The organism is Dyella sp. S184, from assembly GCF_009766065.1.
Classification (GTDB): Bacteria; Pseudomonadota; Gammaproteobacteria; order Xanthomonadales; family Rhodanobacteraceae; genus Rhodanobacter.
In genome coordinates this window covers 1,093,663-1,149,681 of record NZ_LMUE01000002.1, presented here as the reverse complement: position 1 = coordinate 1,149,681, position 56,019 = coordinate 1,093,663, and the positions used below count along the sequence as shown (strand labels likewise).

At 62.0% G+C, this 56,019-nt stretch carries 55 protein-coding genes and 3 tRNA genes (1 of these 58 only partly in view); 34 read left to right on the top strand and 24 right to left on the bottom strand.

The annotated features are described in order from the left end of the window. A protein-coding gene (locus GSQ75_RS05045) for a transporter (RefSeq protein ID WP_254058434.1) crosses the window boundary here: on the bottom strand, positions 1-5 show its 5' portion. The gene continues 784 nt to the left of window position 1, outside the view; only the first 5 of its 789 coding nucleotides appear in the window; it begins with the start codon at positions 3-5; its stop codon lies beyond the left edge, outside the window. Positions 6-72: 67 nt separating this feature from the next. Between GSQ75_RS05045 and gltX the strand changes: the two genes are divergently transcribed. From gltX to hisIE, 15 genes are all read left to right on the top strand, one after another. Beyond that, positions 73-1,473 carry a glutamate--tRNA ligase gene (gltX, locus tag GSQ75_RS05040; protein WP_158753391.1) on the top strand — a complete coding sequence of 467 codons (1,401 nt, stop codon included), beginning with the start codon at positions 73-75 and terminating at the stop codon, positions 1,471-1,473. Positions 1,474-1,508: 35 nt separating this feature from the next. Next, positions 1,509-1,787, top strand: a complete 279-nt coding sequence (locus GSQ75_RS05035) for a hypothetical protein (RefSeq protein ID WP_158753390.1) — start codon at positions 1,509-1,511, stop codon at positions 1,785-1,787. A 33-nt stretch (positions 1,788-1,820) separates the two neighbouring features. Then, positions 1,821-2,330, top strand: coding sequence for a transcriptional repressor (locus tag GSQ75_RS05030; protein WP_158753389.1), 510 nt, complete (start codon positions 1,821-1,823; stop codon positions 2,328-2,330). 204 nt (positions 2,331-2,534) lie between these two features. Next, entirely contained in the window at positions 2,535-2,969 is a 435-nt protein-coding gene (locus GSQ75_RS05025) for a MerC domain-containing protein (protein WP_158753388.1), read from the top strand. Between the two features lie 60 nt (positions 2,970-3,029). Next, entirely contained in the window at positions 3,030-3,974 is a 945-nt protein-coding gene (locus GSQ75_RS05020; protein ID WP_158753387.1) for a cation diffusion facilitator family transporter, read from the top strand. A 65-nt stretch (positions 3,975-4,039) separates the two neighbouring features. Beyond that, positions 4,040-4,201, top strand: coding sequence for a 30S ribosomal protein THX (locus GSQ75_RS05015; protein ID WP_158753386.1), 162 nt, complete (start codon positions 4,040-4,042; stop codon positions 4,199-4,201). Between the two features lie 292 nt (positions 4,202-4,493). Next, positions 4,494-4,832 (top strand): YerC/YecD family TrpR-related protein, encoded by a 339-nt coding sequence (locus tag GSQ75_RS05010; protein WP_158753385.1) that lies wholly within the window; start codon positions 4,494-4,496, stop codon positions 4,830-4,832. Then, complete coding sequence (gene hisG / locus GSQ75_RS05005; protein WP_158753384.1) at positions 4,829-5,722, top strand: ATP phosphoribosyltransferase; 894 nt, start codon at positions 4,829-4,831, stop codon at positions 5,720-5,722. The genes GSQ75_RS05010 and hisG overlap by 4 nt, the downstream gene beginning before the upstream one ends. Positions 5,723-5,732: 10 nt before the next feature. Then, positions 5,733-7,040 carry a histidinol dehydrogenase gene (gene hisD / locus GSQ75_RS05000; protein WP_158753383.1) on the top strand — a complete coding sequence of 436 codons (1,308 nt, stop codon included), beginning with the start codon at positions 5,733-5,735 and terminating at the stop codon, positions 7,038-7,040. Next, positions 7,037-8,149, top strand: a complete 1,113-nt coding sequence (gene hisC / locus GSQ75_RS04995; protein WP_158753382.1) for a histidinol-phosphate transaminase — start codon at positions 7,037-7,039, stop codon at positions 8,147-8,149. The genes hisD and hisC overlap by 4 nt, the downstream gene beginning before the upstream one ends. Further along, positions 8,146-9,210 (top strand): bifunctional histidinol-phosphatase/imidazoleglycerol-phosphate dehydratase HisB, encoded by a 1,065-nt coding sequence (gene hisB / locus GSQ75_RS04990; RefSeq protein WP_158753381.1) that lies wholly within the window; start codon positions 8,146-8,148, stop codon positions 9,208-9,210. The genes hisC and hisB overlap by 4 nt, the downstream gene beginning before the upstream one ends. Continuing rightward, on the top strand, positions 9,210-9,800 hold the full coding sequence (gene hisH, locus GSQ75_RS04985; protein ID WP_158753380.1) for an imidazole glycerol phosphate synthase subunit HisH: 591 nt from the start codon (positions 9,210-9,212) through the stop codon (positions 9,798-9,800). The genes hisB and hisH overlap by 1 nt, the downstream gene beginning before the upstream one ends. 10 nt (positions 9,801-9,810) lie before the next feature. After that, positions 9,811-10,542 (top strand): 1-(5-phosphoribosyl)-5-[(5-phosphoribosylamino)methylideneamino]imidazole-4-carboxamide isomerase, encoded by a 732-nt coding sequence (gene hisA / locus GSQ75_RS04980; RefSeq protein ID WP_158753379.1) that lies wholly within the window; start codon positions 9,811-9,813, stop codon positions 10,540-10,542. Further along, positions 10,536-11,333 (top strand): imidazole glycerol phosphate synthase subunit HisF, encoded by a 798-nt coding sequence (gene hisF / locus GSQ75_RS04975; protein WP_158753378.1) that lies wholly within the window; start codon positions 10,536-10,538, stop codon positions 11,331-11,333. Before hisA ends, hisF begins: the two co-directional genes overlap by 7 nt. A gap of 94 nt (positions 11,334-11,427) precedes the next feature. Next, positions 11,428-12,063, top strand: coding sequence for a bifunctional phosphoribosyl-AMP cyclohydrolase/phosphoribosyl-ATP diphosphatase HisIE (hisIE, locus tag GSQ75_RS04970; protein WP_158753377.1), 636 nt, complete (start codon positions 11,428-11,430; stop codon positions 12,061-12,063). Between the two features lie 156 nt (positions 12,064-12,219). On the opposite strand, the gene GSQ75_RS04965 is transcribed toward hisIE, so the two are convergent. The 5 genes from GSQ75_RS04965 to GSQ75_RS04945 all read right to left on the bottom strand — a co-directional run bounded on the left by GSQ75_RS04965 (position 12,220) and on the right by GSQ75_RS04945 (position 16,011). After that, entirely contained in the window at positions 12,220-12,876 is a 657-nt protein-coding gene (locus GSQ75_RS04965; protein ID WP_158753376.1) for a hypothetical protein, read from the bottom strand. Between the two features lie 87 nt (positions 12,877-12,963). Then, entirely contained in the window at positions 12,964-13,998 is a 1,035-nt protein-coding gene (locus GSQ75_RS04960) for a C13 family peptidase (RefSeq protein ID WP_158753375.1), read from the bottom strand. A gap of 20 nt (positions 13,999-14,018) precedes the next feature. Continuing rightward, the gene (gene mtnC, locus GSQ75_RS04955; RefSeq protein ID WP_158753915.1) at positions 14,019-14,705 is read right to left on the bottom strand and encodes an acireductone synthase; all 687 of its coding nucleotides are present in this window, start codon (positions 14,703-14,705) and stop codon (positions 14,019-14,021) included. Positions 14,706-14,806: 101 nt separating this feature from the next. After that, a complete protein-coding gene (locus GSQ75_RS04950; protein WP_158753374.1) occupies positions 14,807-15,364 on the bottom strand; it encodes an acireductone dioxygenase in 558 nt (185 codons plus the stop codon). Further along, complete coding sequence (locus GSQ75_RS04945) at positions 15,361-16,011, bottom strand: methylthioribulose 1-phosphate dehydratase (protein WP_158753373.1); 651 nt, start codon at positions 16,009-16,011, stop codon at positions 15,361-15,363. Before GSQ75_RS04945 ends, GSQ75_RS04950 begins: the two co-directional genes overlap by 4 nt. 165 nt (positions 16,012-16,176) lie before the next feature. Between GSQ75_RS04945 and GSQ75_RS04940 the strand changes: the two genes are divergently transcribed. After that, positions 16,177-16,509 (top strand): high-potential iron-sulfur protein, encoded by a 333-nt coding sequence (locus tag GSQ75_RS04940; protein ID WP_158753372.1) that lies wholly within the window; start codon positions 16,177-16,179, stop codon positions 16,507-16,509. A gap of 455 nt (positions 16,510-16,964) precedes the next feature. Here the strand turns inward: GSQ75_RS04940 and GSQ75_RS04935 are convergent, their stop codons facing one another. Together GSQ75_RS04935 and GSQ75_RS04930 are read right to left on the bottom strand one after the other, a co-directional pair. Continuing rightward, positions 16,965-18,443, bottom strand: coding sequence for an amino acid permease (locus GSQ75_RS04935; protein ID WP_158753371.1), 1,479 nt, complete (start codon positions 18,441-18,443; stop codon positions 16,965-16,967). A 72-nt stretch (positions 18,444-18,515) separates the two neighbouring features. Further along, complete coding sequence (locus tag GSQ75_RS04930) at positions 18,516-20,015, bottom strand: amino acid permease (protein ID WP_158753370.1); 1,500 nt, start codon at positions 20,013-20,015, stop codon at positions 18,516-18,518. Positions 20,016-20,175: 160 nt separating this feature from the next. On the opposite strand from GSQ75_RS04930, the gene GSQ75_RS04925 reads away from it, so the two are divergent. Beyond that, positions 20,176-20,736, top strand: coding sequence for an NUDIX hydrolase (locus GSQ75_RS04925; RefSeq protein WP_158753369.1), 561 nt, complete (start codon positions 20,176-20,178; stop codon positions 20,734-20,736). On the opposite strand, the gene GSQ75_RS04920 is transcribed toward GSQ75_RS04925, so the two are convergent. The 6 genes from GSQ75_RS04920 to msrA form a co-directional block, all read right to left on the bottom strand. Further along, positions 20,733-21,254 (bottom strand): 3-hydroxyanthranilate 3,4-dioxygenase, encoded by a 522-nt coding sequence (locus tag GSQ75_RS04920; protein WP_158753368.1) that lies wholly within the window; start codon positions 21,252-21,254, stop codon positions 20,733-20,735. The genes GSQ75_RS04925 and GSQ75_RS04920 overlap by 4 nt on opposite strands. 109 nt (positions 21,255-21,363) lie before the next feature. After that, positions 21,364-21,957, bottom strand: coding sequence for a fasciclin domain-containing protein (locus tag GSQ75_RS04915; RefSeq protein WP_158753367.1), 594 nt, complete (start codon positions 21,955-21,957; stop codon positions 21,364-21,366). A gap of 176 nt (positions 21,958-22,133) precedes the next feature. Then, the gene (locus GSQ75_RS04910; protein ID WP_216840604.1) at positions 22,134-22,727 is read right to left on the bottom strand and encodes a fasciclin domain-containing protein; all 594 of its coding nucleotides are present in this window, start codon (positions 22,725-22,727) and stop codon (positions 22,134-22,136) included. A 268-nt stretch (positions 22,728-22,995) separates the two neighbouring features. Beyond that, on the bottom strand, positions 22,996-24,885 hold the full coding sequence (gene parE / locus GSQ75_RS04905; protein ID WP_158753365.1) for a DNA topoisomerase IV subunit B: 1,890 nt from the start codon (positions 24,883-24,885) through the stop codon (positions 22,996-22,998). A 76-nt stretch (positions 24,886-24,961) separates the two neighbouring features. Beyond that, positions 24,962-26,788: an ABC transporter ATP-binding protein gene (locus GSQ75_RS04900; protein ID WP_254058433.1), complete on the bottom strand. Its 1,827-nt coding sequence runs from the start codon at positions 26,786-26,788 to the stop codon at positions 24,962-24,964. A 112-nt stretch (positions 26,789-26,900) separates the two neighbouring features. Beyond that, complete coding sequence (gene msrA, locus GSQ75_RS04895) at positions 26,901-27,611, bottom strand: peptide-methionine (S)-S-oxide reductase MsrA (RefSeq protein WP_158753364.1); 711 nt, start codon at positions 27,609-27,611, stop codon at positions 26,901-26,903. Between the two features lie 234 nt (positions 27,612-27,845). Here msrA and GSQ75_RS04890 point away from each other — a divergent pair, with 234 nt between their 5' ends. Continuing rightward, positions 27,846-28,661, top strand: coding sequence for an arylamine N-acetyltransferase (locus GSQ75_RS04890; RefSeq protein WP_158753363.1), 816 nt, complete (start codon positions 27,846-27,848; stop codon positions 28,659-28,661). Positions 28,662-28,679: 18 nt separating this feature from the next. Here GSQ75_RS04890 and GSQ75_RS04885 read toward each other — a convergent pair whose 3' ends face one another. From GSQ75_RS04885 to GSQ75_RS04875, 3 genes are read right to left on the bottom strand one after another with little or no spacing between them, the layout of a single operon-like run. After that, complete coding sequence (locus GSQ75_RS04885) at positions 28,680-28,910, bottom strand: RNA-binding S4 domain-containing protein (protein WP_158753362.1); 231 nt, start codon at positions 28,908-28,910, stop codon at positions 28,680-28,682. A 40-nt stretch (positions 28,911-28,950) separates the two neighbouring features. Then, a complete protein-coding gene (locus tag GSQ75_RS04880; protein ID WP_158753361.1) occupies positions 28,951-29,394 on the bottom strand; it encodes a barstar family protein in 444 nt (147 codons plus the stop codon). Then, positions 29,391-29,786, bottom strand: coding sequence for a ribonuclease (locus GSQ75_RS04875; protein ID WP_158753360.1), 396 nt, complete (start codon positions 29,784-29,786; stop codon positions 29,391-29,393). Before GSQ75_RS04875 ends, GSQ75_RS04880 begins: the two co-directional genes overlap by 4 nt. A gap of 130 nt (positions 29,787-29,916) precedes the next feature. Here GSQ75_RS04875 and GSQ75_RS04870 point away from each other — a divergent pair, with 130 nt between their 5' ends. Further along, positions 29,917-30,285, top strand: coding sequence for a VOC family protein (locus tag GSQ75_RS04870; RefSeq protein WP_158753359.1), 369 nt, complete (start codon positions 29,917-29,919; stop codon positions 30,283-30,285). Between the two features lie 24 nt (positions 30,286-30,309). Here the strand turns inward: GSQ75_RS04870 and GSQ75_RS04865 are convergent, their stop codons facing one another. Both GSQ75_RS04865 and GSQ75_RS04860 read right to left on the bottom strand, forming a co-directional pair. Continuing rightward, positions 30,310-31,155 (bottom strand): DUF72 domain-containing protein, encoded by an 846-nt coding sequence (locus GSQ75_RS04865; protein ID WP_158753358.1) that lies wholly within the window; start codon positions 31,153-31,155, stop codon positions 30,310-30,312. Further along, a complete protein-coding gene (locus GSQ75_RS04860; RefSeq protein ID WP_158753357.1) occupies positions 31,152-31,964 on the bottom strand; it encodes a phosphatase PAP2 family protein in 813 nt (270 codons plus the stop codon). The genes GSQ75_RS04865 and GSQ75_RS04860 overlap by 4 nt, the downstream gene beginning before the upstream one ends. Positions 31,965-32,133: 169 nt before the next feature. On the opposite strand from GSQ75_RS04860, the gene GSQ75_RS04855 reads away from it, so the two are divergent. The 4 genes from GSQ75_RS04855 (at position 32,134) to GSQ75_RS04840 (ending at position 37,123) form a co-directional block, all read left to right on the top strand. After that, the gene (locus tag GSQ75_RS04855; RefSeq protein WP_158753356.1) at positions 32,134-33,807 is read left to right on the top strand and encodes a serine hydrolase; all 1,674 of its coding nucleotides are present in this window, start codon (positions 32,134-32,136) and stop codon (positions 33,805-33,807) included. Between the two features lie 86 nt (positions 33,808-33,893). After that, positions 33,894-34,631, top strand: a complete 738-nt coding sequence (locus tag GSQ75_RS04850) for a nuclear transport factor 2 family protein (protein ID WP_158753355.1) — start codon at positions 33,894-33,896, stop codon at positions 34,629-34,631. Positions 34,632-34,709: 78 nt separating this feature from the next. Next, entirely contained in the window at positions 34,710-36,365 is a 1,656-nt protein-coding gene (locus GSQ75_RS04845) for an alpha/beta hydrolase-fold protein (protein ID WP_158753354.1), read from the top strand. 272 nt (positions 36,366-36,637) lie between these two features. Continuing rightward, the gene (locus GSQ75_RS04840) at positions 36,638-37,123 is read left to right on the top strand and encodes a DUF3761 domain-containing protein (protein WP_158753353.1); all 486 of its coding nucleotides are present in this window, start codon (positions 36,638-36,640) and stop codon (positions 37,121-37,123) included. A 67-nt stretch (positions 37,124-37,190) separates the two neighbouring features. On the opposite strand, the gene GSQ75_RS04835 is transcribed toward GSQ75_RS04840, so the two are convergent. From GSQ75_RS04835 to GSQ75_RS04825, 3 genes are all read right to left on the bottom strand, one after another. Next, entirely contained in the window at positions 37,191-37,619 is a 429-nt protein-coding gene (locus GSQ75_RS04835; protein ID WP_158753352.1) for a VOC family protein, read from the bottom strand. A 105-nt stretch (positions 37,620-37,724) separates the two neighbouring features. After that, complete coding sequence (locus GSQ75_RS04830) at positions 37,725-40,136, bottom strand: DUF3772 domain-containing protein (protein WP_158753351.1); 2,412 nt, start codon at positions 40,134-40,136, stop codon at positions 37,725-37,727. A 117-nt stretch (positions 40,137-40,253) separates the two neighbouring features. Next, the gene (locus GSQ75_RS04825; RefSeq protein WP_254058432.1) at positions 40,254-40,739 is read right to left on the bottom strand and encodes a GFA family protein; all 486 of its coding nucleotides are present in this window, start codon (positions 40,737-40,739) and stop codon (positions 40,254-40,256) included. A 113-nt stretch (positions 40,740-40,852) separates the two neighbouring features. Here GSQ75_RS04825 and GSQ75_RS04820 point away from each other — a divergent pair, with 113 nt between their 5' ends. The 11 genes from GSQ75_RS04820 to GSQ75_RS04770 all read left to right on the top strand — a co-directional run bounded on the left by GSQ75_RS04820 (position 40,853) and on the right by GSQ75_RS04770 (position 53,709). Next, a complete protein-coding gene (locus GSQ75_RS04820) occupies positions 40,853-42,694 on the top strand; it encodes an ABC transporter ATP-binding protein (protein WP_174236697.1) in 1,842 nt (613 codons plus the stop codon). A 90-nt stretch (positions 42,695-42,784) separates the two neighbouring features. Further along, on the top strand, positions 42,785-44,362 hold the full coding sequence (murJ, locus tag GSQ75_RS04815; RefSeq protein ID WP_174236691.1) for a murein biosynthesis integral membrane protein MurJ: 1,578 nt from the start codon (positions 42,785-42,787) through the stop codon (positions 44,360-44,362). Between the two features lie 257 nt (positions 44,363-44,619). Next, a tRNA-Leu gene (locus GSQ75_RS04810) sits at positions 44,620-44,704 on the top strand. A 91-nt stretch (positions 44,705-44,795) separates the two neighbouring features. Continuing rightward, entirely contained in the window at positions 44,796-46,088 is a 1,293-nt protein-coding gene (gene tig, locus GSQ75_RS04805) for a trigger factor (RefSeq protein WP_158753349.1), read from the top strand. 90 nt (positions 46,089-46,178) lie between these two features. Further along, positions 46,179-46,802 (top strand): ATP-dependent Clp endopeptidase proteolytic subunit ClpP, encoded by a 624-nt coding sequence (gene clpP / locus GSQ75_RS04800; protein ID WP_216840640.1) that lies wholly within the window; start codon positions 46,179-46,181, stop codon positions 46,800-46,802. Between the two features lie 109 nt (positions 46,803-46,911). Continuing rightward, on the top strand, positions 46,912-48,207 hold the full coding sequence (gene clpX, locus GSQ75_RS04795; RefSeq protein ID WP_158753348.1) for an ATP-dependent Clp protease ATP-binding subunit ClpX: 1,296 nt from the start codon (positions 46,912-46,914) through the stop codon (positions 48,205-48,207). Positions 48,208-48,380: 173 nt separating this feature from the next. After that, on the top strand, positions 48,381-50,858 hold the full coding sequence (gene lon, locus GSQ75_RS04790; RefSeq protein WP_158753347.1) for an endopeptidase La: 2,478 nt from the start codon (positions 48,381-48,383) through the stop codon (positions 50,856-50,858). A gap of 337 nt (positions 50,859-51,195) precedes the next feature. Further along, positions 51,196-51,468: an HU family DNA-binding protein gene (locus tag GSQ75_RS04785; protein WP_072756969.1), complete on the top strand. Its 273-nt coding sequence runs from the start codon at positions 51,196-51,198 to the stop codon at positions 51,466-51,468. 19 nt (positions 51,469-51,487) lie between these two features. Further along, a tRNA-Val gene (locus tag GSQ75_RS04780) sits at positions 51,488-51,562 on the top strand. 9 nt (positions 51,563-51,571) lie between these two features. Further along, positions 51,572-51,648: transfer RNA gene (locus GSQ75_RS04775), tRNA-Asp, on the top strand. Positions 51,649-51,804: 156 nt separating this feature from the next. Next, on the top strand, positions 51,805-53,709 hold the full coding sequence (locus tag GSQ75_RS04770; RefSeq protein WP_158753346.1) for a SurA N-terminal domain-containing protein: 1,905 nt from the start codon (positions 51,805-51,807) through the stop codon (positions 53,707-53,709). A gap of 105 nt (positions 53,710-53,814) precedes the next feature. On the opposite strand, the gene GSQ75_RS04765 is transcribed toward GSQ75_RS04770, so the two are convergent. Both GSQ75_RS04765 and gloB read right to left on the bottom strand, forming a co-directional pair. After that, on the bottom strand, positions 53,815-55,041 hold the full coding sequence (locus tag GSQ75_RS04765) for a transglycosylase SLT domain-containing protein (protein ID WP_343160908.1): 1,227 nt from the start codon (positions 55,039-55,041) through the stop codon (positions 53,815-53,817). Then, the gene (gene gloB, locus GSQ75_RS04760; RefSeq protein WP_158753345.1) at positions 55,041-55,802 is read right to left on the bottom strand and encodes a hydroxyacylglutathione hydrolase; all 762 of its coding nucleotides are present in this window, start codon (positions 55,800-55,802) and stop codon (positions 55,041-55,043) included. Before gloB ends, GSQ75_RS04765 begins: the two co-directional genes overlap by 1 nt. Between the last annotated feature and the right edge of the window lie 217 nt (positions 55,803-56,019).

Here is a 56,019-nt window from a genome sequence, read left to right as displayed (position 1 = left end):
GCCATGCATCGGTTGTTGCTCCTGTATCGGCTAAAATCCATCGCTTCGCTTCGCACCTTTTGAAAAGACCCCATGACTGTTCGTACCCGTTTTGCCCCCAGCCCCACCGGTTTTCTGCATATCGGCGGTGCGCGTACTGCGTTGTACTGTTGGCTGGAGTCGCGTCGACGCGGCGGCGAGTTCGTGCTGCGCATCGAGGATACAGACCGTGAGCGTTCGACGGATGCTGCCGTGCAGGCGATTCTCGATGCTATGCAGTGGTTAGGACTGAATCACGATGAAGGCCCGTTCTACCAGACCCAGCGGCTGGAGCGGTACAAGCAGGTGGCCGATGAACTGGTTGCCGCCGGCAAGGCGTACTACGCCTACGAAAGCAAGGACGAGATCGAGGCCATGCGCGAGGCGGCGATGGCGAAGGGCGAGAAACCGCGTTACAACGGCTACTACCGTGATCGCAACGAGCCTTTCCATGAAGATCCCAATCGCGTGATCCGTTTCCGCAATCCGAGCGAAGGTTCGGTGGTGTTCGATGACAAGGTGAAAGGCCGGATCGAATGGGCCAACACCGAGCTGGACGACCTGGTGATCTTCCGCTCCGACGGCTGGCCGACCTACAACTTCGCGGTGGTGGTCGACGATATCGACATGGGTATCACCGAGGTGATCCGCGGCGATGACCACGTCAACAACACGCCGCGCCAGATCAACATCTACCACGCGCTCGGTGCCAAGGTGCCGGAGTTCGCGCACCTGCCGATGATCCTCGACAAGGAAGGCAAGAAGCTGTCCAAGCGCACCAGCGCGGTCAGCGTGATGGAATACCGCGACGATGGCTTCCTGCCGCACGCACTGCTGAACTACCTGGTGCGGCTGGGTTGGTCGCATGGTGACCAAGAAATTTTCTCGCGCGACGAGATGATCGCGCTGTTCGATATTTCCGACGTCAACAAGGCCGCCTCGCGTTTCGATACCGAAAAGCTGGCATGGCTCAACCAGCATTACCTGAAGACCGACGATCCGCAGACGCTGGCACCGGAATTCGAGTGGCACCTGGCCCGCGCCGGTGTCGATACATCGCACGGCCCGGCGCCGGTCGACGTGATCGTGGCGCTGCGCGATCGCGTGCACACGTTCAAGGAAATGGTCGAGCGCGCGATGATCTGGTACGCGCCGATTGCCGAATGGGACGACAAGGCGGTCGCCAAGCATTTGAAGAACGACAGCGCGGTGGCCGTGCTCAACGCGGCGAAATCACTGCTGGTTGATTGCGAATGGAAGCCCGAGCCGATCCATCAGGTGATCGAGCAGGTCGCCGCGAAACTGGAGCTGGGCATGGGCAAGATCGCGCAGCCGCTGCGGGTGGCCATGACCGGCACGCAGGTGTCGCCGTCGATCGAGCATACGATCTACCTGACAGGTCGCAGCGGGGCGCTAAAGCGCATCGACGATGCGATCGCGCTGGCGCAGGATTGACCCCGCCGCCATGTCGATGACGCACTGAGCTCGGCATGGACGAACTACTCGCCAAGGCCAGCCAAGGCGTCGATCCCGACGCGCCGGGCGCGTTCTGGCACGTCTTCGTCAACCTGTTGAATTTGATGCCGTGGGCCGCCATGTTCTGGTGGAACGTGCTGTTTGTCGCCGTCGGTGCGCTGCTCGGCTGGTGGCGTGGCCGATTGGGAGAAGGCATCGTCTGGGCGCTTGTGCTGGGGCCAATCGGCTGGGTCGTGATACTCGTCAAGCCGCCGCCGAAGCCACCTGTCAGGCCGCCACCGCTGAGGCGGTGAGTTCCTCCAGGGTTGCGCTGCAGGCGCCAGTGTATGATCCATCCAGAGGTGAACCCCTTGAGCCACGACGCTGCCCACGACACGCGCCCACATCACCCGCATCATCATGATGCGAAGGGTTTCGTGCGTGCGGTGGAACATGCCAGCGAGGAGCGCGGCTTGCGCCTTACCCCGCTGCGCAAGGAAGTGCTGGAGCTGATTGCCGCTGCACATAAGCCGATCAAGGCGTACGACCTGCTCGACCTGTTGCGTGAGAAGCATGGCAACGCAGCGCCGCCCACGGTGTACCGGGCGCTCGATTTTCTGCTGGAAAACGGCTTCATCCACAAGCTGGAGTCGATCAATGCCTTCGTGTCCTGCCACCACCCAGCCGAAGCGCATCAGGTGCCGTTCCTGATCTGCGACACCTGCTCCAGTGCGCAGGAAGTCTGCGATGAGCGGGTCGCCGATCTGATCGAGGCACAGGCCAGGGCGCTCGGCTTCCGGCCGCAGGCGCAGACGCTGGAAGTGCACGGCACCTGCAAGAACTGCCGCAAAGCCTGAATCCGTTTGCCGGCGTCTACGGCAGCTGCTGTTTGGCGGTGTTTGAACGTTTGACAAGATCGATGCCCGGATACCGCTGTTACCCAGTAAGGATGGCTTGTACGAGTTCCGGGTGACCCGGGCTAGCATTTCAAAGTGTTATAAAATAACATTTCGGTGACTGGTGTTAACGAATTGCCACGTTTGGCGATGCAGAATAGGTCGATGGACTCCGAACAGGCGAGCAAATCCCGCTGGTGGCGTGTGGCCGATCGCGTTGGTGCGACGGCCTCGTTTCTGTGCGCGATCCACTGTGCGCTGCTGCCGTTCGTGCTGGCGTTGTTGCCCTTCGTAGGCCTGGAATTTCTGGCCGATCATCGTTTCGAGCGCGGCTTTGTAATGTTCGCCTGCACGTTGGCCCTGTTTGCCATGATCCGTGGCTACCGCCGTCATCAGGTTTCGCTGCCGCTGCTGCTGGCCGTGCCGGGGCTCGCCCTGCTGCTGCTGGGCGTTACCTATGCCGAGCACTATTCGATCATCCTGCACAGCGTGCTGGTGACGTGCGGTGGCCTGCTGGTGGCTTCGGCGCATTTCATCAATCTGCGCAACGATCGGCGCCACGGCCATGCCCATGTGCATGGCCCACAATGCGTGCACTGAGCTGCGTATGCAGGCGCATCGTGATTGTGTAACGGCTGCCGCCGTTCCTAGCATGTGTGGATGAACATGCCGCATACCCATTCCCACGATCAACCGCATGTGCATGAACATGCCGAGGCAAACGGCGGCCGCAGCCGCAAGCTGCTGTTCGCGTTTGTGCTGACCACCTTGATGATGGTGGCCGAGGTGATCGGTGGTGCATGGTCCGGCTCGCTGGCGCTGATCGCCGATGCCGGCCACATGATGGTCGATGCACTAGCGCTGCTGCTGGCGTTTGTCGGCGCATGGATGGCGACCCGGCCAGCCGATGCGCGACGCAGTTACGGCTATGGTCGGATGGAAGTGCTGATCGGTTTCGTCAATGCGCTGAGCCAGTTCGTGCTGGTCGGCTGGATCATCTACGAGGCCGTCACCCGGTTGCTGCATCCCGGGGAAATCCTGTCCGGCGTGATGTTTGTGGTGGCGATCATCGGCCTGCTGGTGAACCTGCTGGTGTTGCGCATGCTGCACGGGCATGCACATGACGACGTCAATCTGGCTGGGGCAAGCCTGCATGTACTGGGTGATCTGCTCGGCTCGGTGGCGGCAGTCCTCGCTGCGCTGGCAATCCGCTGGTTTGGCTGGCTGTGGGCCGATCCGGTGCTGTCGATGCTGGTGGGGCTTCTGATTCTCAACAGCGCGTGGCGCTTGTTGCGGATGTCTGCACACATCCTGCTGGAAGGTGTGCCTGACGGCATGGACAGTGCGGCGGTGGAAGTGTCGCTGCGTGGCGCCGACCCATCGATCCGGAACGTCCATCATCTGCACGTATGGCAGCTGGCCTCAGGCTCGCGCATGGCGACCCTGCATGCCGAGCTGCAAGAACCTGCCGACAGCGCGCAAGCCTTGCGGGCGATCAAGCGGATGCTGCTGGAGAATTTCGGTATTCAGCACGTTACCGTGCAGATCGACCCGGGCGAGTGCCTGGACCAGCCGCAGGATTGTACGGGGCATGGTCATCTCTGACTATGGTGCATCGGGCCAACCTGCTATGATGCTCGATCATTCATCTAACGAATCAAGGAGTTCCCATGGGCAAGGGCGATCGCAAGACTCGTCGCGGCAAGACCTACCGCGGCAGCTACGGCAATACCCGCGCGCACGGCACGCTGCCGGCCGTCGTTGGCGCCAAGCCGACCGTGACCAAGCCGGCCGCCGCCAAGAAGGCTGCGCCGAAAAAGAGATCCGCCTGAGCTGAGTCTCGCCAGGCAGACAAGACCCCCGCCACGGCGGGGGTTTTTGTTGGTGGGTACGGTGATCGCCCGAGTCGTTTACGACACCGTTCCGCATGATCGCTGCCAAGTCTGTACGCCCCGATCACGACCATCCGTCCGCTGAAGTCTTGATCTGCGTCGCCACGTGTTATCGGTCGCGCGCTCCGATCAGCAGAATCTGAATACAGATTGACGCGGATTACCAACAGGTTTGCCGCGCTGCCGCATGCTGTGTATGATGCGATCCATTGTGTTAATGCGTTAGTACATTATGAAGCGTCGATCGCTTGATCCTGAAACCCCTGTCGAGTCAGCCAGGCTAAGCCTTTGTGAGGCTCTGCTGTCGCTGAAGAATGCCGATGAGATGGGCGCCTTCCTGGGCGATTTGTGCACCCCTGCAGAACTCGAGGTGCTGGTAGACCGTTGGCGAGTAGTACCGTATCTGCTGGAAGGCATCGCTTACCGGGAGATCCACGAGCGCACCGCGGTCAGCATCACCACCATCGGGCGGGTGGCGCGTTATCTCAATCAGGGCAACGGCGGCTATCTGGCCGCGGCAGCACGTGCAGCGCGGCGGCAATCGCTGGCGGCGAAGAAGGCGAAGGCATGAAGACGCGTGACCGTTTGCGTATCGCGATGCAGAAATCCGGCCGGCTCACCGAGCCGGCGCTGGAACTGCTTACCCGTTGCGGGCTCACCTTCCGGCAGAGTCGCGACAAGCTGTTCTGTTTCGGTGAGGGCGAGCCAGTCGACCTGCTGCTGGTGCGCGATGACGACATTCCCGGCCTAATCGCGCAAGGTGTTTGCGACCTCGGCATCGTCGGGCGCAATGTGCTTAGCGAATTCCAGCTCACCGCTGGCCGCGAGCTGGCGCCGCTCAGCGAATTGCGTCCGCTCGGTTTCGGGCGCTGCCGCTTGTCGATCGCAGTGCCGCAGGAGCTGGATTACCACGGGCCGCAGCAGCTGGAAGGCCGGCGTATCGCCACCTCGTATCCCGGTCTGCTCGGTGAATGGCTGCGCACGCATGCCGTGAATGCCGGCGTCGTGATGCTGGCAGGCTCGGTCGAGATCGCGCCGAAGCTGGGCACTGCGGACGCGATCTGCGACCTGGTGCAGAGCGGCGGCACCCTGGTCGCGAACCAGCTGCGCGAGGCCGAGGTGCTGTTGGAAAGTGAGGCGGTGCTGGCGGGGCCGTTGACGCTGCCGGTCGATGAGCGCGGTGACATGCTGGAGCTGCTGCTGAAGCGGCTGGATGGCGTGATCCAGGTGCGCGAGTCACGCCTGCTGCTGCTGCAGACCTCACGGGCCACGCTTGAGGCGGTTACCCGGCTGCTGCCGGGCGGCCCACAGCCAACCCTGCTGTCGGTCGCCGGTCAGCCGGATCAGCTGATGCTGCAGGCGTTGTGCGCCGGCGAGGTGAGCTGGCGACAGCTGGAAGAGATCAAGAAGGCCGGTGCGCGCGAGATGTACGTGCTGCCGGTGGAGAAGATGTTGGCATGAGCAGGCTCGCATGAACCGTATCGACTGGAATGCATTGGACGAGGCCGCGCGAAGCGAGGCATTGGCGCGCCCCGCACAATCGCGCGCAGATGAGCTGCGCCGTGGCGTGGAGCAGATCATCGCCGCCGTGCGGGAAAAAGGTGATACCGCGCTGCGGGAGCTCAGTGCGAAATACGACCGTTGCACGCTGGACGCGATCGAAGTGGATGAGGTCGAATTCGCCGCCGCCGAAGCGTCGCTCGATCCGGCCCTGAAAGCCGCGATCCACGAAGCGGCCGCACGCATCGAACTGTTCCACCATGCCGCAGCGCCGCAGCCCGTGGGCGTGGATACCGCTCCTGGCGTGCGGGTGGAACGGATCCTGCGTCCGATCAGTCGGGTTGGCCTGTACGTGCCGGCGGGCACGGCGCCGTTGCCGTCGACCGCGCTGATGCTCGGCATCCCGGCACAGATCGCCGGTTGTCGCCAGGTGGTGCTGTGTTCGCCGGCGCGTGCCGACGGATCCTGCGACGAAGCGGTGCTGTATGCCGCACGCGTCACCGGTGTGCACAAGGTATTCAAGCTCGGTGGTGCGCAGGCGATCGCGGCGATGGCTTATGGCACGGCGAGCGTGCCCCGCTGCGACAAGCTGTTCGGTCCCGGCAACTCCTGGGTCACCGAGGCGAAGCTGCAGGTTTCCACCGATCCGGATGGCGCGGCAATCGACATGCCAGCCGGCCCGTCCGAGGTGCTGGTGATTGCCGATGCGGAGGCCAATCCGGTCTTCGTCGCCGCCGATCTGCTGTCACAGGCCGAACATGGGCCGGATTCGCAGGTGATCCTGCTGAGTCCTTCCACGGCGCTGTTGGACCAGGTAGCGATCGAGGTCGATCGGCAATGTGCCGAACTGCCGCGTGGGGATATCGCGGAGAAGGCGCTGGCTCAGAGCCGTTCGATCGCCGTCGATTCGCTGAGCCAGGCGGTCGCGGTGAGCAACCGCTACGCGCCCGAGCACCTGATCCTGCAGGTGGCCGAGCCCCGCGCCTTGCTGGATGGCATCGACAGTGCAGGCTCGATTTTCCTTGGTGCATGGACACCTGAATCAGTAGGCGACTACTGCAGCGGCAGCAATCACGTGTTGCCGACCTACGGTTACGCGCGTAGCTACAGTGGCGTATCGGTGGCGAGCTACCAGAAGCAGATCACAGTGCAGGAAGTGAGTGAAGAGGGCTTGCGCAATATCGGTCCGTGCACGGCGACGCTGGCAGCAGCCGAGCAACTGGAAGCACACCGCCGCGCGGTGACCCTGCGCCTGGCAGCACTGGAGGCACGGTCATGAGCGTGCTCGATCTGGCACGACCGGAAATCCGCGCCATGCAGCCGTATTCATCCGCGCGCATGGAGGCCAGTGGTGGCCAGGTGTTCCTCAACGCGAATGAATCCGCGTGGGCACCGGTGGGCGACGATGGCCTCGGCTACAACCGCTATCCCGAACCGCAGCCAGCCGCATTGATCGAAGCAATGGCCGCACTCTACGGCGTGCGCCGCGAGCAGCTGTTGGTGGGGCGTGGCAGCGACGAGGCGATCGACCTGCTGGTGCGTGCGTTCTGTCGCGCCGGCGAAGACGCGATCCTGATCCAGCCGCCGACCTTCGGCATGTACGCGGTATGCGCACGGATCCAGAATGCGGGCGTGATCGAAGTGGCATTGAAGGCCGATTTCACCCTGGATGTCGACGCGATACTCGCTGCCGTGACGCCAGCAGTAAAGCTGGTCTTCATCTGTACCCCGAATAATCCCACCGGCCAACCGGTGCCGCGGGCGAGTGTCGAGCGGCTCGCGCAGGCGCTGGCCGCGCGTGCCTTGCTGGTGGTGGACGAAGCCTATGTGGAGTTCACGGATGCTGGCGACGCCAGCGTGGCCGACCTGATCGACCGCTACGACAATCTTGCCGTACTGCGCACCTTGTCGAAGGCTTGGGCCTTGGCTGGCGCGCGCATAGGAACCTTGCTGGCGAATGCCGAGGTGATCGCGCTGCTCAAGCGGATCATGCCGCCGTATCCGTTGCCATTGCCATGCGTGGAAGCTGCGTTGATCGCGTTGTCCGGCTGGGGCCAGGTGAATGCGCGCAATCACGTCGCCATCGTGCGCAATCAACGGGCGCGGATGCAGGAAGCGTTGCGCCAACTTCCCGGTGTGCGCGAGGTGCTACCGTCGCAGGCCAATTTCCTGGCCGTGCGTTTCGTCGATGCGGCTGCGGTATATCAACAGCTGCTCGCCGCTGGCATCGTGGTGCGCGATGTACGCCGCTATCCGAATCTCGGTGACGCGCTGCGCATCACCATCGGCACACCCGATGAAAACGATCGTGTCCTGAACGAGTTGAAAAAGGCGACCATCGGTGGCCGTGGTTTTGTCGGCAAACCGGTATCGGGTGACTACGCATGAGCCGCAAGATTCTTTTCGTCGATCGCGACGGTTGCCTGATCGAGGAACCGGCCGACCAGCAGATCGACAGCTACGAAAAGCTGGCCCTGTTGCCGGGTGTGATCGCCGCGTTGCAGCGCTTCGTCGCCGCGGGCTACGAGCTGGTGATGGTGACGAATCAGGATGGCCTCGGTACCGACAGTTTCCCCGAGTCGCACTTCACCGGACCCCACGACCTGCTGATGCGCATCCTCGCCTCGCAGGGTGTGCGTTTCCGTGAAGTGCTGATCGACCGCAGTTTTCCGCATGAGGGCAAGGACACCCGCAAGCCGGGCATCGGAATGTTGCGCCATTACCTTGCCGACGACGGCTGGAGCCGTGCGGCCTCGGCGATGGTCGGTGATCGCGAGACGGATCTTCAGTTCGCCGCGAACATTGGCGTGCGTGGCCTCCGCGTTGGCCCGGTCGGCGTGAACTGGGATGAACTGGCACACCAGCTGCTGGATGCGCCGCGCACGGCAACGGTGGTGCGCAACACCAAGGAAACCCGCATCACGGTCAGCGTGGATCTGGACAAGGTGGCCGAGCCGAAGGCGCACACCGGGCTGGGTTTCTTCGACCACATGCTGGAACAGATCGGCAAGCACGGCGGTTTTGCGCTGGAGCTGAATTGCGACGGCGACACCCATATCGATGAGCACCACACCATCGAGGACTGCGCGCTGGCACTGGGTCAGGCGCTGAAGCAGGCGCTGGGCGACAAACGTGGCATCGGTCGCTACGGCTTCACCCTGCCGATGGACGAGTCGCAGGCCAGCGCGGCCCTGGACCTGTCCGGGCGCCCGTACTTCGTGTTCGAAGGCAGCTTCCCGCGCGAACGCGTAGGCGAGGTACCGACCGAACTGGTGCCGCACTTCTTCCGCTCGCTATGCGAGACGCTGGGCGCGAACCTGCATTTGGCCGTGCAGGGCGACAACGCGCATCACATGGTCGAAGCCTGCTTCAAGGTGGTCGCGCGCGCATTGCGCCAGGCGATTCGCCGCGAGGGTAGTGAGTTGCCCAGCACCAAGGGCACGCTGTAATGAGCGTGGTCCTCGTCGATGCGGGCGGCACCAATATCGGCTCGGTGCGCTATGCGCTGCAACGGCTGGGTGTGGATGCCGCACTGACCGCGGATGCCGCGACAATTCGTGCTGCCGACAAGGTGATCCTGCCCGGCGTCGGTGCAGCTGGTCCCGGCATGGCACGGCTGCGTGAGCTGGGGCTGGTCGAGCTGATGCGTACGCTGACCCAGCCGGTGCTTGGCGTATGCCTGGGCATGCAGCTGCTGTGCGCACATTCGGAGGAGGGCGATACCGCATGCCTCGGGCTGATACCAGCGCCCGTGCGTCGCTTCGTCGAAGCTCCCGGCCTGCGCGTGCCGCATATCGGCTGGAATCAACTGCGCACGAAACAAGCGCATCCGTTGCTGGCCGGGCTGGGTGATGACGATCAGGCGTATTTCGTGCACAGCTATGCGGTGCCGGTGGGTGACTGGAGTCTTGCCACCAGCGACTACGGCGAGGCGTTCTCTGCGGTCATCGCTCGCGACAATTTCCACGGCATGCAATTTCACCCCGAGCGTTCCGCCGCCGTTGGCGCGAAGCTCCTGCAGAATTTTCTCGCGCTGTGACTGCATCTCGATGACGATCTTTGAAGTGATTCCCGCGATCGATCTGCGTGGTGGCCAGGTAGTGCGCCTGAAGCAGGGCGACTACGCGCAGCAGACTACCTACGCGGCCAACCCACGCGAGCTGGCGCAGCGCTATGCCGCTGCCGGTGCGCGCTGGCTGCATCTGGTCGATCTGGACGGTGCACGTTCCGGTAGCCTCGACAATCTGGCTGTCATCCAGGCCATCGCTGCTGACGGCATGCAGATTCAGGCCGGTGGTGGCGTGCGGGAGGAGGCCGATCTCCATCGCCTGTTCGATGCCGGTGTGCGTCGTGTGGTGCTGGGCAGCGTCGCGATCCGCGATCCCGAGCTGGTCGCCGGCTGGCTGGTCAAATACGGCGCCGAGCGGCTGACCATCGCGCTCGACACGCGCCGTATCGATGGCCGCTGGGCCTTGCCCAGTGCCGGCTGGACCGAAGTCGAGGCGCGCACGCTGGACGAACTCGCACCATGGTACGCGATGCGCGGCGCGCGCCATCTGCTTTGCACCGACATCGACCGCGACGGCATGCTGGCCGGTTTCAATCTTGAGCTGTATCGCCATCTCGCCGACCATGTGCCGCAATTGGCGGTGCAGGCCTCCGGCGGCGTGCGTTCGCTGGACGATATTCGTGCTGCACGCGAGGCTGGCGCGCAGGGCGTGATACTTGGGCGTGCCTTGCTGGAAGGGCGCTTCACCGTGCAGGAGGCGCTGGCATGTTGAGTCGCCGCATCATTCCCTGCCTGGACGTGCGTGACGGCAAAGTGGTCAAGGGCGTGCGTTTCCGCGATCACGTGGTGATGGGCGAGATCGTCGACCTCGCCCTGCGCTACCGCGACGAGGGCGCCGACGAGCTGGTGTTCTACGACATCACTGCCAGCCCGGAAGGGCGCAGCGTGGATCGTGGCTGGGTCGAGCGGGTGGCACGGGTGATCGACATCCCGTTCTGCGTCGCCGGCGGCATCCGCTCGGTCGACGAGGCGCGCGCCGTACTGCATGCCGGCGCCGACAAGATCTCGGTCAACTCACCGGCCTTGGAGCGACCAGCACTGATCGACGGACTGGCCGCCGCATTCGGCGTGCAGTGCGTGGTGGTCGGCATCGACTCGCTGCGCGATGCGGATGGCGCATGGCGCGTGCGGCAGTACACCGGCGATCCCGACAAGACGCAGGCGCTGCCGCGCAAGACGCTCGACTGGATGATCGAGGCGCAGCAACGCGGCGCTGGCGAGATCGTGCTCAACTGCATGGGCAGCGACGGTGTCCGCCAAGGCTATGATCTGGAGCAATTGTCGATTGCCCGCGCGATCTGTCAGGTGCCGTTGATCGCCTCCGGTGGTGCCGGTACGCCGGAGCATTTCAGCGATGCGTTCCTTGAGGCCGATGTGGACGGTGCACTGGCTGCCAGCGTGTTCCACTCCGGCGCGATCGCGATACCCGAACTCAAGCACTATCTGCGCGGGCAGGGCGTTGCAGTGCGAGAAGTGAGTAAAGAAGCGAGGAGTGAGAAGTGAGAGAAAAGCCAACCCCACAAAAATTGATGCGACTAGCGCCGCTCTTACTCACTTCTCACTCCTCTCCACTCACTCCTTCTCTCCGGCCACGCGCATGACCAACACTTCAGCCACCAACTTGCACTCCCTGGACTGGGCCAAGGGCGACGGCCTGCTGCCGGCGATCGTGCAGCACTGGCTGAGTGGCGAGGTATTGATGCTCGGCTACATGAATGCCGAGGCGCTGGCGCAGACGCAAGCCAGCGGCAAGGTGACGTTCTACAGCCGCAGCAAGCACCGCCTGTGGACCAAGGGCGAAAGCTCCGGCCACGTCCTTGTACTGAAGGGTATCCGCATCGACTGCGACGCCGACACCTTGCTGGTGCAGGCCGAGCCGCATGGACCGACCTGCCACTTGGGTACATCCAGCTGCTTTGGCGAAGCGGTGCAGCCACCGCTCGGCTTCCTAGCCAAACTCGATGCGCTGGTCGCGCAGCGCCATGCCGAGCGCCTCGAAGGTAGTTACACCACCAGTCTGTTTGAAGGCGGCATTCGCCGGATGGCGCAGAAAGTCGGCGAAGAAGGTGTCGAGACGGCGTTGGCTGCGGTAGCTCAGGACGATGCCGAACTGTTGGGCGAGTCAGCCGATCTGATTTTCCATCTAACGGTGTTGCTGCGGGCACGTGGACTATCGTTGACCGATGTGGCGGCGTTGCTAGCGGAACGGCATAACGTGCGCGTCGGGCGTTGAGAAAAAATTCGAAACACCGGCCGAACGATTTCATCAATTTGTTGCATCGACCGGTTGAATCCGCAGCCAGAAGCGGACCTTTCCATCATGCCGACGTGCGCCATCCGCCTAACGCGGACTACTTACTCTTCAAGCGGCACGGATGCTATTCGGAAATCAAAAATAGAAATTGACTTCTGCGTGCTGGGTGCTCGGATTCACCCAAAGCTTTGAAAGAAAAGGCTCCCCTCGCGTATCAAGCTTTTCCCCGCATCTCAATGTGGATGCTCGGACTGGATCTATAGAGCCGGTCTGCGGCACACAGATCAAATTGCGAACAGCTCCCACGTCCTTCTTGGTAAGTGGCTGTCTGGTTACAGCTATCAACGAATTCTCGTCCTCAGAATTTTCCGCCAACTCCACCTTGCGTCCTTGGTTATCTACACCGGACACAATGACCGTTCCGAATGACCAGCCGCATCGCCCAGGCACCACCCCATCCAATGGCACGCGCGCCGTGTAGCGCTTTCCGGATCGAACTAGATTGATCGGCATATCGGCATAAAACGGAGCGTCAACACCCTCCACCCAATTGATATTGGCCGCGCACGCCGAAGTCTTTGCCACCCATCTAACGGACATGCTTATGTTGATCGCGGGGGCAATCATGCCGCTCAAAACAAGATAATGCGCCGCAAACGAATCGAGCACGGGATAGTCACTGTTCCCAGGCTCCCTCTTCAGGTGGGGCGAGGAACATGCTGATAGTTGGCTCAATAGAAGTGCAGTAAAGACGATCGACTTGACGGCTGGTGCATGGATAAGCTTCGTCATATCGTAATCCTTTGATTTCCCGATGACGTCCGCTTTGAGTGGAAGCCTCAACCTGTGAACGCAACACACTACAGACGTGCGGAGAGTCTACTGCGCTATTGCCGTCGTACTGGCCGGCGCCGGCACCGCCGGCTTGAACGTCACCGCAGGACCCGGCGTGAAACCCTTGCGCCACAAGGCGAGCTGATCGGTGATGCCACTGCCGATATCGATCTGCGGTTCCGAGGCAGTGAGCTTGTCCTGCTTCTCCCATTGGCTGATCTCGCCGCTGGCCTGCTTGAACGCCTCGATGAAATCCGGTGTGCGGTTCAGTGCATCGACCAGCCATGCCTTGCCGAAATAGGTGGCGTCCGAATCGCTGCCGCAGCCGAACGAGCTGCGGTCGCTGCGGGCGGCGGCGAGTACCAGGGTGCCGGGGCCGTGCAGCGGTGGCACGAAGCCGCCGGAGTAGCAGGAGTTGATCACCAGCACCTTCCACTTGAATGGGCGCTTGGCCAGGATGCCGGCCAGATCCGGTGCGCCGATCTGGTCGAGCGGCAGCGGATCCATGTCGACCAGCAGGTTGTGATCCTGGTCGCCGTGGCTGGTGACGTAGAGCAGCAGGATGTCCTGGTCCGGCTGCATCACTTTGGCCACGCCATCGAGTGCATCTTCCAGATTGCTCCAGCTGGCCAGCGGATGGGTGGCCAGCGTGTCCGGATTGTTTTCCAGCACCAGGGTATGCGCGGTGGCACCAAAGCGTCCAGCAAACAGCTGGGCGGCGTATTCGGCTTCGTTGCGGAACACGTCTTCGCCACCATCGCCGGCGAACGTCACCACGTAGAGATTCGGCTTGCCGGCCACACGTGGAGTGAGCCTGGCCAGTGCCTCGCGGACCATCCGCGGCTGCGCAGAGAACACCTGTTCCGGCGACGGACTGGAGCTGGGCCAGTCGTCCGTGTTGTTCGCGTCGGCATCCGTGGATGCCGGGGTGGCTGGCCCGTTGTCGTCGGCTGCGATCGTTTCGGTTGCGGTGGTCGCGGAATGGCCTGCGACTGCAGGCAGTGTCGTGTGGCTGGGCAGCCACAGCATCAGCAGCACACCGGCGGCGAAAGCGAGCAGAACAGTCAGGGCACTACGCATGGTCGGCTCGCGTGGCAGCTTCAGGGTTGGATCGCGTCGAAATCGCGAAACGCCGGATGGCGTGGTGTGGCAGGGAAGACCAGTGGCTCGCGTAGCAACCAGGCCGTGCGTAGTCCGGCGGCCTGTGCTGCATCGAGTTCTTCCTCGATATCGGAGAGGAACAGGATGTGTCCGGGCTGTTCGCCGATGGCCTCGGCGATACGCCGGTAAGATTCGGCCTCGCGCTTGGGGCCGGTTTCGGTGTCGAAATAGCCGGCAAACAGCGGAGTCAGGTCGCCAGCCTCGCTGTAACGAAAAAGCAGCTGCTGCGCAGGCACTGATCCGGAGGAATAGACATACAGGCGCAGTCCGTCGGCACGCCAGTCGCGAAGCCGTGCGGCGACTTCCGGGTACATGTGGGCGCGGTAGTCGCCAGCGGCGTAGCCGTCCTTCCAGATCATGCCCTGCAGCGCCTTCAGCGCGGTGGACTTGCGATCCTGATCGATCCATTGCAGCAGCAGCTCGATGATGTCCTGACGGCTGGCTTCGACCAGCCCGGCTTCACTTGCAGCCTCATGCAGCCAGTGCTGCACTTGGGGCTGGTCGCCATGGGTTTCGACGAAAGCTGGGAGCCGCTTGCGCGCATACGGGAACAGCACGTCGCGGACGAAGCTGATCGAGCTGGTGGTGCCCTCGATGTCGGTGACGATGGCGCGGGTTTCGATCATGGCGGTGCTGGTGCGGAAAGGGCTCTCAGCATAAACGAATGGCATGTGATGCTGCGTCTACAGGCCGCAACGCCAGATGCCATCCACCATTTTGCGTTGTTTTACGCAATCTGGCGCGGTTGCATCCGTGGAAAGCGCTGGGCGATGTCGTCGCCGGTGAATTGCGCCACCCAGCCTTCCTTGTTGGTGAACAGCCTGATCGCCACGAAGTAGGGTGCCTCGCTCATGTCGAACCAGTGGCGGGTACCGTCCGGCACGCCGATCAGGTCACCCTGTTCGCACAGGATGTCGTAGACCTTGCCGGCAATATGCAGGGTGAACTGGCCGGAGCCGGCGACGAAGAAGCGCACCTCGTCCTCGCTGTGCGTGTGCTCGCTGAGGAATTTCTGGCGCAGCGTGGCGCGGTCAGGGTGGTCGGGCGTGAGGCTGATCACGTCGACCGCCTGATAGCCCTTCTCTTCCTTCAATCGGTCGATGTCGCTGCGGTAGGCAGCGATCACCTCGTCCTGGCTGGCGCCGGGGGCGATCGGCTGACTGGCTTCCCATTGTTCGAAGCGGACGCCGACCTGGCCCAGTTCACGGGCGATCGATGCGTGCTCAAGGTGCTCTGCCAGTGGCGATTGCGGCTGGGATTCGTCGAAGATGCGCAGGCGGCTCATGATGCCCTCAGTTTTTTCAGGTCCAGTTCGCAGCCCAGCAGGAACTCCAGCGCTTCCAGATGGCGTTCGGCTTCAGCCATGTCGCGGCCCCAGGTATAGATGCCGTGGCCGCCGATCAGATAGGCATGCAGCGGTTTGCCCGCGTCCAGCCAAGCGTCGACCTGGGCGACCAGTTCGGGCATGTGCTGGGTGTTCGGGAACACCGGAATCTCCAGCACGCTTTCGTGTGTGCTGTAGCCGGTAATCGCCTTCTGCAGCTCCCAGCCCTGCAGACGGATCACGCCGTCGTGCGCAAACAGCCGGGAAGCGACGCTTTGCGTGCGCGAGTGGGTGTGCAGTACGGCGTGGATCTCCGGCCAACGCCGATAGATCTGCGTGTGCAGCGCCGTTTCGGCGCTGGGCCGGGCATCGGTGCCGACGGCGCTGCCATGCAGGTCGATCAGCATGATGTCGTTGCGACCAAGCCGTCCCTTGTGCCGGCCGGAGATCGTGATGGCCGCATGCTCCGCATCGACCCGCATCGAGAAATTGCTGCTGGTGGCCGGTGTCCAGCCCATCGCCGACAGCTCGCGCGCAGTGTCCGCGATGGCGTCTGCACGGGCATCGAACAAGCTGGCCGGAATCGTGGCGGGGAGGTCTTGGCTCATGTGTTTGGACGTCCAAATGAGGGTCAACTATAACATGTGCGGGTCGGGCGCCTTGCTGGAATGAGAGCCATTCTCGCAAGTCATGAAAGATTGCGACGGCGGGCGTACCATTCCCAGAGAATCCAGCGCGGGTGCGCCGGATAGATCACCGACGGAGGCTTGCCCATGTCGAACGAACAAGATATCGAATCGCGCCGCCGATTCCTCAAGGTGGCGGCCGGTACGACCGTGGCGGCCATGGTCATCGGTGGGTTGCCGCGTTTTGCGCGCGCCGCCGATCTGCCGCCGGTGACCGAAACCGACCCGACCGCCAGTGCTCTTGGCTACGTGGAAGATGCCAGCAAGAGCACCAATGCGAAGCACAAGGCGGGAGACGAGTGCTCCAATTGTCAGTTTTATTCCGGCGGCGCTACCGGCCGTGGACCGTGCCAGCTGTTTCCGGGCAAGTCGGTGAATGCGAAAGGCTGGTGCGTATCGCACACGCCGAAGAAGGCTTGATCGCACGCGGGCACGTCGCGCTGCAGGTCATCGAAAGGCCGGCACATCGCCGGCCTTTTCTTTGCGCGCGCATAACGGCTAATCGCACCTGGCGGAGCGCAGGGAAAATCGGGGGAGGGTGTTGCGGGGCGCGTGGCCCTAAGAAAGTGCTGCCCGACACGCCAGGCTGAGGAGCTGACTCACCTGACGCGCCGGGCGGCGATCCGGGGCCCACTGCCAAGTGATCAACCCGCGGACTGAGGATCATACTCCCGCCGCATGACAATGGGCGGTCGCTCGCCGAAATTCTATCGAAAAATTCTCGTTAAATTATTCAAAAACAATAAGTTAAGTGAGAATTCTTGATCATTTTCTTTAAAAAGGCGCCAGGGTGACCCTGGCGCCTTTTTAGTGAATATCGAAGACATTCAAAGCTTTTCGGCGCTATTCGAATCAATTGACCGCAATCAGTCAAGTCATGCCTGTGACTGATTCCGCAGATGACTGTGCCGGCGGCCATAGCCGAAATAGATCGCCATGCCGATTACCGTCCAGATACCGAGCATCAGCCACTGGTACCAGTTCTCCCAGTACAGCAGGCCGAGACAGCTGAGTACGCCGAGCACGCAGGTGACCGGCGCCCACGGCACGCGGAACGTGCGCGGCAGGTCGGGTTGCGTATGACGAAGAATCAGCACGCCGGCGCAGACGGCAACGAAGGCGATCAGGGTGCCCATCGAGACGAGGTCACCGAGTATGTCGAGCGGAAACACCGCGGCGAGCGCGGCAATGCCGATACCCGTGATGACGGTGTTGATGTGCGGTGTGCGGTAGCGCGGGTGGATTCGGGAGAACACCTTGGGCAGCATGCCGTCGCGACTCATGATCATGAAGATGCGCGGCTGGGCGATGATCATGACCAGGATCACCGATGACAATCCGATCAGGGCGCCGACTTCGACCACCCAGCGGAGCCAGCCGAGTTCCGGATGTGCCCTGACCGCCGTCACGACAGGTTCGGCCGTGCTGAGCTGATCGAAGGGCAGCAGGCCGGTGATCACGGCGGCGATGCCGATATACAAAACGGTACAGATGGCCAGCGAGGCCAGCGTGGCGATCGGCAGATCGCGCTGCGGATTCTTCGCTTCCTGTGCGGCGGTCGAAGTGGCCTCGAAGCCGATGTAGGCGAAGAACACCAGGGTTGCCGCCCGCATGATGCCGGACCAGCCGTACTTTTCCGGGCCCTGGTTAGCCGGTATGAAGGGATGCCAGTAACTTGTGTTCACGTAATGCCAGCCAGCGACGATCACGATCACGATCAGGCTGACCTTGAGGATCACCATCGCGAGATTCGCGCCACTGGATTCCCGGATACCGACGTAGCACAGCCAGGTCAGCGCCAGCACGATCGCGACCGCAGGCAGGTTGAATAGCGCACCGGTCGTCACGAGATGACCATTCGTGTAGGCGAGCGGGGCGTTGGTTAGTACGTCGGGCAGATGCAACTTTATCGGGATGCCCCACTTGGCAAACAAGCTGGAGATGTCATCGAGCAGGCTGACGAAATAGCCGGTCCAGCTGACCGCGACCGCCGACGCCGACACACCGTATTCCAGCACCATGTTCCAGCCGATGAACCAAGCCACCAGTTCGCCGAGTGTGGCGTACGCATAGGAATACGAACTGCCCGACATCGGGATCAGCGTCGCGAATTCGGCGTAGCACAGCGCAGTGAAGCTGCAGCAGATGGCCGCAATCACGAACGATAGGATGATCGCCGGGCCTGCGTGCTCGGCGGCAGCCTGGCCGGTGATCACGAAGATGCCGCCGCCGATCACCGCGCCGATGCCGAGCGCAGTAAGGCCCCAGGGACCCAGCGTTCGCTTCAGGGCTGGGCCGTCACTGTCTTCGGCATTCGTGAAATCGGTCTTGCGCGCGAGTAACTGCTTGAGCATGGGCATTCCGGATATGACACCGGCACGGGATCTACCGTGCCGGTTGATGGGCCAGACAATACTGCGTTTGTATCAGCTGGGCTCGGTACCGTTGGCCAGATGGCTCTTGCGGTAGCCGTAGAGGAAGTAGAAGACAAGGCCGATGGCCGCCCAGATAACAAAGACCAGCTTTGCGGTCACGCTGAGGTTCACGAACAGCAAGAGGCAGCCAAGCACCGCCAACGGGCAAACTACCCATGCCATAGGTGTTCGGAAGGGGCGCGGGCGGTTCGGCTGTTGCTTGCGCAGTATCAGCACGCCCAACGACACCATGGCAAACGCCAGCAACGTGCCCGAATTGGACGTATCAGCGAGCTTGCCGACCGGGAACAGCGCCGAACAGATTGCGACGACAAGGCCAGTGGCGATCGTAATGATGTGTGGCGTATGAAAGCGCTTGTGCACGGTCGAGAGCACCCCTGGCAGGAGGCCGTCGCGCGACATGGTGAAGAAGATACGCGTCTGTCCAAACATCATCATCAGAATGACTGACGGCAAAGCGAGGATGGCGGCGATCCCGATCCAGTCACCCATTCTCGACCAGCCTAGCACTCGCAGTACATGCGCCAGCGGCTCTTTGCTGCAGACGAGTGCTTGAGAATGTGCGCATGCTGCTGCCATTTCCGGACCACCAGGGTCGAGTGGCATGCCATTCGACCCGAGGATCGGCTGTGCGCCGACCGAGCCGGCTGCTCCGTATCCCACGAGCAGATAGAAGATCGTGCAGATCGTCAATGATCCGATCAGTGCTATCGGAATGTTGCGGTTCGGGTTCTTCGTTTCTTCAGCCGCGGTGGATACGGCGTCGAAACCGACATAAGCGAAAAAGATCGATGCCGCAGCGCCAAGCACGCCGACGCCGCCGAGTGGGCTACCCCAGCCGCCGGGCAAAAACGGGTGGAAGTTCGCGCTCTTCGCAGCTGGCACCGCAATCAGCACGAAAGCCGTCAACGCGATGATCTTGATGCTGACCAGCACCGCATTGACACGTGCGCTTTTGGAGGTGCCAATCACGAGTAATACGGTGACAAGAAGGGCGATTATGAAAGCCAGAAGATTAAACGATCCACCGGCATAGAGTCCCGTGCGCAGGTACTCCGGCAGCGCAAACGCGCCACCCAGGAAATTGCTCTGCGCCAGCAAGCCGTTCATGTAACCGGACCAGCCAACGCAGACGACCGCCGCGCCGATACCGTACTCGAGGCCGAGGGCCCAGCCGACGATCCAGGCGACGAACTCCCCGAGCACGCCGTAGGTATAGGTGTAGGCCGAGCCAGACACCGGGACCATCGCCGCCAGTTCGGCATAGGCGAGTGCGGCCAACCCACAGACTGTGGCCGCGATGACGAAGGCGATCATCATGCCTGGCCCGGCTTTCTGGCCCGCTTCAGCAGTCAGGACGAAAATGCCGGTGCCTATGACGGCCCCGATACCCAGCAGGGTCAGTTGAAAGGCACCGAGCTGGCGTTTCAGCCCTTTTTTTTCTGCTGTTGCCAGAATCTGCTCGATCGGTTTGACGCGCTTGAAAAGCATGAATGACTCCCCTTGAAAGCAAATACGGCGCCCGATCTGCGCCACGCTGAACGTGGCATGCCGAGCTGACGTGACGGGTAACCATAACGGAGCGGGACAAGGGGGACAAGCTGCGACGCAGCTATCATGATCAACCCTAGTGGTGTCGTGTCCTTCGCTCATGCCCTCAGATTTTTCGCAGCTGCTCGCCCACCTGGAGGTGTACGCGTCACGCTGGCCGGACGAAGCCGCATCTGTGCTGACTTTCAGCGAGTTTCTTCGATCCGATTCGGCGGTTTTCGAGCGTCGTTTCCTGCCGGGTCATTTCACCGGTTCGGCATGGTTGGTCAGTGCCGATGGCGCACGGGTACTGCTGATGCATCACCGCAAACTGGGGTTATGGTTGCAGCCGGGCGGACATGCTGACGGTGATGCGGACCTGGCACGGGTGGCCTTGCGTGAGGCGCAGGAGGAAACCGGTGTGGTGGGCCTGCGCGTGGAAAACGAGATTTTCGATATCGATCGGCATCGCATTCCTGCGCGTGCGAATGAGCCGGACCATTGGCACTACGACGTGCGTTACGTCGTACGTGCTGGCGAGGACGAGCGCTTCGTGGTCAACGAGGAATCGCAGGCGCTGGCGTGGCGGTTGGTGGCCGAGGTGGCTGCTGGCAGCAAGTTCGATGCGTCGTTGCGACGGATGGCACACAAGTGGGTAGCACGCAACGACGTCGGCGCTTAGTCATATTTTGCGGGCGCCGGATTCAGATGCCCGCATACGCTGCAGGTGCGCGCTTCGCGTGAACCATAGAAGCGATCGAACACTGGCGGGAAATCACGCTCGATACTGTCGAGTACGAAGTACTCCTCGAACAGCTTGTGGTTGCAGTGCTCGCAGAACCAGAGCAGACCATCCTTTTCGCCGTCGACACGGCGACGTTCGATCACCAAGCCGATGGATTCGGGCATGCGTTGTGGCGAGTGCGGTACGCGCGGTGGCAGGTAGAAAATTTCGCCGGCGCGGATCGGGATGTCGCGCGCATGGCCACCGTCCTGCACTTTCAGCACCATCTCGCCCTCAAGCTGGTAGAAGAACTCCGGGCCTTCATCGTGGTGGTAGTCGGTACGCGCGTTGGGGCCGCCGACAATCATGATGATGAAATCGCCGTCGACGATGCACTTGTTGCCCACCGGTGGTTTCAGCAGGTGGCGGTGTTCGTCGATCCAGCGATGCAGATCGAGCGGCGGCAGCAGGGGCATTGCGGCTATTCCCGGAAAGGTGGCGACACCATAGCGCCCCCGTCAGCGCAAAAAAAGCCGGTGGAGCATGGACGGTGGCGTGGCCGATGATCTCAGGCCTTGCGGCAGGTCACGGCGTCAGTACCTGATCGATCACCATGATCACGCCGTTGGACTGCTTCAGGTTGGCGACGGTGATGTGGGCGACATTGCCGTTGTCGTCGATGATCGCCCAGCGGTCGGCGTCCCTGCTGATGGTGATCGAGTCGCCTTCGATGGTCTTCAACGCAGCGCTGCCACCGCCCGCTGCGACCGCCTTGGCCAGATCCTTCGTGGTCAGACGCCCAGGCACGACGTGGTAGCCGAGATCGCGTGCCAGCGCGGCCTCGTTGCCGGGCTTGAGCAGGCGGTCGTGCGTGTCCGCGGGCAGGGCAGCAAACGCCTTGTCCCTCGGCGCGAACAGGGTATAGGGACCAACGCCCGCGAGCGTGTCAGCCAGTTTCGTGGCCTTCATCGCGGCGGCCAGGGTAGCGAGGTCCTTCGCACCGTCGACGTTCTGCACAATGTCCTTCGATGGCGACATGCTGGGTTCGCTGTCCGGCACGGCCTTAGACGCGGTGGTGGCCTTAGGCGTGCTGGTCTTGCCGGCCACCACCACCGGCGCCATGGCCAATGCCAGTAAAAGACCCACGGCGAGGGCTCGCATGCGCTGATTGATCTTCATAGGTCTCTCCAGAATATCTTCGCTTCACGGATCGTTAGCGCATGAAGATACAGCAGGTATGCGGTTGCCCATATGGGTGCATTGAGCACCATGGTGTTGTCGTTGCCGCAAAAAAAACGCCGCCCCGACGAGGGAATCGGGGCGGCGGACAGATTGAAGCGTTGCGCGGCAGCCAGTTACGGCATCAGCACCTTGTCGATGACGAAGATCACGCCATTGGACTGAATCACATCAGCAATGGTGATGTTGGCAACATTGCCCTTGTCATCGGTGACCGTCCACGCACTGCCGTCCTTGCTGATCGTGATCGAATCGCCTTCGACGGTCTTCAATACCGCCTTGCCACCACCAGCTTTAACTGCCTCGGCAAGATCATGCGAAGTCATCTTGCCGGCAACCACATGGTAGGTAAGGATCTTGGTCAGCGTGGCCTTGTTCTCCGGCTTCAGCAGGGTATCGACGGTGCCGGCGGGCAGGGCGGCAAACGCCTCGTTGGTCGGCGCGAACACAGTGAACGGTCCTGTGCCGGAAAGGGTGTCGACCAGGCCTGCAGCCTTCACCGCGGCGACCAGGGTGGTGTGATCCTTAGAGTTGACTGCGTTCTGAATGATGTTCTTGGACGGATACATCGCTGCGCCGCCGACCATCGGATCCTTGTGCATGCTCATCGAACCCATGGCATCCGACTGGGCGAAGGCCATCGGCACAACGGCAGCGGTGGACAAGGCGATGCAGAGGCCGACGGCGAGGGTTCGTATGGAATGGTTCATCTTCATTATCTATATCTCCAAGTCTTTTCCGCTTACCGGATTGGAAGCATGTGGAGATACGGCGTCCGGCTGGATTCGGATGCACGAATGGTAGCGACAGAGATCCTGCCTAAGTCGTCGTCCTTGCGAAGAGATCCTCTCCCCAAGTCGTCATCCCGGCGAAGGCCGGGATCGCTTTTCCAACACGGCTGCGTAGAAGCGATCCCGGCCTTCGCCGGGATGACGATATGAGGGGTGGGCTGTTACCGGTTGCAATTGCTGCCGCGATTCAAACCTCGAGCGTCGCCAGATCACCTTTCTCTTCCAGCCACGCCTTGCGGTCACCAGCACGCTTTTTTGCCAGCAACATATCCATCAGCTTTGACGTGCCGTCATCATCGCTGATGGTCAGCTGTACCAGTCGGCGCGTATCCGGATGGATGGTCGATTCGCGTAATTGTGGGGGGTTCATTTCGCCCAGCCCCTTGAAGCGGGTGGTGCTGACTGCGCCCTTCATCTTCTCGCGCTCGATCCGTTGCAGCATCGCTTCCTTCTCGCTTTCGTCGAGGCAGTAGAACACCTGCTTGCCGACATCGACGCGGAACAGCGGCGGCATTGCCACGAACACATGGCCTTCGCTGACCAGCGTCGGGAAATGTTTCAGGAACAGTGCCGCCAGCAGCGTGGCGATATGCAGGCCATCCGAGTCCGCATCGGCGAGGATGATCACCTTGCCGTAGCGCAGGCCGGACAGATCGTCCTTGCCAGGGTCGCAGCCGATCGCCACGGCGAGGTTGTGGACTTCTTCCGAGGCCAGCACCGAGGTCGATTCGACTTCCCAGGTGTTGAGGATCTTGCCGCGCAGCGGCAGGATCGCCTGGAACTCCTTGTCGCGCGCCTGCTTGGCGCTGCCGCCGGCGGAATCGCCCTCGACCAGGAACAGTTCGGTGCGGGTGAGGTCGGTGGCGGTGCAGTCGGCCAGCTTGCCGGGCAGTTGCGGACCTTGGGTGATCTTCTTGCGCACGATCTGCTTGGCCGCTTTCAGGCGCGCGCTGGCGCGCTCGATTGCCAGCTGGGCAATTCGCTCGCCCATCTCCACGTTCTGATTGAGCCACAGGCTGAAGGCATCGTGGATGACGTTCTCGACCATGCCGGCGGTCTGGCGAGAGGACAACCGTTCCTTGGTCTGGCCGGCGAACTGCGGGTCCTGCAGCTTGGCTGACAGCACGAAGGCGAGCCGTTCCCACACATCCTCAGGTGCCAGCTTGACGCTGCGTGGCAGCAGGTTGCGGATTTCGCAGAACTCACGGATCGCCGTAGTCAAGCCGGTGCGCAAGCCGTTGACGTGGGTGCCACCCTGCGCGGTGGGGATCAGGTTGACGTAGCTCTCCTGCACCAGCTCGCCTTCCGGCAACCAGGCCAGCGCCACTTCCAGACCTTCCACGTCGCGCGCCATGTGGTGCACGAACAGCTCGTTCGGCAATGCCTCGGCACCGTCGAGTTCGCCGCGCAGGTAATCGCGCAGGCCATCCTCGTAATGCCACTCGATCGTCTCGCCACTGGCTTCGTCGGTGAGCTTCACGTTGAGGCCAGCGCACAGCACGGCCTTGGCGCGCAGCAGGTGCTTCAGTTTCGACAGCGAGATCTTCGGCGAATCGAAATACTTAGCTTCCGGCCAGAAGCGCAAGGTGGTGCCGCTGCGCTTCTTCGGTACCGTGCCGATCACTTCCAGTGGACTGACCTTGTCGCCGTGGGCGAATACCATCCGATATTCGGAGCCGTCGCGGCGGATGTTCACCTCGACCCGGTCGGACAGCGCATTGACCACCGAGACGCCGACGCCGTGCAGACCGCCGGAGAAGTTGTAGTTCTTGCCGCTGAACTTACCGCCCGCGTGCAGCCGGGTCATGATCAGCTCGACGCCGGAGACGCCTTCTTCCGGATGGATGTCCACCGGCATGCCGCGACCGTCGTCGCTCACTTCCACCGAACCGTCGTTGTAAAGCATCACCTCGATCGAGCTGGCGTGGCCGGCCAGCGCCTCATCCACCGAGTTGTCGACCACTTCCTGCACCAGGTGATTCGGGCGCGTGGTGTCGGTATACATGCCGGGGCGGCGTTTGACCGGATCCAGGCCGGAGAGGACTTCAATATCGGCGGCGTTGTAGCGACTGCTCATGCGTGTATTTCGGGTAGGTCAAGACGGCGAAGCATGGGGCGCGCAGGGCGGCAGGGTCAAGCCGATCACGGCGAATCTAGCGGTAGCCTTGCGCCTGCAGCGAGAACAAGTGCGCATAGTGGCCGTCCTGCGCCATCAACTGTTCGTGGCTGCCGTGCTCGATGATGCGGCCGTCCTGGATCACGATGATCTGGTCGGCCATGCGCACGGTGGAGAAGCGGTGCGAGATCAGGATCGCGATGCGGTTGCCGGCCAGTTCGCGGAAATGCGCGAAGATACTCGCCTCGGCCTGGGCATCCATCGCGGCGGTGGGTTCGTCCAGCACCAGGATGTCCGCGCGCGAGCGCATGAATGCGCGGGCGAGGGCGATCTTCTGCCACTGTCCGCCGGACAGCTCGCGTCCCTCGCGAAACCACTTGCCGAGCTGGGTGTTGAAGCCGGACGGCAGACCGTCGATGAATTCGCTGGCCATGCCCTTGTCGCTGGCCTCGCGCCAGCGTGCCTCGTCCTCGAAATGGCTGACGTCGCCGGCGCCGACGTTCTCGCCCACGCGCATCTGGTAGCGCGCGAAATCCTGGAAGATCACGCCGATACGTTGCAGCAAGGTGCTCTCGTCCCAGTCTCGCAGGTCGGTGCCGTCGAGCAGGACGCTGCCGCTGTCGGGCGAGTACAGCCGCGTCAGCAACTTGATCAGGGTGGTCTTGCCGGAGCCGTTCTGGCCGACCAGTGCCAGCGATTCGCCGGGGCGGATATGCAGGTTGATCTCGTGCAGTGCCGGTTCGCTGGCGCCGGGATAGGTGAAGCTGACCTGCTCGAAGCGGATGCCATCGTCCGGTTTCGCGCCGCGCTGGGCCGAGCCCTGCGACGGCGGCACCGGCGTTTCCAGATATTCGTACAGGGTCGAAAGATACAGGTTGTCCTCGTACATGCCACCGATCGCCGACAGCATCGCCGACACCGCCGACTGGCCCTGCCGGAACAGCGACAGATACATGGTCATCTGACCGAGCGTGATGCGACCGATCACCGTGGTCATGGCGATCCACGCGTAGGCGCCGTACAGCGTGATCGTGCCGAGCAGGCCGAGTCCGAAGCCCCAGCTTTCGCGGCGGACGGTCAGGTCGCGGTCCTCGCCGTAGAGCTTGTCGAAAATGTCGCGGTAGCGATCCAGCAGCAGCGGGCCGAGCCCGTAGAGCTTGACCTCCTTGGCGTGGTCCTCGCGTGCCAGCACGGTTTCAAGATACAGCTGCATCCGGGTTTCCGGCGAACGCCAGCGGAATAGCCGGAAAGCGTCGCCGGAAAACTTGGTTTCGGACAGGAACGAGGGCAGCCCAGCCAGCAGCAAGACCGCCACCGCCCACGGTGAGAAGTGGAACAGCAAGGTGCCGTAGCTGATCAGCGAGATCGCGTTCTGGCCCAGTCCGAAAGTGCGGGTGACCAGCGATAGTGGCCGCGTGGACGCCTCGCGCCGCGCGCGGGTGAGCTTGTCGTAGAACTCGGAATCCTCGAAGTGCGCCAGCTCCAGCGTCAGCGCCTTCTCCAGGATCATCACGTTGACGCGTTGTCCGAGCTGCGCGCGCAGCAGCGACTGGCACATCGACAGGCCGCGCTGCGCACCGGCCAGAGCCGCCACCAGGAGGCCTTCCAGCGCCACCCACTGGAACACGGTTGCCAGCGGTGCATGTCCGCTGCTGGCCCACAGATGGCTTGCGGTGACCACCGCGTCGACGATATGTGCGCCGACATAGGCCACGCCGGCGGGCAGCAGACCGGCAATCAGGGTCAGCAACGCCAGCGCGATGGTCAACGGGCGGCTGGTGCTCCACACCAGTTCCAGTGCCCGCCCGCTGTAGCGGAACACGCCCAGGAAGCTGCGGGTGAGCTCGGTGGATTCAGCCGGCAATGAAGGAGCGTGAGGCGGCACGTGAGAGGAATGTCAGGGCAGGCGCGTGAGGGGCGCGGAAGTCCAGACATGGGGTTCGTGCCGCCTCATGCAAGTCAAACCTGATCCGGTATCAGTGCAGTTGCACATCCACCACTTGCTGCTCCGGCTGATACAGCGTCGGAAACAGTTTTTGAAGATTCGCAACCTTCGGTGCATCGTTGATGACGATATACGGATTGTCCGGATGCTCGCTGAAGTAATGTTGGTGGTACGCCTCGGCCGGGTAGAACGCCTTGAGCGGCACGACCTGGGTCACGATCGGTGCCGTGAAGGACTTCGCTGCCGTCAGCTGGGCGATGTAGTCGGTGGCGACCTTCTTCTGCTCGTCGTTGCCGTAGAAGATCACCGAGCGGTATTGCGTACCGCTGTCCGGACCCTGCCGGTTGAGTTCGGTGGGATCGAGCGCGACCGAGAAGAACACCTGCAGCAACTGGCCGTAGCTGACCTTGGCGGGGTCGAACTGCACCCTGACCGATTCCGCATGGCCGGTATCGCCGTCGCTGACTTCGTCGTAGTGCGCCGTGTCGGCGGCGCCACCGGAGAAACCGGCCACAACCTTGTGCACGCCCTTGACGTGCTCGAACACGGCCTCGATGCCCCAGAAACAGCCGCCGGCCAATACCGCGGTCTGCTCGCCTGCGGCGGTGGCCTTTGGCGTATCCACGGTGGGCGCGGGCAAGGCCTGAGCGTCGTTGGCCGCAGCGGGTTGGCAGGCGCTGATCCCGGCTACCATCAAGGCGGCGACTAGCGGGATAACGTGAAAGGCAGTTCGACGAATCATGGTGTGCCTCGCTGACAGTGGTTTTGTATCGAGCCGACCTTCGGTCCATGAAGTTACGTTCAAGCGCCTGCAACAGATGCAACGACCGACAGAGTGAATGCCGTTGCATGCGCGGGATACTGTCTCTTCGCTGGTCACACGGCTCCGGTTACCTGTTACCTGAATGAAGACCATCGGCGGGCGGGTACTATCGTGGTCCCGATTTCTCGAATATTGAGCCCGTGGATATTGAGCATGAGTGAATCCATCGACCTGGAGGCGTACCTCCGGCGTATTGGCCATACGGGTTCCGTCGCACCGCAGCTGTCGACCTTGCAGGCACTGGCGATCGCCCATGTGGCGACCATTCCGTTCGAGAATCTCGATCCGCTGCTGGGTCTGCCGGTCGATCTGGAGCTGGCCGCGCTGCAGCGCAAGCTGGTGCAGGACGGCCGCGGTGGTTATTGCTTCGAACAGAATCTACTGCTCGCGGCCGTGTTGCGGACGATCGGCTTCGAGGTGTCGGGGTTGATAGCGCGGGTGCTGTGGAACCAGCCGGAGGATGCAGTCACCGGCCAGACCCACATGCTGCTGCGCGTCGAGCTGGCGGGTGAGAGCTGGCTCGTCGATGTCGGTTTCGGCGGGCAGGTGCTTCCCGGAGCACTACGACTACAAACCGACATCGAGCAAGCCACTGGCCATGAGCCGTTCCGGCTGATTCTGCGAGATGGCGACTGGCGCATGCAGTCGCTGGTGCGCGGGCAGTGGTTGTCGCTGTACTGCTTCGACCTCAAGCCCAGCCAGCCGGTCGACTACGTGGTGGCCAACCACTACGTGTCCACGCATCCGGCGTCGCGATTTGTCAGCAACCTGATAGTGGCTCGCACCGCGGCCGATCGGCGCCTGAGCCTGTTCAACCGCGAGTTCACGATACGCCGCCTGGGACATGAGCCCGAGCGGCATGCGTTGCGCGATAGCGCAGAGATACGTGATGTCATGGAACGCGAGTTCCTGCTACGCGTGCCTGGCTACGCTGCCCTCGACCGGCGACTGGACGAGCTGCCGAGGTGATTCTTACTGCTGCCGGGGTTATTCAGCGCCCGAATCGGCCAGCACGTGGATCTCGATGTCGTCGATGGTGACTACCTGGCCCGCGTGGATCTTGCAGGTCTTGCGCAGCTCGATCTGCTGGTCCACCGAGACGGCGCCGGTGGCAACGATGGCTTTACCGGCGCCGCCGCTGTCGCACAGGCCGGTCAGCTTCAACAGCATGTTGAGCTCGACGTAGGTGCCTTCCAGTTCGAATTCGATGGTTTGCATGGTGTTCCGGCATTTCAGGGGTGCATAGGGTGACACAGCTTCACGCGCCAGCGTGGCTGTTGTCGAATGCGTCATCGGGCAAGGTGAGAAAGGCGAACCACGGAACCTCGTGCTCGCCGCCAAACGTCGCCGCGTCGTCGAGAATGCCAAGCAGGATGTTGTAGTCGGTCTCGGCAGCTTGGCGCAGTTCGTCGGCATGCTCGAACAGCAGCACATGCCCCCAGGCCGGTACCCAGCGCAGATCGCGCAAACAATCGGCCAGCGCATCCCAGTTGTAGCCGAACGATGCAGGCAAGGGCACCGATACGACCAGGCGTCGCAGCAACTCATCCTTGTCGTGGCAACCTGCCAGATCCGTGCGGCAGACGTGCAACTCGTGCTGCCGGGCGGTTTTGGCCAGGCGATCGAGATCGTGGGCGCCGACGAAATACACGCCGCTCTGGGTCGGCCGGGTCAGGTCCGGATCGAGGCCACGTGCGCTCATTGGCTTACCTTGAAGCTGCGGAAACTGCGGTAGTGGTCGTCGGTGTAGTAGTAAATGTCGGGTGGCGTGCCGCCGGTGATGATGCGCCTTGTGCCGCGCGTACTGGCACCGGGCGTCTCCACTGTGTATTCGTGGTAGTAGCCACGCGGCTGGGCCGGCAGCAGGTGTTCGTAGTTGCCGAACACCACCCCGTCCTGGCTGTGCGGAAACGGGCCGCCGCGGGCGATCAGGTCCAACGTGGTATGCGCTTCCGGCGGCAGGAAGGTGGGCAGCGTTGCTGTCGTGCCGCCGCTGAGAGTTGTGGTCGCGGCTTGATTGGCCGGGTGTTGCCGCCACAGCACCATGGCAACAATCAGGGCAGCGAGCAGGATCAGCGGGTTGAATCGACGCATGCGGATGAGCCGGTGTGGGGCATACGTTAAGCTTAATCCAGCCCATGCCTGCCGATATACCGGCAGATGACAGCGGGGTGTGATTGCAGGATGCTGGCGCGATGCCATCCATCCTCCACAGGAGCTCGCCATGATCGGCTACGTCACCTTGGGTACCAATGACATGTCGCGTGCAGCCACGTTTTACGACGCCTTGTTGGGGGAGGCAGGCGCGAAGCGACTGATGGAGACTGAGCGCTACATTTTCTGGGGCGTCTCGATGCAGCAACCGAGCCTCTGCGTGACCAAGCCGTTCGATGGCGAGCCGGCCACGATCGGCAATGGCGACATGGTAGCGCTGGTGATGGACAGCGCCGCCAAAGTCGACCGCCTGCATGCAAAGGCGCTGTCGCTGGGCGGTAGTGACGAAGGGGCGCCGGGCGATCGCGGCGGCGGCTTCTATGCCGGGTATTTCCGCGATCCCGAGGGCCACAAGCTCAACGTGTTCTGCACCGGCTGACTGCGGAGCTGGCAGCGCGCGGTATCAACGGCTGCCATCGACACGTGATTGCAGTGCCATCGCCGCGGCGGGGTTGCGATGCTTGGCGCTGCCGATGAAGAACACGAACACGTCGCGTGGCCGATTTGCCGCTTGCATCGCAGCCGCATGGGGCAGCTCGACAATGTCGTTGCCTGCAGCCCAGCGTTGCGCGTGTTCGGCCCAGCAATCCAGCGCCGCGGGCGTATAGCCGGTGGGAATCCCGTCGGCGCTTCGCATCAACCGTGCATAGGCGAAATCGCCGGTGAGGTCGGCCAGCGAGGGGTAATCGGGCGAATCGGTGAATACCGTCGGCACCGCATGGCTGCGTGCCAGTGCTACGTAGCACTCGCCCATGAAACTGGGATGGCGTACTTCGAGTACATGCCGCAATGGCTGGCCATTCAGCTCGCGTGGCAGCGTATCCAGAAACGTCGCCAGGTCGTCGGCATCGAACGGCCGTGATGGCGGTAGCTGCCACAGGATCGGTCCCAATCGATCGCCCATTTCAGCCAGGCCACCATGCACGAAGTTGCTGACTCCCTTGCCGACATCGGCCAGTCGCTTACCTTCGGTGATATAGCGTGGCGCCTTCAGCGAGAACACGAAGCCCGCTGGCGTTTCCGCTGCCCAGCGTGCATAGGTCACTGCTTTCTGTGCTCCGTAGTAGGTACCGTTGATCTCGATCGCGCGCAGCTGGCGGCTGGCATATTCCAGCTCGCGCTTCTGTACCAGTCCAGTTGGATAGAAGTTGTTGCGCCACGGCGTGTAGTTCCAGCCACCGATGCCGACGCGGATGTGTGGATCACTGGACGGAGAAGGGGCGAACAGGTCGCCGTTCAATTGACTCATCGGCAGGGTTTCCCAGCGAAACTTCGCATCATGTCGCATCGCCGTAGACGCTCTGCGAGCCCGATGCACAGCGTCAACCACGCCAGACCGCAAGCATAGCCGGCGACGACGTCGCTGAAATAATGCGCCTGCAGCAGGATGCGGCTGATGCCGATCAGACCGGCCAGCAACACGGCGGCGGCGATTACCACGCGATGCCAGCGAGGTGGCAGCAGGCGCAGCAGCACGTAGGCGAGCATGCCATAGAACACGGCGGAGCTGATCGCGTGACCGCTCGGAAAGCTCCAGCCGACATCGGTGACGAAGCGGGTGTCATGCGGTGGGCGCTTTCGCTGGAAGCTGTCCTTGATGCCGTAAGCAAGTGGCAGGATGCCGACCTGCACGATGGCCCAGCAAGCCGACAGGCTCCATTGCCGACGCAACAACAGGATCAGCAGCATCAGCGTGGACATCGTGACTACCCATGGCGTGTCGCCGAGCAGGCTGACGGTGGAAAGCAGGGGCATGGCTGATTGCGGCAGCTGTGTGTGCATATCAGCTGCAAGGACGGTGTCGAAGCGCACCAGTGCGCCGGGCTCGCCGGTGCCGATAGCGAAAGCGATGACGGCGAATAGCAGGGTTGCCAATGTGCCCAACATGACGATGGTGCGTGACTGCATCACATCTGGCTGGCGGCCATTGGCTACAGCGGTCAGGCGCAGTCGTTCGTTGTGCTGCCAGGCCAGGTCGCTGCCCAGCAGGGCGAGCAGTGGCAGCAGGACCCACAGCAGCAAGGCGTGGGCGGCGATCCACTCCGCCAGGGCATTCATCTCGATCTTCGATCCTCAGTCGGTACGCCGGGTGGCATCGCGAAAAGAGTCAATGATCGGTGCTGGCGCGTGATGCGTCGAGAGGCTGCGTTATGGCCGTGACTTTCAGCGCTGGCCTCGAAGGCGGTTTGCCTCGATAGTGGGCCGATTCCAACCTGTGGAGTCGCCGATGTCCCTGCGATACCTTTCCCCGCGTCTGGCGGGATGCTGCACACTGTTCGTGTTCGCCACTGCTGTGCTGGCACAGACACCTGCGGTCCCGACGACAGTGCCGGCGGCTGCCGCGTCATCCAGCGCGTCCACTCCGCCTGCGCAGCTGCAGGATTTCGGTACCTACGTCGACAGCGCACGCAAGACCTTCGATGTGCCAGGTATCGCGGTGGCGATCGTCAAGGACGGCAAGGTAGTGATGGAGCAGGGCTTTGGCTTGCGCGAGATCGGCAAGCCGGCTCCCGTCGATGCACACACGCTGTTCGCGATCGCCTCCAACACCAAGGCGTTCACCGCCGCCTCGCTGCAGCAGCTGGCCGAACAGGGCAAGCTGAAGATGGACGACCGGGTGATCGATCACCTGCCGTGGTTCCGCATGTCAGATCCGTACGTGACGCACGAGATGCGCATCCGCGACCTGTTGGCGCATCGCAGCGGCCTTTCGCTCGGTGCTGGCGATTTGCTGTACTGGCCGCCGACTTCCTATACGACGAAGGAAGTGGTCGAGCGCCTGCGCAATGTGCCGATCAAGAACAGCTTCCGCAGCAACTACGCCTACGACAATATCCTGTTCGCGGTGGCTACCCTGGTGATCGAGCAGGCCTCCGGCCAGAGCTATGCGGACTATGTGCGCGAGCACATCTTCCAGCCGGTCGGCATGGATGAATCGCTGATCGACAAGACCTATCTGAAACCCGGTATGGACGTGGCGATTGGCCACGCCAAGGCCAACTTCAAGGATCTCGAACCGGTGCCGCCGATGGCGTGGCTCAACGATCCTGGTGCTGGCGGTATCTATGCCAGCGTGCATGACCTGGCCAAGTGGATGAACGTGCAGCTGGCTGGTGGTGTGCTGCCGACCAAGGGCGCAGATGGCAAGCAGGCCCGCTTGTTTTCCGCGGACAGCCAAAAGCAGATGTGGTCGATGCTGACCCCGATCACCATCGGCACGCCACCGATCCCGGAGCTGGCGCCACTGACACCGCACTTCTACGGTTACGGCGAGAGCTGGTTCCTGTCCGACTACCGTGGCCAGCGGCTGGTCTGGCACACCGGCGGCTGGCCGGGCATGGTCTCGCGCGTGACGCTGGTACCGGAACTGCATCTGGGCGTGGTGGTGCTGACCAACCAGGAGTCCGGTGCCGCGTTCAATGCAGTAACGTATCGCGTGCTTGATGCCTATCTGAATCCAGACAAGAAGACGGATTGGGTGGCGGTGTACGACAAGGCGGTGAAGCTCGGCGAAGCCAAGGCTGACGACAGCCTGGCCAGGCATGAAGCCGCTCGCGACAAGAACAGCAAGCCCTCGCTGCCGCTGGCGCAATACGCCGGTACTTATCGCGATCCGTGGTACGGCGACGTCATCATCAGCAACGAGAATGGCAAGCTGCGCCTGCGCTTTTCGAAAACGGCGCAATTGATCGGCACGATGACGCCATGGCAGCACGACACTTTCACCGTGCGCTGGGACGATCGCGCGCTCAACGCCGATGCATTCGTCAACTTCAGCATGGATGTGGACGGCCATGTCCGGGAGGTGCGCATGCAGCCTATGTCGCCATTGACCGATTTCAGCTTCGATTTCCAGGATTTGCGGCTGGCTCCGCTCAAGCCGGCTGCTGAAGAAGAGTGATGATGAAGGGATCGCCCAGCGCACAGGTGCGCGGGCATTCCCTCTGTTCGATGCCGTGATTTCATAACCAGTGTCAGGGGGTGTGCATGTCGTGCCGTCGTCGTGTCCTGTCCAGAGTCACCCTTGTCGTACTGCTGACGGGGTGTTTTCCCGCATTTGCCGCGGAAGATGTCGCTGCGCTGATCAAGCGTCAATCGCAGGAGTTCTCCGATGCCTCGGCCAGCGGCGACGCTGCGGTACTTAGTCGCTATCTCGATGATCGGGTGACCTTCATGATCGAAGATGGCAGCGTGGTGTCGAAACACGACATCGTTGCCAGCGCTGGCCCGGCTCCGAGCGGTATGTCCAACCATCTCGTGCAGACCGATTTCAACGTCGAGGTCTATGGCACGGTGGCGGTGACCCGATTCACCGACCAGTCCACGGTGACCGTGGCCGGGCAGGTGTCGCATACGAACTATCGTTCGACCGAGGTATGGCAGAAAGAGGCTGCCGGCTGGCGCATGATTTCCAGCCAGACCATCGCGGTGCCACAGGATCCGCCGGCTATCACGTTGCCGACAACGGTGCTGGATGAATACGCGGGCACGTACAAGGCTGGCGCCGATTTCACTTTCGTGATTACCCGTCATGGCGACGAGCTCACCGGCGCCGTGAATGGCGGCAAGCCCTATGCGCTGAAGGCGGAACTGAAGGATGTGTTGTTCACGCCTGGCCAGCCGCGGCTACGCCGGATCGTCCAGCGCGATGCCGGCGGCAAGGTCATCGGGGTGATCAGCCGGCGTGATGGCCATGATGCATTGATATTGAAACGGACAAGTTGAGCTGTACTGAAGTGGCGCGTGGCCCTGCTTCGGGCAAGACCGCGCGCTTTTGAACATTCGATCACCAGGGGATTCGTGATGCACTATCGCCGTCATGCTGTCGTTGCATTGTTGTGTCTGGGGTTGCTGTCCGGCACGGCCATCGCACGGCAGGACACGTCTGCCGTTCCCGCTCATCGTTTCTTCCATGTGCAACTTGGTGCCGCTTCGGCGCAGCCAACTTCCGGTCGGCTGCTGCTATTCGCAATCGAGGCTAAGACCGCCGAAGTCGAAGCAAAGGCAGACTCCGACGGCAAGAGCAACGTGGTCGATGAAGTGGATGCCAATCCGTTCCGTGCCACCGAAACCAGCGTGGCTGCGCGCGAGGTAAGTCGCTGGATGCCGGGGCAGAGCATCGATGTCGACGCCGATCGGCTGGCCTTCCCAGCCGGCTGGTCACAGCTGCCGCCGGGCGATTACTACATGCAGGCCGTGCTCGACGTCGATCACAGCTACAACTACACCGGGCGTGGCGCCGGCGATCTGGTCAGCGATGTGGTGAAGGTCCATCTGCCAACGGCCAGCATTCCGACGCTGACCCTGGTCAAGGCGTTGCCGGCACGCGATCCGTGGGTGGTACCCGCATCGGCGCCAGCACCCATGCGCGAGGCGGTTGCAGCGGCGCGCCAGCATGCGACGCTGGTGGATTTCACCAGTCCTGCGCTGAGTGCATTCTGGGGACGTCCGATTCACATGCGCGGCTGGGTATTGACGCCGCCGGGCTATGACGCCAAGTCCAGCAAACGCTATCCCGTGGTTTATTACACACAGGGATTCGGCGGCAACAACGATCGCGTGATGGGGCCGCTGTCCAACGTCAATGCAGCGATGGCGAAGGGCGAGATGCCGCCGATGATCTGGGTATTTCTCGACGAATCGAGCCCGACCGGCACGCATGAGTTCGCCGATTCGGTGAACAACGGCCCGTGGGGTCGCGCGCTCACCGAGGAGCTGATCCCGCGGCTGGAATCGCAATACCGGATGGATGGTCGTCCGAACGGCCGTTTCCTCAACGGTCATTCCTCCGGCGGGTGGGCCACGCTGTGGCTGCAGACGCGTTATCCGAAGATCTTCGGTGGCACCTGGTCGACCTCGCCCGATCCCAGCGACTTCCATGATTTCACCGGCATCGACCTGTATGCGCCAAACGCCAATGCCTACCACCGGCCCGATGGATCGGCGTATCCACTGGTGCGCGATCACGCCAAGGTACTCGGCACGTTCGAGCAGTTCGCGAAGCTCGAGCGCGTGCTCGGCTCCTATGGCGGCCAGTTGGCCTCGTTCGATTGGGTGTTCTCGCCACGCGGCAAGGACGGTCAGCCCGAGCCGATGTTCGACCGCGACACCGGTGCCGTCGATCCTGTGGTGGTTGCCTACTGGCGCGATCACTACGACATCGCCTGGCGACTGCAGCGGGAGTGGCCACAGCTGAAGGCCGATTTGGATGGCAAGATCCACCTGTATGTCGGCACGGCCGATACGTTTTATCTGGATGGTGCCGCGCACAAGCTGCAGGCGGTGCTGGATGGCCTGCATGCGAAGTCCGAGTTCCATTTCCTGTCGGATCGCACGCACTTCGACCTGTACAAGCAAGGCGGGGATCGCCAGGGCCTGCTCAAGCAGATCAGCTGGGAGATGTATGCGGCGGCACGACCGGATTCGAAGCTGAAACCGCTGGCGGCAGCGACTCCGTGAGTACTGGCGGACGGTTGTTTCGCAAGTTCATGCGATATCGCCGTCTGTCAAATGAACGCCGGATGCCGGCTCTATCTTGTCGTCACAATTTTGCGGCATAGTCATGCGGCAGGCATTGCCGTTGCGGGTGCCTGGGTGTCGTCACAGGCAGTCGCATACCGCTTGATGCGGAAGGCAACGGGCATGGGATCGACAAAGCGGGATGGGTGATTCCTTACAAGCGGATCGTTACCTGTACCGCTGAGCGAATTCACGTTGGAGGGAGTCCGAAGATGAAATCGTCAGCTTTGTTTGCCGTGGCACTGGCCTGTCTGTTTGCCGGTTCCGCTGTTTATGCCCAGCAGGCCTCCGCGCCGGCTGGTTCCACCGGCCAGTGCAAGGACGGCAGCTATTCCAGTCAGGCCAGCAAGAAGGGTGCGTGCAAGGGGCACAAGGGTGTGAAGGAGTGGTACGCCGCAGCCGGCACATCAGCTGCGCCTGCCGCCGCCGCCGCCCCCGCCGCCGCAGCTGCACCAGCCGCGGCGGCCGCCCCAGCTGCTGCGGCAGCGACCTCGAAGAAGGGCGCGTCAGCACCTGCCGCCACCGCAGCAGCGGGCGGTGGTCCGGGCCAGGTGTGGGTCAATACCGGTAGCAAGAGCAAGGCGTATCACTGCCAGGGCAGCAAGTGGTACGGCACCACCAAGGAGGGCAAGTACATGAGCGCCTCGGACGCGACGGCAGCGGGTTATCACGCAGCCAAAGGCGAGAAATGCTCGTAATCCGCGGTTTCGACCGCTATTAGCGGTACCCACAACGGGCCGGTTCATGCCGGCCCGTTGTCTTGGCTCACGACCCATGCCACGGATCGTAGCTGCCAAAAGACCATAGATGGCCTTCCAGGTCACGACAACTGTAGCCGGCACCGCCGTAGTCCTTCTCGGCGTAGTCGTTGACGATCACTGCACCCATGTCCTTGGCCTGTTGATAGTGCGACTTGCAGTTGGCGACGACGACATAAGGGCATTGCGTCTCGCGACCACCGACCTCTTCGGGCTGAACCATGTGCCGACCAAATTCATTGTCGCGCACATCACCAAGCATGATCATGCCGTTGCCATAAGAGAGTTGGGCGTGTTCGACGCCACCTTGCTCGTTCTCGTAGACGGCATGCTTTTCGAAACCGAAGGCCTTGCACAGCCAGTCGATCGCGGCATGGGCGTCGCGGTAGCGCAGGCCGGGGATGATCGTGCTGCCAGTTGTTGCGGATGTGGCCATGACGGTGACTCCGGTGGCGGGAACCGGACATCAGGCTAGCGCCGTGGCAGGTTGCCGGCATGTGAAACTGTTCTGGGAGTTACCAGATCATCATGCAGGTCGCACTCAATCCTTGTCGTCATTGCTTTCGGCAATCGGCGGCAGGTTGCGCACCACCATGCTCTGCGGGCTCGTCATGGGCAGTTTTGCATCGCGCAGGCGTTCAAGTGTCTCGAACAGCAGATCACTCTTCACGCTGCTGACATCGCGCGGACTGTTGACGTATGCCGTGCAGCTGAACAGCATCGAGCCGCCATCGAGGTTATCCAGCTGCACGCTCGGCGCCGGCATGCTGAGCGTGCCAGGGTGCATGCGCAGCACGTCCAGGATCAGCTCGCGCGCCTTGCTGGCATCGGTATCCAGCGGCATCGGCAGCTTGATCTGCACGCGGCCCTGCGCGTTGGCCAGGGTCACATTGCGCACATTCTGCGTGATGAACTGCGAGTTCGGCACGATCATGGTGGAGCGATCACTCATCTGAATCTCGGTGGCGCGCACGTTGATCCGGCGGATGTCGCCCTCGACGCCGCCGATGCTGACCCAGTCGCCCACCTTCACCGGGCGCTCGGCGAGCAGGATCAGACCGGAGATGAAGTTCTGCACGATCGCCTGCAGGCCGAAGCCGATGCCGACCGAGAGTGCGCTGGCCATCCAGGCAATGCTCTGCAAATCCACGTTCAGGCTGGCCAGTGCCAGCACGAATACCAGCACACCGCCGACATAGCCCAGCAGGGTGATCATCGAGTTCTGCATGCCTAGATCGAGCGAGGTCTTCGGCAGCAGCTGATCGCTCAACCAGCGCTTGAGGACGCGCAACACAATCAAGCCGAGCGCGAACACCAGCGCCGCATCGAAGATGTTGCCAGGCACGATCTTGAGCGAGCCCAGCGAGCCACCCGACAGCAGGGTGCCAACACGTCCCACCAGCTCCTGTGGCCCGGCACCAAACGGTGCCAGCACGATCGCCACGGCGAGGATCAGCAAGACGGCGCGGGTAATGCCGGAGAGCAGGGTGCCGGTCTGTTCCAGTGCACTGGTGGGCAATCCGAAGCTGCTCTGCATGCGCTTGCCGGTGCGTCCCTTGGGCGCGAACACCGTGTCGAAGATGTCATCGACCAGATGCATCAGCAGGTATAGCGCCGTCAGGATCACGCCGACCCACAGCATCTGCCGCGCGATGAAGAACGCGAAGGCGATGTAGCCCGTTGCCACGCCGAGCAGGGTGATGCCGACGCAGACGTAGGCCGCTGCCACCACGAGGCCAACCCATAAAGGGCGTTGCCCAGGCAACTCGCCAGCAGCAAGCACGGCGCGCCGCGACTGGCCCAGGCGCATTAGCGCGCTGCCGACCAGGAGCCCGGTCATCACAGCGAGCAGCCCGCGCGTGGTCACCGTGGTCGCGAGGCTGGCCCCGATCGCGCTGTTGATATGTTCGATGACCCCGAGCAAGAGGGCCCCGCCACCCAACAGCCACGGAAATGCGCGCAGCCGGTGCGCGGCATCATCGGACAGGGCCGACAGTCGCCATGACGGGCGATTGTTCGACAGCATGGCGCGGCCAAGGCCGGTCATGAAGGCGGCAAAAGTCACCAGTTGCACCAGCTTCCGCGCCAGCTCATCCAGATCGTCGCTGAGCAGATCGTTCCAGTTCAGCGCGAGGTAGGCGAAATGGGCGGTCAGCCCGATCGCCAGCGTATTGGCCAGCGTCACCGCGACGGCCAGCGCACTGCGTCGCAGCCGGCCAGCGGGCATGCGGTTGGTGGTCACGTTTACCAGTACACGCTCGATCAGCCAGCGCCCCACGCTGAGCAGCAAGGCAGCAATGATCAGGCAGAGCACGAACGGCGTGCGATTGGGTGGTTGCCAGGCCTGCCTGACAGCCGCCGCGGCGTCGCTGCCCAGTCGCTGGACACGTGTGGTGTCATCAGGAAGAGCCTTGATCGGGTCGATCCAGAAGGCTCTGCTGAATGGCGTGGCCGTGCGCGAGGCGAGCTGGGCCTGGAACTGGTCTGCTCGCAACTCGGCGACGTGCGCCGCCAACTGGGCAGCTTCCGTGCTGAGCGAATTGGCCTGCTTGATCTGGCCGTCCAGGTCATTCTTGGCTTTGCCCAGCTGCCGGCGTTGCGCACTGAGTTCGGCAGATTCGGCAGGTGCCCCCTTGGCTGGCGGCGGCCCGAGTACATCCAGCCGGGCCTGCAGGCTGGCGGATTGCGGTGACAGGGTTGCGCCCAACTGCTCCGCCTGCTGCTGCACGGCGAGCGCGTTGGCGCGCACGTCGGTCAGTGGTACATCGCCTTTGCTGGCATCTACCGTGGCCTTGATGCTGTCCAGTTGGGAGCGCAACTGGGTGAGTATCTGTGCGGGAGTTTGTATCGGCGCCGAAGCGGTTGCCGTGGCATTCGCGGTGTCTTGCGCCCACAGGCTGCTGCTGGACAAGGCGAACAACAGGATGAGGAGATAGCGGAACAGGGTAGGCATCAGTCGATGATCACGGCCTTGTCGCGATGGGTCAATCGAAATGACCGCCGGAGCGTTCGGGCTTTGACGCAGTGTTCAGGCTCAACGAATCATCGCATGGCAGGTTTGTTCGGCTTTTCAGTGCTGGCCGGAGACAAGCAGTGCCTCGCGCCGAGCAAGGCTCGCCGCAGGCCAGTACTCGCTCAGTTTGTAGAATTCGTCCACGGCCGGCGTGCCTGGTGGCAGCTGCACCCATGGTTGCTTGGTCGAGGTGAAGATGTGGATGTCCGGCGATAGCCGGCCCGGTTCCTTCAGTGTGCCCACGCGCACGAATGCCATCGCCTTGCCGCCGCCGGGATAGTGACTCCACAACGCGACATGGCATTGCGGGCAACGCGCGATCAGCTGCCCCTTGCCACTGTGGGACGGGGTGTTCACCAGTACTGGTTCGCCCTGCAGCAGCATGACGCGATCGGTTTCGATCACCGCATTCAGTGCGAATGATGCACCGGTTTCACGCTGGCACCAGGTGCAATGGCAGCAATGCACGAACATCGGTTCGCTGGTCAGTCGGTAGCCTATGGCACCGCATGTGCAGGCACCTTCCAATGCTTCGGTCGTCACGGTCGGCTCTCCCGTCTCGCGTCGATGAGGTGGTACATGGCGCGATATCGTCACACCGCTACGGGTGTGCTTCAAGCACAATGTCGGCCTACGCGAGACGGGAACGCCTGATGATCTTCCGCTGGTTCGAATCCTTCATCGATCCGTTCAAGGAGCCGGTTGACGACATGCCGCCGCGGTCGGTGACGGGGTTTTACCTGTTCTATCTGCGCCAGGTGTGGCCGGTGTTCGCGGCGGCAACCGTGGTGGGTTTTGTCGTGGCGATCATCGAGGTATCGCTGTTCGGCTTCATCGGCAGCATCGTCGACATGGCCAAAGGGGTGCCGGCACCGGATTTCTTCCAGCGGCATGGCCACGAGCTGCTATGGATGGGCTTCGTGGCGCTGATCGCGCGACCGTTGGCGATCAGCGCGCACGACCTGCTGGTGAACCAGTCGATCGCCCCCAGCCTGACCAACCGCATCCGCTGGCAGAACCACCGCTACGTGATCCGGCAAAGCCTGGGCTTCTTCCAGAACGACTACGCCGGGCGTATCGCCAATCGCATCATGCAGACCGGTGCTTCGCTGCGTGAGTCGGCGGTGCAGATCGTGGATGCGATCTGGTACGTCACCATCTACACCGGCAGTGCGATCGTGCTGTTTGCGCAGGCGGACTTCTGGCTGGCCGCGCCGTTGGTGCTGTGGTTGTTCGCCTATGTCGGTACGCTTGCGTTCTTCATTCCGCGCACCAAAGAGCGCTCATGGCTGGCCTCGGAAGCGAAGTCCAAGCTGATGGGGCGCATCGTCGACGGCTACAGCAATGTGCTGACACTGAAGCTGTTCGCGCATACGCGGCGCGAGGAAAGCTACGTGGCCGAAGCGATGGCCGAGCAGACCGGCAAGCTGCGTCGGATGACCCGGCTTACCACTGCGATGGATGCCAGCATCACCACGCTCAACGGCTTCCTGATCGTCGGCACTTCGGCGCTGGCGATCTGGCTGTGGAGCCAAGGCAAGGTGACGGTGGGCGCAATCGCACTATCGACCGGGCTGGTGATCCGCATCAACAACATGTCCGGCTGGATCATGTGGGTGGTCAATGGCATTTTCGAGAACGTCGGCACCGTGCAGGATGGCATCACCACGATCTCGCAGCCGCGGGCGGTGCAGGACCGCGAAGGCGCGATGCCGCTGGAAGTGGTCAACGGCGCAGTGCACTTCGAGCAGATCCATTTCCACTATGGGAAAAAGGGCGGAGTGATCGCGGGGCTCGACCTGGCAGTGCGCGCAGGCGAGAAGATCGGTGTGGTCGGACCGTCCGGCGCGGGCAAGTCCACCCTGGTCAACGTGCTGCTGCGGCTCTATGACCTCGAAGGCGGCCGTATCCTGATTGACGGCCAGGACATCGCGAACGTCACCCAGGAAAGCCTGCGCTCGCAGATCGGCGTGGTGACCCAGGACACCTCATTGCTGCACCGCTCGATCCGCGACAACCTTCTATACGGTCGCCCTGACGCCAGCGAAGCGCAGATCCTCGACGCCGTGCGCAAGGCACGCGCCGACGAATTCATCCCGCAATTGGTCGATGGCGAGGGTCGTCTCGGCTATGACGCCTTGGTCGGCGAGCGTGGCGTGAAACTCAGCGGCGGCCAGCGCCAGCGCATCGCCATCGCCCGCGTGCTATTGAAGGATGCACCGATCCTGGTGCTCGACGAAGCCACCTCGGCGCTCGACTCCGAAGCCGAGGCCGCGATCCAGGACAGCCTCGATATCCTGATGCAGGGCAAGACCGTGATCGCGATTGCGCACCGCCTGTCCACCATCGCGCGGATGGACCGGCTAGTGGTGCTGGACAAGGGCCATATCGTCGAGACCGGCACGCACGCGGAATTGATCGCGCGCGAGGGGCTGTATGCGAGGCTGTGGAAGCGGCAGACCGGCGGATTCGTGGCGGCAGAAGATGCGCTGGCCTGACGGCCCGCGCATGGGGTTATCGCGGACAGCCGGATTCATGTCGCGTGTCGCTGCAATGCTAGGCTACGCGTTTTGACGGAAAGGACGGGTATGCCGGAGGCTGGTCGAAAGCACGCTGTCCTGGTGGGAGCGGGCATCCTCTGCAGCCGCATTTTCGGCCTGGTGCGCCAGCGGGTGTTCTCGCACTTCTTCGGCCTGTCGGACGCCGCGGATATCTTCAGTGCGGCGCTGCGCATCCCCAATTTTCTGCAGAACCTGTTCGGGGAAGGCGTCCTCTCGGCTTCCTTCATCCCGGTCTACGCCAGGCTGCTCGGGCAGGGCAAACATGAGGATGCTGGCCGGCTGGCTGGCGCGATAGCGGCCATCCTCGCCTTGGTCATCTCGATAATCGTTGCTCTCGGTATCGTGGCCACGCCATCGCTGCTGTGGCTGATCGCACCCGGTTATACGGGTGAGAAGCGGGAGCTGACGATCCTGATCGTGCGCATCCTGTTTCCCGGTACGGGCGTTCTGGTCTGGTCGGCGTGGTGCCTTGGCATCCTCAACAGCCACCACAAGTTCTTCCTGTCCTACGTCGCGCCGGTGGTGTGGAACCTGTCGATGATCGCGACGCTGCTTATCTTCAGGAACCTGCCGTCCGACAAGCTGATCGTGTATCTGGCTTGGGGCACCGTGCTGGGCTGTCTGCTGCAGTTCCTGGTCCAGTTGCCGTCGGTGCTGAAGTTGGTGCCCGACATGCAGTTTCGCCTCGATATGCGCAGCCTCCATGTGCGCCAAGTCGTCGGCAGCTTCATGTCCGTGGCAGTTGGGCGCGGTGTCGTGCAGATCAGTGCCTTCGTCGATCAGGCGATTTCGACCCTGCTGGGCCGAGGCGCGATGGCGGCGATGACCACGGCGGCCTCGATCAACATGCTGCCGATCAGCCTGTTCGGCATGGCCGTATCGGCCGCGGAGCTGCCTACCTTGTCGCGGATGGCCGGGCAGGAGTTCGACGAGGCCACCGCAGCGAGTCTGTCAGCGCGACTGGACAGTGGACTGGAACGCATCGCGTTCTTCGTGGTTCCTTCGGCCGTGGCATTTTTCGCCTTGGGCAATGTGATTGTGGCGGCGCTATACCAGTCGGGCGAGTTCACCAGCAAGGATTCTTATTACGTCTGGGCGATCCTTGCCGGCTCGGGCGTGGGGCTGCTCGCCTCGACCTTTGGTCGTCTCTATTCGTCAACCTATTACGCGCTGCGGGATACAACGACGCCCTTGCGCTTCGCGCTGGTGCGACTGGCCGTCACTGCGGCATTGGGTCTCGCCAGTGCGTTGTTTTTGCCTTCGATGCTTGGCCTGCCGACGCAGTGGGGTGCGGTGGGTCTTACCGCCTCAGCTGGCGTGGCTGGCTGGATCGAGTTCTATCTGTTGCGACGGAAGATGAACAGGAAGCTGGGGCCAACCGGTGTCCCGATCCCGATCATGTTCAAGCTCTGGTCGGCGGCGTGTCTGGCTGCCTTGGCAGCATGCGTTGCCGAGTACGCGGTGCCCAGCCACGGCCCGATACTGACCGCGATCTACGTGCTAGGCATTTATGGCGTGGCCTATTTCGCCGTGACTTATCTGATGCACATCAAGGAATGTGTGGAGTTGCTGGGCAAGCTCCAACAACGTCTGGGCAGGAGATAGCTGCTCGGATAATGGCCATCGGCCAGCACCGGTGTGGCTCACTCGCACGGGAGTGCCGGTGGCCGGACTAGTTGCGGTATGCGGCCGACCGGCTTGTGCTGTGGGGCTTTGCGCCCGTAAAATGGTCTGCTTTCGTATAAGGGAATCATTGACTTAGACGGGCGCGGCGAGTGCAGGCCAGAGTCAGTGGCCAGATTTGTGTGGCCGGATTGAATCGGTTTCAAATCATGCGGTTGCGCAAGTTTTCGGGGTATCAAGCGAGAGTGGCGGAATTGGTAGACGCACCAGATTTAGGTTCTGGCGGTTAACCCCGTGGGGGTTCGAGTCCCCCCTTTCGCACCATGCCCCGTTGGGTTCCTTGGATTTTTCGGCGGCAGTTGTCGCCATGGCGCCTGTGCCAGGCCCACAACATTCGGTAGTACCAGGAGACGTCATGCAGGTTTCGGTTGAGAACATTGGCACGCTCGAGCGCAAGCTCACGGTGAAATTCCCCGCGGAGCGGTTCGAGACGCAGGTGAGCGCGCGCATTACGGAAATGGGCCGCACGATGCGCCTGAAGGGTTTCCGTCCGGGCAAGGTGCCGACGACGGTGATCAAGCAGCGCTTCGGTTCGCAGGTGCGTGGCGAAGTGTTGTCCGACCTGATCGGCAGCACCCTGCGCGAGGCGGTGGAGCAGGAAAAGCTGCAGCCGATCGCGAACCCGGCAATCAATACCACTGGCCAGCCGGAGAATGGCGAGATCGCCTACACCGCCACTTTCGAGATCATGCCGGAGTTTCCCGCCGTCGACGTGGCTGCGCTTGAGATCGGCCGCCCGGTCGCAGTGGTGGCCGATGCCGATATCGACAAGATGCTTGAGACCTTGCGCCAGCAGCGCCGCAGTTTCGATGCGGTCGATCGCGCTTCGGCTGAAGGCGATTTCGTGATGTTCGAATATGCCGCCGAGGCAGGTGACTACCGCTTTCCGAGCGAGGGCCTGGAACGCGCAGGCAGCGTGATCGGTTCGGGCACCTTGTTCAAGGCGCTGGACGAGGCACTTGTCGGTCGCAAGGCGGACGAGAGCTTCGATACCGAGATCGCGTTTCCGGAAGATTTCCGCAACGACCAACTCGCCGGCAAGACGGCCAAGGTCAACTTCAAGATCATCAAGGTGCAGGAGCCGAAGCTGCCCGAGATTGATGCTGAATTCGCCAAGCTGTTTGGTATCGAGGATGGGGATCTGGAGACCTTCCGCAAGGAAGTTCGCTCGAATCTCGAGCGTGAACTGAAGGCTGCGTTGATGGGACGCCTGAAGTCCGAAGTGGCCGAAAAGCTGGCCGATGCGCACGCTGGACTGGACGTACCGAAACTGATGGTGCAGTCCGAGGCGCGCAACATGGCCGTCGCCAGCGTGCCGCAGGGTCAGCAGCCGCCGCCGCAGTTGATCGATGCAGCTATGCCGATCGCGCGCAAGCGGGTGATCGCCGGCCTGCTGATGGGCGAGATTGCCCGCAAGCAGGAGATCAAGATCGACCGCAAGCGTATTGCCGAGCAGCTCGCCGCGATCGCCTCGACCTATGAGGAGCCGGAGAAGGTCATTGAACTCTATAACGGCGACCCCCAATTGATGTCTGGGTTGCAGAATCGCGTGATGGAAGATCAGGTAGCCGAGTGGGTGGCGGAACATGCCAAGACCACCAACCTGGATCTGAGCTTCGATGACGTGATGCGCCCAGCCGGTGCCTGATTGATTCAGACACCGTGACAATCGGGCCTGATTCGATTTCAGGCCCGATGCCATACTGTCAGGCACATCAACCGGAGAGCTGCAATGGCCATGGATCAGATCCAGAACCTCAATTTGATACCGATGGTCGTCGAGCAGACCGCTCGCGGCGAGCGCTCCTATGACATCTACTCGCGCCTGCTGAAGGAGCGGGTGATCTTCCTGGTGGGCGAAGTCAACGACCAGGTCGCCAACCTGCTGGTCGCGCAGATGCTGTTCCTTGAGTCGGAGAACCCGGACAAGGACATCCAGTTCTACATCAACAGCCCGGGCGGCGCGGTCACCGCGGGTCTGGCGATCTACGACACCATGCAGTTCATCAAGCCGAACGTCAGCACCATGTGCATCGGCCAGGCCTGCAGCATGGGCTCGTTCCTGCTGATGGCCGGCGCCAAGGGCAAGCGCTTCGCGCTGCCGAACTCGCGCATCATGATCCACCAGCCCTCCGGCGGTGCGCAGGGGCAGGCGACCGACATCGAGATTCAGGCGCGCGAGATCCTGTATATCCGTGAGCGTTTGAACAAGTTGTATGTCCAGCACACCGGCCAGCCGCTTGAGAAGATCGAGCTGGACATGGAGCGTGACCGCTTCATGAGCCCGGTGGACGCAAAGGCTTACGGCCTGATCGACGAGGTGCTCGACAAGCGCGCCGGCGAAACGGTCAAATCGGCCTGATTTCCACGTTCTACCCACGAGCCGTGAAGCGGGCTCTGCGTCTGGATGCAGACGCGGAGCCCTGTGTTATTCTCGCGGCGCATCCAGATTTACCAGCGGGATCGAAAGTATGAGCGACGACCGGCAGGGGCGTTCCAGCGACAGCGGCAAGATTCTCTATTGCTCCTTCTGTGGCAAGAGCCAGCACGAAGTACGCAAACTGATCGCGGGTCCGTCCGTGTTCATCTGCGACGAGTGCGTGGAACTGTGCAACGACATCATCCGCGAGGAGCTGGAGGAAAAGGCTGCCTCCGGCCGTACCCAGCTGCCGAAGCCGCGTGAGATCCGCGAGTCGCTGGATCAGTACGTGGTAGGCCAGACCCGCGCCAAGAAAGCACTGGCAGTGGCGGTGTACAACCACTACAAGCGGATCGAGTCGCGCCAGAAGAGCGACGATATCGAGCTGGGCAAGTCCAACATCCTGCTGATCGGACCGACCGGTTCGGGCAAGACGCTGCTGGCCGAGACACTGGCGCGCCTGCTCAACGTGCCGTTCACGATCGCCGACGCCACCACCCTGACTGAAGCTGGTTACGTGGGTGAGGATGTCGAGAACATCATCCAGAAGTTGCTGCAGAAGTGCGACTACGACGTCGAGAAGGCGCAGTCGGGCATCGTCTACATCGACGAGATCGACAAGATCTCGCGCAAGAGCGAAAACCCGTCGATCACCCGCGATGTGTCGGGCGAAGGCGTGCAGCAGGCGCTGTTGAAGCTGATCGAGGGCACGCTGGCCTCGGTGCCGCCGCAGGGTGGCCGCAAGCATCCGCAGCAGGAATTCCTGCAGGTCGACACCAAGAACATCCTGTTTATCTGCGGCGGTGCTTTTGCCGGGCTGGAAAAAGTCATCCAGCAGCGTTCGGAGAACACCGGCATCGGCTTCTCCGCCGAGGTCCGCAGCAAGGAGCGCACCGAGAATCTGGGCAAGGTGCTGGCGGATGTGGAGCCGGCGGATCTGGTGCGTTTCGGCCTGATTCCTGAGTTCGTGGGGCGTTTGCCGGTGGTGGCTACGCTGGACGAGCTGGACGAGCCGGCGCTGGTGAAGATTCTCACCGAGCCGAAGAATGCGGTCACCAAGCAGTTCAAGAAGCTGTTCGAGATGGAAGAGGTCGAGCTGGAGTTCCGCCCCGAGGCGCTGCAGGCGATCGCCAAGAAGGCGCTCAAGCGCAAGACCGGTGCCCGTGGCCTGCGCACCATCCTCGAACAGGTACTGCTCGACACGATGTACGAGCTGCCCTCGCTGGAGCACGTCAGCAAGGTGGTAGTGGATGACGCCGTGATCGATGGCCAGGCCGAGCCTTACCTGATCTATCGTGGCAACCTGCAGCAGCGCGTGGCTGGTGAGGGTGGTGGCGACGCCGCCTGATTCCCTTCGCAGGCTTGTCATGGCAACGGCTCCGGTGATTTCGCCGGGGCCGTTCTGTTTTAAGCGCCGGCGCACCTTGAGTGAGCGTCCGGTTGTCACCACTTGACCTGATGATGTGCCCGGCGCAGTGTCGGGACGAAACTTGATTCGAATTCCGAGGAACCCTTCTTCCCATGGCCAAGAACGCCCCCCTTCCAGCTGCGTTGGACGCTCTTCCGGTATTGCCGCTACGTGATGTGGTGGTTTACCCACATATGGTCATCCCCTTGTTTGTCGGTCGCGACAAGTCCATGCGCGCACTTGAGCGCGCGATGGAGGGTGAGCGGCAAATCCTGCTGGTGGCGCAGAAGAGCCCGGACATCGATGATCCGGAGATTGCCGACCTGCACCAGATCGGCACGCTGGCCGGCGTACTGCAGTTGCTGAAGTTGCCTGACGGCACCGTCAAGGTGCTGGTCGAAGGCCAGTCGCGGGTGTCGGTCGAGGATTTCAAGGAAGAGGGCGGCATGCTGATGGCCCGCTCACGCCTGATCGAACCGGTCTACAACGCCAAGGAACGTGAACTTGACGTGGTCTCGCGCACGTTGATCTCGCTGTTCGAGCAGCTGGTCAAGCAGAGCCGCAAGCTGCCGCCTGAAGTGTTGGCCAGCCTGTCTGGCATCGACGATCCGTCGCGCGTTGCCGACTCCATCGCCGGGCACCTTTCCGTACGCATGGCCGACAAGCAGAAGGTGCTGGAAACGGCCGACGTAGGCCAGCGGCTGGAGTTGCTGATCGGCCTGGTCGATGGCGAGATGGACTTGCAGCAGGTCGAGAAGCGCATCCGCGGCCGGGTCAAGTCGCAGATGGAGAAGAGCCAGCGCGAGTATTACCTCAACGAGCAGATGAAGGCGATCCAGAAGGAACTCGGTGATAGCGAGGAGGGTCCGAACGAGATCGAGGAACTGCAGAAGAAGATCGAGACCTCCGGCATGCCCAAGGCCGTGCTGACCAAGGCACGTCAGGAATTCAGCAAGCTCAAGCAGATGTCGCCGATGTCCGCCGAGGCGACCGTGGTGCGCAACTATCTCGACTGGCTGGTCGGCGTGCCGTGGAAGAAGCGCAGCAAGGTACGCAAGGATCTGCAGATGGCGCAGGAAGTGCTTGATGCCGATCACTTCGGGCTGGAGAAGGTCAAGGATCGCATTCTTGAATATCTCGCCGTGCAGCAACGCGTTTCGGTGATGAAAGGCCCGATCCTGTGCCTGGTCGGCCCGCCCGGCGTGGGCAAGACCTCGCTGGGGCAGTCAATTGCCAAGGCTACCAATCGGAAATTCGTGCGCATGAGCCTCGGTGGCGTGCGTGACGAAGCCGAGATCCGCGGTCACCGGCGCACTTATATCGGTTCGATGCCCGGCCGCATCGTGCAGAACATCAACAAGGTGGGCGCCAAGAACCCGCTGTTCGTGCTGGACGAGATCGACAAGATGTCGATGGACTTCCGTGGCGATCCGTCGTCGGCCTTGCTGGAAGTGCTCGATCCGGAACAGAACCACGCATTCAACGACCATTACCTCGAGGTCGATCTCGACCTGTCCGAGGTAATGTGGATCGCCACGGCGAATTCGCTGAACATTCCCGGTCCGCTGCTCGATCGCATGGAAGTCATCCGCATTCCCGGTTACACCGAGGATGAAAAGCTCGGCATCGCGCAGAAATATCTGCTGTCGAAGCAGCTTAAGGCGAATGGTCTGAAGCCCGAAGAACTCAGCGTGGACGAAGAGGCGTTGCGTGACATCGTGCGCTACTACACGCGTGAGTCGGGCGTGCGTAGTCTTGAGCGTGAAATTTCCAAGATCTGCCGTAAGGTGGTCAAGGAGCTGACCCTGGGCGAAGTGAAAAAGGCCAAGGCAAAAACCTCGTCCGCAAAGACGGGCAAAGCCAAGGCCAAGCCGGGAGTAGGGCGGGTGAAGGTGGACTCGGCCAACCTGGATCATTACCTGGGTGTCCGTCGCTTCGATTTCGGCCGCAAGGAACTGCAGAACGAAGTGGGCCTCGTGACAGGGCTGGCCTGGACTCAGGTCGGTGGCGAATTGCTCAGCATCGAAGCCTCGGTGGTGCCCGGCAAGGGCCGACTGGTGAATACCGGTCAGCTTGGTGATGTGATGAAGGAGTCGATCCAGGCGGCGTTGTCGGTTGTGCGTGCGCGCGTCGATCAACTCGGTATCGACCCCGATTTCCATCAGAAACTCGACGTGCATATTCACGTGCCTGAGGGCGCCACGCCGAAGGACGGCCCCAGCGCCGGCGTCGCGATGTGCACGGCGCTGGTTTCCGTGCTGACCAAGGTGCCGGTGCGCTCTGAAGTGGCGATGACCGGGGAGATCACCTTGCGTGGCCGTGTGCTGCCGATCGGCGGCCTGAAGGAGAAGCTGCTGGCGGCGCATCGCGGCGGGATCACCACGGTGATCATCCCGGAGGATAACAAGAAGGATCTGGCCGACATGCCAGCCAACATCACCTCATCGCTGGAAATTCATCCGGTGCGCTGGATCGACGAGGTGCTGGACATCGCGCTGGAGCGCCCGCTGCAGCCGAACGTGGCCAAGGAGGAGGAAGCTCCGGCTGCAGTTGCTGGTGAACCGACAGAAGTACACTCGCGCACGCATTGATCCGGCCTGCAGGCTGGTTCACCAAAAATGCCCTGCTTTGGCGGGGCATCTTTCGTCTGTTTGCCTGCATCGTTGGATGATCTTGCGTCGTAGCCCTCTGGCGCTCGTTTTGCAAGCGATTTCGTTTGTCGCTGATGTTCCGGAAACGTTGCTGTGGCTTGTGTTGCGGATTCCAGCAACGCACTGGTATAAAGGCGATACCGCAGCCCCGGCGTTATCTGTCCGCGCAGCGTATGCGGGGTTGCGTTAAGGCGCCTAGCAAGAGCCAACCATCCATGCCGGCGTTGTCTGGCTACACTGACCATGCCGACCGAAAATCGAATAAGGGAGTTTTTCAATGAATAAAACTGATCTGATCAATGCCATCGCCGAAAAGGCCGAGCTGACCAAGGCTGATGCAGGCCGTGCCCTTGAAGCCTATCTGGAGGCCGTGCAGAAGTCGTTGAAGAAGGGCGAGGACGTCTCGGTGGTGGGCTTTGGCACGTTTACCGTGCGCAAGCGCGCTGCCCGCACTGGCCGCAATCCGCGCACCAACGAAGCGATCAAGATCAAGGCCTCGAAAGTGCCTGCTTTCAAGGCTGGCAAGACCCTCAAGGATGCCCTAAACTAAGCGGCTGACGCTTGGTTTCGGGTGCTTAGCTCAGCGGTAGAGCGTCGCCCTTACAAGGCGGTGGTCGTAGGTTCGATCCCTACAGCACCCACCAGAAAAATGCGGAGTGGTAGTTCAGTTGGTTAGAATGCTGGCCTGTCACGCCGGAGGTCGCGGGTTCGAGTCCCGTCCACTCCGCCACAGTTCGCAAGGGCGCCCGTGTGGCGCCCTTGTCATTTGGGCAGCGCGCATCAGCGCGAGGCTTTGTGGTCGATCTGGGCGCTGTGCCTTGGCGACCTGTTTCGTCCATGTACCACGCGCTTCATGCGCCTCCAACCACATTGCGGGAAGATTTCAATGCTGCAGGCAATGCGTAACAAGATGCATGGATGGCCGTCCATCGTCCTTCTTGGTGTTTGCGTTTTTGCGATGTCGTTCTTCGGCATAGAGACCTACTTCATGTCGCATGCGGATTCGTTCGTGGCGAAGGTCGGCAAGCAAGAAATCAGTCAGCAGGATTTTCAGAATGGTCTGAACCGCGCGCGTGAGAATGCGCACAACAAGCTGGGGGATCAGTTTGATGCCACTGTATTTGAGAAACCTGAGGTCAAGCTTCAGGTTCTTGGCGATTTAATCGATCAGCAACTGTTGCTAAAAGCTAACGATGACTGGGGCCTGCGTGTGCCAGATGAGGCTGTGCGCAGTTCCATTGCGGCGCTCCCCTGGCTTCAGCAGAACGGTCAATTCGATCCGTCGACTTACCGCACATGGTTGGAAGGTCAACGCAAGACACCTGAGATGTTCCAGAACGATGTACGTTCATCATTGGCCATCAGTCTGCTGCCGGAGGCGATAAGCGACAGCACCATCACCAGCGATGCCCAGGTTGATCAGCTCCTGAGCCTGCTCGCACAGCGGCGTGATCTGCGTTACTTCCTGCTGCCGCGGCCTGCATTGGCTGACAATCAGGTCAGCGATGCGCAGGTTGAGGCCTATTACAAGGCACATCTGGCCGACTACATGAATCCCGAGCAGGTCTCGGTGAAGTACATCGAAGTGGACGGCAGCACTCTCAAGCTGGATGCCACGCCGAGCGACGACGATCTGAAGAAGCGTTACGCTGACGAGAAGCAACGCTTTGTGCAACCGGAGCAAAGGCTCGTTTCGCATATCCTGATCAACGTGCCTGCCAATGCCACGCCGGATCAGCAGAAGGCAGCACTGGCCAAGGCCGAGAAGATCGCCGCCGACGCAAATCCCGGCGACTTCGCCAAACTGGCCGCACAGGATTCGGAGGATCTGGGTTCCAAGCGTCAGGGTGGTGACCTCGGCTGGCTCGAAAAGGGCGTCACGAACCCGGCCTTCGACGCGGCCATGTTCGCGCTGCAGAAAGGCCAGATCTCCAAGCCGATCCTGTCGCCCGATGGCTACCACATCATTTGGTTGCGCGATGTTCGCAGCGGTGAGTCCAAGCCGTTTGCCGAAGTGCGTGATCAACTGGTCAAGGAAGCCACGGCCGCTGATCGTGATCGCAGCTACAACGACATCGCCGGCAAGATGTCCGACAACACCTATCAGAATCCAGCATCATTGGAGCCAGCCGCGCAGGCCCTGAGCCTGCCGATCAAGAGCACGGACCTGTTCTCCCGCAAGGGTGGCGAAGGCCTTGCTGCAAACCCCAAGGTGATCGCGGCGGCATTCAGCGATGACGTGCTGGTACAAAGCAACAATTCCAGCCTGATCGATCTAGGTAATGACCACTCGGTGGTGATTCATGTCGACAAGCATGTGCCTGCTGCTGCGCGTCCGCTGGCAGATGTGCGGGCGGACGTACAGAAGAAAATTCTTGACGAGCGCATCGCCGCAGCCGGGAAGAAACTGTCCGACGATGCTCTCGCACGGCTCGACAAGGGTGAGGCGATGCCGGCCGTGGCAACCGCGCTGGGTGCCCAGGTCAAGAGCGTTATTGAGGCGACTCGTCAAAGCACGGATGTACCGGCAGTGTTGCTCACGCAGGCTTTCCTGATGCCACATCCTGCCTCCGGCAAGTCGCAGTTCGCTGCGGTGGACATGAAGGACGGCACCTATGCGCTGCTGGCCGTGGACAAGGTGCAGGGAGGCGACCTGTCCAAGATCCCGCCGGAGCAGCGTGATTCGCTGCGCCAGCAGATGACTCAGGCCTATGGGGCCGAGGCGACGCGCGAGCTGCTTGAACTGCTCAAGGCAAACACCAAGATCAAGATCAACAACAGCCTGATGTAAGTATTCAGGGCTGGAAGCTATTCGTACGGGCAATTTGATAGACACAAAAAGGGCAGCCAAAGGCTGCCCTTTTTGTGTCGTGTCGCCGGATGGCTGACTTCGTCGTCAGTGATGGTCGCTGAGCTGCAGTACCTGGCCCGGCTTGACTATGTTTCCGTGCAGATTGTTCCAGCGCTGCAGCTGGGAAGTGCTTACCGAGTAATGATGGGCGATCTGCCACAAACTCTCGCCTTGCTGCACGGTGTGGGTTTTCATGCTAGCTCCGGTGACAGCAGGGGTGCTGATCATGGGTGCTTGAACGGGGTCGCTGTTCAGGGTGCTGGCGAGCGGAGTGCCTGTGCTGGCGGTGGTGCTGGCCGCCTGATCGAGCAGGGCATCGCGAAACTGCCGGGCGTGGCTGGCGGGCAGTAGCAGGTATGACGCGGCGGCGGTATCGATCATGTCGTTGCGGAAGGCTCCATTGAGATTCTTCAGAGCATTCACCGACATGCCGGCGTGGTCTGCAGCTTGCGCGATCGGCATGGAGCGGGGTATTTCCACTTGCACCAGATGTTGTTCACCCGGCAGCGTGGGCAAGCTGACGTTGAAGCGATCAGGTTCACGCACTACGCAGGCCATCGCCAGCAGTTTGGTCAGGTGTTCGCGGGTGACTTTGCGTACCGGCCAATTTGGAATCACTGGCTCATCAGCCGGCATGCCGCGGGTCTGGATCAGATGACGTATGTTGAATTCGCCAGTGTTGTAGGCGTAATCGGCTACTCGCCAGTCATGAAACTGGTCATGGTATTGCCTGAGCAGTTTCATCACGGCATTGGTTGCGGCGGGCGCATCAAGACGACCGTCGTAATGTCCGTCGACGCGCAGTCCCATCGCCCCGGCAGTGACCGGCATGATCTGCCACATGCCTGCGGGAAGGTTTCTGCGCCCAGGCACCGATTGGAAATGGCTCTCGATCCAGGGCAGCAGCACGAATTCGCCGGCTACGTCATATCTGGCGGCCACCTGCTGCACGTAGGCCAGCTGTGGCAGCACTTCATTCAGCTGGCTCTCGAACTGTCGCGGGTTATGGGTGTAGCGCCTAGCCCAGGTCATTATCTCTGGGGTGGCGTCGCAGTCGGCCATCGCAAAGCTGCCGCGCAGCTGATCCCATATGTCGGAGGTTGCTGCCGTCACCGCAGGCAGGTTGATGGAAGGTGCGCCGCCGGTATCCATCGGAATCACGACAGGTGACGTGATGGTCTGCCTGTGCGGCGCCTGCGAGGGCACGCCGGCGCAGGCGGACAGCAGGATCGACAGCCCCAGCGGCAGCGATCGAGGAAAGCGCACCCTCATCAACGGAATCCGTCCTTGGCTACGCGCACGGCGGCAAAACGGGCGACACGATCGTTGTCGGCACCGTGCTGCTGGCACCAGGCGGCAACCGCCTCGGTGTCGACGCGCAGGAAGGGATTGGTGACCAGCTCGCTGGCCAGTGACACTGGCAGCGTGGGCTGATGCATTGCACGCAATGCGGCGACTTCCTGCAGGCGCTTATGCAGCGCCGAGTTGTCCGGTTCGATGGTGCGTGCAAAGCGTCCGTTGGCTTCGGTGTATTCGTGGCCGCCACAAACCAGGGTGTCTCCCGGCAGCATCGACAGGCGATCCAGCGAGGCGAGCATCTGGGCTGGGCTGCCTTCAAACAGCCGACCGCAGCCCAGGCTGAACAAGGTGTCGCCACATAGCAGCAGGCCTGCTCCAACATAGGCGACGTGGCTGAGCGTGTGGCCGGGAATCGCGATCACGTCGAAGCGAACATGCGGCGACGCCAGTTCGATTGAATCGCCGTCGCGTACCCGTTGGGTGGCCGCGTCGATGCGTTCGTCGACGGGTGCATATATCGGCACCGCATGATGCCTGCGCAGCTCCGTGGCGCCACCGATGTGATCATGATGGTGATGGGTCAGCAGAATCGCGCGCAATTGCAGTTGCCGTGCAGCCAAGGCTTGCTCCACTACCGTGGCATCGCCGGGATCAACGACGATGGCGTTGCCGTCATCGTCGTGCAGCAGCCAGATGTAGTTGTCGGCGAGCGCCGGTAACGGGACGAGGTGCAAGATTGAACTCCGCTGCGTTTAAGGAACATCTGGTGAATCAGATGTTGATTCCTTGGTGAACGACAGACGCAGCCATCCGGGGCACGCGTTAAGCGGTCGACTATAAAGAGGCTTTGCCGATGGATCGTTAGCGTAGCGTTAACTGGACGTGTGATTGTTCAGCCGCGTGCGGCAGTTCCGTTTGGCCTGCACCACGTGGTCGCCAGCCGTTACACTC

Coding starts and splice junctions, on each gene's coding strand:
- GSQ75_RS04765 (WP_343160908.1), bottom strand. CDS start 55,041: ATGAGGGTGCGCTTTCCTCGATCGCTGCCGCTGGGGCTGTCGATCCTG.
- GSQ75_RS05035 (WP_158753390.1), top strand. CDS start 1,509: ATGGACGAACTACTCGCCAAGGCCAGCCAAGGCGTCGATCCCGACGCG.
- gltX (WP_158753391.1), top strand. CDS start 73: ATGACTGTTCGTACCCGTTTTGCCCCCAGCCCCACCGGTTTTCTGCAT.
- GSQ75_RS04850 (WP_158753355.1), top strand. CDS start 33,894: ATGTCGTGCCGTCGTCGTGTCCTGTCCAGAGTCACCCTTGTCGTACTG.
- GSQ75_RS04830 (WP_158753351.1), bottom strand. CDS start 40,136: ATGCCTACCCTGTTCCGCTATCTCCTCATCCTGTTGTTCGCCTTGTCC.
- lon (WP_158753347.1), top strand. CDS start 48,381: ATGGCCAAGAACGCCCCCCTTCCAGCTGCGTTGGACGCTCTTCCGGTA.
- GSQ75_RS05020 (WP_158753387.1), top strand. CDS start 3,030: ATGAACATGCCGCATACCCATTCCCACGATCAACCGCATGTGCATGAA.
- parE (WP_158753365.1), bottom strand. CDS start 24,885: ATGAGCAGTCGCTACAACGCCGCCGATATTGAAGTCCTCTCCGGCCTG.
- hisA (WP_158753379.1), top strand. CDS start 9,811: ATGACGATCTTTGAAGTGATTCCCGCGATCGATCTGCGTGGTGGCCAG.
- GSQ75_RS04785 (WP_072756969.1), top strand. CDS start 51,196: ATGAATAAAACTGATCTGATCAATGCCATCGCCGAAAAGGCCGAGCTG.
- GSQ75_RS05015 (WP_158753386.1), top strand. CDS start 4,040: ATGGGCAAGGGCGATCGCAAGACTCGTCGCGGCAAGACCTACCGCGGC.
- mtnC (WP_158753915.1), bottom strand. CDS start 14,705: ATGATCGAAACCCGCGCCATCGTCACCGACATCGAGGGCACCACCAGC.
- GSQ75_RS05030 (WP_158753389.1), top strand. CDS start 1,821: ATGATCCATCCAGAGGTGAACCCCTTGAGCCACGACGCTGCCCACGAC.
- GSQ75_RS04845 (WP_158753354.1), top strand. CDS start 34,710: ATGCACTATCGCCGTCATGCTGTCGTTGCATTGTTGTGTCTGGGGTTG.
- GSQ75_RS05025 (WP_158753388.1), top strand. CDS start 2,535: ATGGACTCCGAACAGGCGAGCAAATCCCGCTGGTGGCGTGTGGCCGAT.
- GSQ75_RS04855 (WP_158753356.1), top strand. CDS start 32,134: ATGTCCCTGCGATACCTTTCCCCGCGTCTGGCGGGATGCTGCACACTG.
- hisD (WP_158753383.1), top strand. CDS start 5,733: ATGAACCGTATCGACTGGAATGCATTGGACGAGGCCGCGCGAAGCGAG.
- GSQ75_RS04840 (WP_158753353.1), top strand. CDS start 36,638: ATGAAATCGTCAGCTTTGTTTGCCGTGGCACTGGCCTGTCTGTTTGCC.
- GSQ75_RS04880 (WP_158753361.1), bottom strand. CDS start 29,394: ATGAGCGCACGTGGCCTCGATCCGGACCTGACCCGGCCGACCCAGAGC.
- hisF (WP_158753378.1), top strand. CDS start 10,536: ATGTTGAGTCGCCGCATCATTCCCTGCCTGGACGTGCGTGACGGCAAA.
- clpX (WP_158753348.1), top strand. CDS start 46,912: ATGAGCGACGACCGGCAGGGGCGTTCCAGCGACAGCGGCAAGATTCTC.
- GSQ75_RS04920 (WP_158753368.1), bottom strand. CDS start 21,254: ATGCCCCTGCTGCCGCCGCTCGATCTGCATCGCTGGATCGACGAACAC.
- GSQ75_RS04870 (WP_158753359.1), top strand. CDS start 29,917: ATGATCGGCTACGTCACCTTGGGTACCAATGACATGTCGCGTGCAGCC.
- clpP (WP_216840640.1), top strand. CDS start 46,179: ATGGATCAGATCCAGAACCTCAATTTGATACCGATGGTCGTCGAGCAG.
- GSQ75_RS04835 (WP_158753352.1), bottom strand. CDS start 37,619: ATGGCCACATCCGCAACAACTGGCAGCACGATCATCCCCGGCCTGCGC.
- GSQ75_RS04925 (WP_158753369.1), top strand. CDS start 20,176: ATGCCCTCAGATTTTTCGCAGCTGCTCGCCCACCTGGAGGTGTACGCG.
- GSQ75_RS04960 (WP_158753375.1), bottom strand. CDS start 13,998: ATGCGTAGTGCCCTGACTGTTCTGCTCGCTTTCGCCGCCGGTGTGCTG.
- GSQ75_RS04875 (WP_158753360.1), bottom strand. CDS start 29,786: ATGCGTCGATTCAACCCGCTGATCCTGCTCGCTGCCCTGATTGTTGCC.
- GSQ75_RS04885 (WP_158753362.1), bottom strand. CDS start 28,910: ATGCAAACCATCGAATTCGAACTGGAAGGCACCTACGTCGAGCTCAAC.
- GSQ75_RS04860 (WP_158753357.1), bottom strand. CDS start 31,964: ATGAATGCCCTGGCGGAGTGGATCGCCGCCCACGCCTTGCTGCTGTGG.
- msrA (WP_158753364.1), bottom strand. CDS start 27,611: ATGATTCGTCGAACTGCCTTTCACGTTATCCCGCTAGTCGCCGCCTTG.
- hisIE (WP_158753377.1), top strand. CDS start 11,428: ATGACCAACACTTCAGCCACCAACTTGCACTCCCTGGACTGGGCCAAG.
- GSQ75_RS04935 (WP_158753371.1), bottom strand. CDS start 18,443: ATGCTCAAGCAGTTACTCGCGCGCAAGACCGATTTCACGAATGCCGAA.
- hisB (WP_158753381.1), top strand. CDS start 8,146: ATGAGCCGCAAGATTCTTTTCGTCGATCGCGACGGTTGCCTGATCGAG.
- hisG (WP_158753384.1), top strand. CDS start 4,829: ATGAAGACGCGTGACCGTTTGCGTATCGCGATGCAGAAATCCGGCCGG.
- hisH (WP_158753380.1), top strand. CDS start 9,210: ATGAGCGTGGTCCTCGTCGATGCGGGCGGCACCAATATCGGCTCGGTG.
- GSQ75_RS04940 (WP_158753372.1), top strand. CDS start 16,177: ATGTCGAACGAACAAGATATCGAATCGCGCCGCCGATTCCTCAAGGTG.
- GSQ75_RS05010 (WP_158753385.1), top strand. CDS start 4,494: ATGAAGCGTCGATCGCTTGATCCTGAAACCCCTGTCGAGTCAGCCAGG.
- GSQ75_RS04965 (WP_158753376.1), bottom strand. CDS start 12,876: ATGACGAAGCTTATCCATGCACCAGCCGTCAAGTCGATCGTCTTTACT.
- GSQ75_RS04950 (WP_158753374.1), bottom strand. CDS start 15,364: ATGAGCCGCCTGCGCATCTTCGACGAATCCCAGCCGCAATCGCCACTG.
- GSQ75_RS04915 (WP_158753367.1), bottom strand. CDS start 21,957: ATGAAGATCAATCAGCGCATGCGAGCCCTCGCCGTGGGTCTTTTACTG.
- GSQ75_RS04910 (WP_216840604.1), bottom strand. CDS start 22,727: ATGAACCATTCCATACGAACCCTCGCCGTCGGCCTCTGCATCGCCTTG.
- GSQ75_RS04865 (WP_158753358.1), bottom strand. CDS start 31,155: ATGAGTCAATTGAACGGCGACCTGTTCGCCCCTTCTCCGTCCAGTGAT.
- GSQ75_RS04770 (WP_158753346.1), top strand. CDS start 51,805: ATGCTGCAGGCAATGCGTAACAAGATGCATGGATGGCCGTCCATCGTC.
- murJ (WP_174236691.1), top strand. CDS start 42,785: ATGCCGGAGGCTGGTCGAAAGCACGCTGTCCTGGTGGGAGCGGGCATC.
- GSQ75_RS04890 (WP_158753363.1), top strand. CDS start 27,846: ATGAGTGAATCCATCGACCTGGAGGCGTACCTCCGGCGTATTGGCCAT.
- hisC (WP_158753382.1), top strand. CDS start 7,037: ATGAGCGTGCTCGATCTGGCACGACCGGAAATCCGCGCCATGCAGCCG.
- tig (WP_158753349.1), top strand. CDS start 44,796: ATGCAGGTTTCGGTTGAGAACATTGGCACGCTCGAGCGCAAGCTCACG.
- GSQ75_RS04945 (WP_158753373.1), bottom strand. CDS start 16,011: ATGAGCCAAGACCTCCCCGCCACGATTCCGGCCAGCTTGTTCGATGCC.
- GSQ75_RS04930 (WP_158753370.1), bottom strand. CDS start 20,015: ATGCTTTTCAAGCGCGTCAAACCGATCGAGCAGATTCTGGCAACAGCA.